The organism is Aeromonas sp. 2HA2 (assembly GCF_029237345.1).
GTDB classification, from domain to species: domain Bacteria; phylum Pseudomonadota; class Gammaproteobacteria; order Enterobacterales; family Aeromonadaceae; genus Aeromonas; species Aeromonas salmonicida.
This window is the reverse complement of sequence record NZ_JAACGB010000012.1, coordinates 56,234-113,904: the sequence shown is the minus strand read 5'-3', so window position 1 is coordinate 113,904 and position 57,671 is coordinate 56,234. Positions and strand designations below refer to the sequence as shown.

The 57,671-nt window shown below is 58.2% G+C and carries 49 protein-coding genes (1 of these 49 cut by a window edge); 14 read left to right on the top strand and 35 right to left on the bottom strand.

Annotation, left to right across the window (positions count from 1 at the left end):
• Positions 1-982, top strand: the 3' portion of a protein-coding gene (gene creD, locus GWQ29_RS15810) for a cell envelope integrity protein CreD (RefSeq protein ID WP_111588777.1). Its footprint begins 368 nt before the window's first position; the window shows 982 of its 1,350 coding nt (coding positions 369-1,350); its start codon lies beyond the left edge, outside the window; its stop codon occupies positions 980-982.
• A 61-nt stretch (positions 983-1,043) separates the two neighbouring features.
• Here creD and glmU read toward each other — a convergent pair whose 3' ends face one another.
• The 15 genes from glmU to mioC form a co-directional block, all read right to left on the bottom strand.
• Positions 1,044-2,405: a bifunctional UDP-N-acetylglucosamine diphosphorylase/glucosamine-1-phosphate N-acetyltransferase GlmU gene (gene glmU, locus GWQ29_RS15805; protein ID WP_275919806.1), complete on the bottom strand. Its 1,362-nt coding sequence runs from the start codon at positions 2,403-2,405 to the stop codon at positions 1,044-1,046.
• 94 nt (positions 2,406-2,499) lie between these two features.
• Entirely contained in the window at positions 2,500-2,928 is a 429-nt protein-coding gene (locus tag GWQ29_RS15800; RefSeq protein WP_005319630.1) for a F0F1 ATP synthase subunit epsilon, read from the bottom strand.
• Between the two features lie 18 nt (positions 2,929-2,946).
• Positions 2,947-4,335: a F0F1 ATP synthase subunit beta gene (atpD, locus tag GWQ29_RS15795; RefSeq protein ID WP_005319628.1), complete on the bottom strand. Its 1,389-nt coding sequence runs from the start codon at positions 4,333-4,335 to the stop codon at positions 2,947-2,949.
• A gap of 33 nt (positions 4,336-4,368) precedes the next feature.
• The gene (gene atpG, locus GWQ29_RS15790) at positions 4,369-5,235 is read right to left on the bottom strand and encodes a F0F1 ATP synthase subunit gamma (protein ID WP_005319626.1); all 867 of its coding nucleotides are present in this window, start codon (positions 5,233-5,235) and stop codon (positions 4,369-4,371) included.
• Between the two features lie 43 nt (positions 5,236-5,278).
• The gene (gene atpA, locus GWQ29_RS15785) at positions 5,279-6,820 is read right to left on the bottom strand and encodes a F0F1 ATP synthase subunit alpha (RefSeq protein WP_005319624.1); all 1,542 of its coding nucleotides are present in this window, start codon (positions 6,818-6,820) and stop codon (positions 5,279-5,281) included.
• Positions 6,821-6,835: 15 nt separating this feature from the next.
• Positions 6,836-7,369: a F0F1 ATP synthase subunit delta gene (gene atpH / locus GWQ29_RS15780; RefSeq protein ID WP_005319621.1), complete on the bottom strand. Its 534-nt coding sequence runs from the start codon at positions 7,367-7,369 to the stop codon at positions 6,836-6,838.
• A 13-nt stretch (positions 7,370-7,382) separates the two neighbouring features.
• On the bottom strand, positions 7,383-7,853 hold the full coding sequence (gene atpF, locus GWQ29_RS15775; protein WP_005319619.1) for a F0F1 ATP synthase subunit B: 471 nt from the start codon (positions 7,851-7,853) through the stop codon (positions 7,383-7,385).
• A 56-nt stretch (positions 7,854-7,909) separates the two neighbouring features.
• On the bottom strand, positions 7,910-8,152 hold the full coding sequence (gene atpE, locus GWQ29_RS15770) for a F0F1 ATP synthase subunit C (protein ID WP_005319616.1): 243 nt from the start codon (positions 8,150-8,152) through the stop codon (positions 7,910-7,912).
• A 24-nt stretch (positions 8,153-8,176) separates the two neighbouring features.
• On the bottom strand, positions 8,177-8,956 hold the full coding sequence (gene atpB / locus GWQ29_RS15765) for a F0F1 ATP synthase subunit A (protein WP_005319615.1): 780 nt from the start codon (positions 8,954-8,956) through the stop codon (positions 8,177-8,179).
• Between the two features lie 8 nt (positions 8,957-8,964).
• Positions 8,965-9,372: an ATP synthase subunit I gene (locus GWQ29_RS15760; RefSeq protein WP_059112320.1), complete on the bottom strand. Its 408-nt coding sequence runs from the start codon at positions 9,370-9,372 to the stop codon at positions 8,965-8,967.
• A 190-nt stretch (positions 9,373-9,562) separates the two neighbouring features.
• Entirely contained in the window at positions 9,563-10,471 is a 909-nt protein-coding gene (locus GWQ29_RS15755) for a ParB/RepB/Spo0J family partition protein (RefSeq protein ID WP_021139940.1), read from the bottom strand.
• The gene (locus GWQ29_RS15750) at positions 10,468-11,271 is read right to left on the bottom strand and encodes a ParA family protein (RefSeq protein WP_005319608.1); all 804 of its coding nucleotides are present in this window, start codon (positions 11,269-11,271) and stop codon (positions 10,468-10,470) included. The genes GWQ29_RS15755 and GWQ29_RS15750 overlap by 4 nt, the downstream gene beginning before the upstream one ends.
• A gap of 26 nt (positions 11,272-11,297) precedes the next feature.
• The gene (rsmG, locus tag GWQ29_RS15745; RefSeq protein WP_021139942.1) at positions 11,298-11,924 is read right to left on the bottom strand and encodes a 16S rRNA (guanine(527)-N(7))-methyltransferase RsmG; all 627 of its coding nucleotides are present in this window, start codon (positions 11,922-11,924) and stop codon (positions 11,298-11,300) included.
• A gap of 8 nt (positions 11,925-11,932) precedes the next feature.
• Entirely contained in the window at positions 11,933-13,822 is a 1,890-nt protein-coding gene (gene mnmG / locus GWQ29_RS15740; protein WP_275919805.1) for a tRNA uridine-5-carboxymethylaminomethyl(34) synthesis enzyme MnmG, read from the bottom strand.
• Between the two features lie 509 nt (positions 13,823-14,331).
• Entirely contained in the window at positions 14,332-14,781 is a 450-nt protein-coding gene (gene mioC, locus GWQ29_RS15735) for an FMN-binding protein MioC (protein WP_265458040.1), read from the bottom strand.
• Between the two features lie 384 nt (positions 14,782-15,165).
• Between mioC and GWQ29_RS15730 the strand changes: the two genes are divergently transcribed.
• From GWQ29_RS15730 to fhuB, 6 genes are read left to right on the top strand one after another with little or no spacing between them, the layout of a single operon-like run.
• Positions 15,166-17,271, top strand: a complete 2,106-nt coding sequence (locus GWQ29_RS15730) for a TonB-dependent siderophore receptor (RefSeq protein ID WP_275919804.1) — start codon at positions 15,166-15,168, stop codon at positions 17,269-17,271.
• Between the two features lie 57 nt (positions 17,272-17,328).
• Positions 17,329-18,975, top strand: coding sequence for a multidrug ABC transporter permease/ATP-binding protein (locus GWQ29_RS15725; RefSeq protein ID WP_275919803.1), 1,647 nt, complete (start codon positions 17,329-17,331; stop codon positions 18,973-18,975).
• A 46-nt stretch (positions 18,976-19,021) separates the two neighbouring features.
• Positions 19,022-19,786, top strand: coding sequence for an ATP-binding cassette domain-containing protein (locus tag GWQ29_RS15720; protein ID WP_275919802.1), 765 nt, complete (start codon positions 19,022-19,024; stop codon positions 19,784-19,786).
• Between the two features lie 18 nt (positions 19,787-19,804).
• On the top strand, positions 19,805-19,930 hold the full coding sequence (locus GWQ29_RS15715) for a hypothetical protein (RefSeq protein WP_275919826.1): 126 nt from the start codon (positions 19,805-19,807) through the stop codon (positions 19,928-19,930).
• A 17-nt stretch (positions 19,931-19,947) separates the two neighbouring features.
• Positions 19,948-20,871, top strand: a complete 924-nt coding sequence (locus tag GWQ29_RS15710) for an ABC transporter substrate-binding protein (RefSeq protein ID WP_275919825.1) — start codon at positions 19,948-19,950, stop codon at positions 20,869-20,871.
• Positions 20,868-22,850: a Fe(3+)-hydroxamate ABC transporter permease FhuB gene (gene fhuB / locus GWQ29_RS15705; protein ID WP_275919801.1), complete on the top strand. Its 1,983-nt coding sequence runs from the start codon at positions 20,868-20,870 to the stop codon at positions 22,848-22,850. The genes GWQ29_RS15710 and fhuB overlap by 4 nt, the downstream gene beginning before the upstream one ends.
• A gap of 98 nt (positions 22,851-22,948) precedes the next feature.
• On the opposite strand, the gene GWQ29_RS15700 is transcribed toward fhuB, so the two are convergent.
• The 8 genes from GWQ29_RS15700 to GWQ29_RS15665 form a co-directional block, all read right to left on the bottom strand.
• A complete protein-coding gene (locus tag GWQ29_RS15700) occupies positions 22,949-25,423 on the bottom strand; it encodes a TonB-dependent receptor (protein WP_275919800.1) in 2,475 nt (824 codons plus the stop codon).
• A gap of 165 nt (positions 25,424-25,588) precedes the next feature.
• A complete protein-coding gene (locus tag GWQ29_RS15695; RefSeq protein WP_219598101.1) occupies positions 25,589-26,563 on the bottom strand; it encodes a siderophore ABC transporter substrate-binding protein in 975 nt (324 codons plus the stop codon).
• Positions 26,560-27,342: an ATP-binding cassette domain-containing protein gene (locus GWQ29_RS15690; protein ID WP_275919799.1), complete on the bottom strand. Its 783-nt coding sequence runs from the start codon at positions 27,340-27,342 to the stop codon at positions 26,560-26,562. The genes GWQ29_RS15695 and GWQ29_RS15690 overlap by 4 nt, the downstream gene beginning before the upstream one ends.
• The gene (locus tag GWQ29_RS15685; RefSeq protein WP_321167833.1) at positions 27,339-28,274 is read right to left on the bottom strand and encodes an iron chelate uptake ABC transporter family permease subunit; all 936 of its coding nucleotides are present in this window, start codon (positions 28,272-28,274) and stop codon (positions 27,339-27,341) included. Before GWQ29_RS15685 ends, GWQ29_RS15690 begins: the two co-directional genes overlap by 4 nt.
• 11 nt (positions 28,275-28,285) lie before the next feature.
• Positions 28,286-29,230 (bottom strand): iron chelate uptake ABC transporter family permease subunit, encoded by a 945-nt coding sequence (locus GWQ29_RS15680; protein ID WP_059112332.1) that lies wholly within the window; start codon positions 29,228-29,230, stop codon positions 28,286-28,288.
• Positions 29,227-30,996 (bottom strand): ABC transporter ATP-binding protein, encoded by a 1,770-nt coding sequence (locus GWQ29_RS15675; protein WP_275919798.1) that lies wholly within the window; start codon positions 30,994-30,996, stop codon positions 29,227-29,229. The genes GWQ29_RS15680 and GWQ29_RS15675 overlap by 4 nt, the downstream gene beginning before the upstream one ends.
• The gene (locus GWQ29_RS15670) at positions 30,990-32,813 is read right to left on the bottom strand and encodes an ABC transporter ATP-binding protein (protein WP_275919797.1); all 1,824 of its coding nucleotides are present in this window, start codon (positions 32,811-32,813) and stop codon (positions 30,990-30,992) included. Before GWQ29_RS15670 ends, GWQ29_RS15675 begins: the two co-directional genes overlap by 7 nt.
• Before the next feature lie 133 nt (positions 32,814-32,946).
• Complete coding sequence (locus tag GWQ29_RS15665; RefSeq protein WP_034524603.1) at positions 32,947-33,465, bottom strand: sigma-70 family RNA polymerase sigma factor; 519 nt, start codon at positions 33,463-33,465, stop codon at positions 32,947-32,949.
• 240 nt (positions 33,466-33,705) lie between these two features.
• On the opposite strand from GWQ29_RS15665, the gene GWQ29_RS15660 reads away from it, so the two are divergent.
• On the top strand, positions 33,706-35,835 hold the full coding sequence (locus GWQ29_RS15660) for a condensation domain-containing protein (RefSeq protein WP_275919796.1): 2,130 nt from the start codon (positions 33,706-33,708) through the stop codon (positions 35,833-35,835).
• Positions 35,836-35,880: 45 nt separating this feature from the next.
• On the opposite strand, the gene basC is transcribed toward GWQ29_RS15660, so the two are convergent.
• Both basC and GWQ29_RS15650 read right to left on the bottom strand, forming a co-directional pair.
• Positions 35,881-37,203 (bottom strand): putative histamine N-monooxygenase, encoded by a 1,323-nt coding sequence (basC, locus tag GWQ29_RS15655; protein ID WP_275919795.1) that lies wholly within the window; start codon positions 37,201-37,203, stop codon positions 35,881-35,883.
• 62 nt (positions 37,204-37,265) lie between these two features.
• Complete coding sequence (locus GWQ29_RS15650; RefSeq protein ID WP_275919794.1) at positions 37,266-41,627, bottom strand: amino acid adenylation domain-containing protein; 4,362 nt, start codon at positions 41,625-41,627, stop codon at positions 37,266-37,268.
• 335 nt (positions 41,628-41,962) lie between these two features.
• On the opposite strand from GWQ29_RS15650, the gene GWQ29_RS15645 reads away from it, so the two are divergent.
• Positions 41,963-42,214 carry a phosphopantetheine-binding protein gene (locus tag GWQ29_RS15645; protein WP_169047127.1) on the top strand — a complete coding sequence of 84 codons (252 nt, stop codon included), beginning with the start codon at positions 41,963-41,965 and terminating at the stop codon, positions 42,212-42,214.
• A 169-nt stretch (positions 42,215-42,383) separates the two neighbouring features.
• Positions 42,384-43,553: a histidine decarboxylase gene (locus tag GWQ29_RS15640; protein WP_275919793.1), complete on the top strand. Its 1,170-nt coding sequence runs from the start codon at positions 42,384-42,386 to the stop codon at positions 43,551-43,553.
• Positions 43,554-43,654: 101 nt separating this feature from the next.
• Here the strand turns inward: GWQ29_RS15640 and mnmE are convergent, their stop codons facing one another.
• From mnmE to GWQ29_RS15600, 8 genes are all read right to left on the bottom strand, one after another.
• Positions 43,655-45,016, bottom strand: a complete 1,362-nt coding sequence (gene mnmE / locus GWQ29_RS15635) for a tRNA uridine-5-carboxymethylaminomethyl(34) synthesis GTPase MnmE (protein WP_058395542.1) — start codon at positions 45,014-45,016, stop codon at positions 43,655-43,657.
• A gap of 87 nt (positions 45,017-45,103) precedes the next feature.
• A complete protein-coding gene (gene yidC, locus GWQ29_RS15630) occupies positions 45,104-46,750 on the bottom strand; it encodes a membrane protein insertase YidC (RefSeq protein ID WP_017411499.1) in 1,647 nt (548 codons plus the stop codon).
• Positions 46,751-46,755: 5 nt separating this feature from the next.
• Complete coding sequence (gene yidD, locus GWQ29_RS15625; protein ID WP_010635605.1) at positions 46,756-47,004, bottom strand: membrane protein insertion efficiency factor YidD; 249 nt, start codon at positions 47,002-47,004, stop codon at positions 46,756-46,758.
• Entirely contained in the window at positions 46,971-47,330 is a 360-nt protein-coding gene (gene rnpA / locus GWQ29_RS15620; RefSeq protein WP_005319554.1) for a ribonuclease P protein component, read from the bottom strand. The genes yidD and rnpA overlap by 34 nt, the downstream gene beginning before the upstream one ends.
• Complete coding sequence (gene rpmH, locus GWQ29_RS15615; RefSeq protein ID WP_005307156.1) at positions 47,330-47,464, bottom strand: 50S ribosomal protein L34; 135 nt, start codon at positions 47,462-47,464, stop codon at positions 47,330-47,332. Before rpmH ends, rnpA begins: the two co-directional genes overlap by 1 nt.
• 269 nt (positions 47,465-47,733) lie before the next feature.
• Positions 47,734-48,468: an amino acid ABC transporter ATP-binding protein gene (locus tag GWQ29_RS15610; protein WP_265462912.1), complete on the bottom strand. Its 735-nt coding sequence runs from the start codon at positions 48,466-48,468 to the stop codon at positions 47,734-47,736.
• Between the two features lie 12 nt (positions 48,469-48,480).
• Positions 48,481-49,149 (bottom strand): amino acid ABC transporter permease, encoded by a 669-nt coding sequence (locus GWQ29_RS15605; RefSeq protein ID WP_265462911.1) that lies wholly within the window; start codon positions 49,147-49,149, stop codon positions 48,481-48,483.
• Entirely contained in the window at positions 49,150-49,908 is a 759-nt protein-coding gene (locus GWQ29_RS15600; protein ID WP_265462910.1) for an amino acid ABC transporter substrate-binding protein, read from the bottom strand.
• Between the two features lie 311 nt (positions 49,909-50,219).
• On the opposite strand from GWQ29_RS15600, the gene dnaA reads away from it, so the two are divergent.
• The 4 genes from dnaA to gyrB all read left to right on the top strand — a co-directional run bounded on the left by dnaA (position 50,220) and on the right by gyrB (position 56,293).
• Positions 50,220-51,590 (top strand): chromosomal replication initiator protein DnaA, encoded by a 1,371-nt coding sequence (gene dnaA / locus GWQ29_RS15595; RefSeq protein WP_005319544.1) that lies wholly within the window; start codon positions 50,220-50,222, stop codon positions 51,588-51,590.
• Positions 51,591-51,672: 82 nt separating this feature from the next.
• Positions 51,673-52,776 carry a DNA polymerase III subunit beta gene (gene dnaN, locus GWQ29_RS15590; protein WP_005319542.1) on the top strand — a complete coding sequence of 368 codons (1,104 nt, stop codon included), beginning with the start codon at positions 51,673-51,675 and terminating at the stop codon, positions 52,774-52,776.
• 2 nt (positions 52,777-52,778) lie between these two features.
• The gene (gene recF / locus GWQ29_RS15585) at positions 52,779-53,882 is read left to right on the top strand and encodes a DNA replication/repair protein RecF (RefSeq protein WP_011898202.1); all 1,104 of its coding nucleotides are present in this window, start codon (positions 52,779-52,781) and stop codon (positions 53,880-53,882) included.
• A complete protein-coding gene (gene gyrB, locus GWQ29_RS15580) occupies positions 53,879-56,293 on the top strand; it encodes a DNA topoisomerase (ATP-hydrolyzing) subunit B (protein ID WP_096117958.1) in 2,415 nt (804 codons plus the stop codon). Before recF ends, gyrB begins: the two co-directional genes overlap by 4 nt.
• A gap of 187 nt (positions 56,294-56,480) precedes the next feature.
• Here gyrB and GWQ29_RS15575 read toward each other — a convergent pair whose 3' ends face one another.
• Both GWQ29_RS15575 and GWQ29_RS15570 read right to left on the bottom strand, forming a co-directional pair.
• Positions 56,481-56,858, bottom strand: coding sequence for a VOC family protein (locus GWQ29_RS15575; RefSeq protein ID WP_265462934.1), 378 nt, complete (start codon positions 56,856-56,858; stop codon positions 56,481-56,483).
• Between the two features lie 70 nt (positions 56,859-56,928).
• A complete protein-coding gene (locus tag GWQ29_RS15570; protein WP_275919792.1) occupies positions 56,929-57,633 on the bottom strand; it encodes a YafY family protein in 705 nt (234 codons plus the stop codon).
• Between the last annotated feature and the right edge of the window lie 38 nt (positions 57,634-57,671).

Here is a 57,671-nt window from a genome sequence, read left to right as displayed (position 1 = left end):
GCCAACCCGGCTGGAAGGCAAGACGCTGGTATCCGGTGATCCCGATCTGAGCGTCGATGGCGCCGATCCGGCATTGGTGGCGGGCAAACCCTATCTGAGCATGGTGCTGTCCGATGCCCGCGGTATCAACAGCGTCCCCGAACTGCAATTGGGGGAAGCGCGCATTCCGTTTGCCCCTGGTGCCCGGCTGGGTGACGGTCTGGCCGGTATCCATGCCCCCCTCGATACCTTGCCGGACGACAATGGCGTCTTCCATATCGAACTGAATCTGCAGGGCATGAACACCCTCGAAGTCGTGCCGCTCGGCCAGGACAGCAAGCTTCACCTCAGTAGCAACTGGCCTCACCCCAACTTCATCGGCGACTTTCTCCCCGGCAACCGGACCTTGGATCAGCAAGGCTTCGAGGCCAGCTGGCAGACCAGCTGGTTTGCCACCGACATGGAGACCCGCTTCAACCGCATGATGAAGGGAGTCAGCGGCGATCTGCCCGCCTTCAGCGTCAGCCTGGTGCAGACGGTGGATCACTATCAGCTGAACGAGCGGGCGGCCAAATATGCACTGCTGTTTATCGGCCTCACCTTCATCAGTTTCTTCATGTTCGAACTGCTCAAGGGGTTGCGGGTACACCCGATCCAGTACGCTCTGGTGGGCATGGGGCTGGCAATATTCTATCTGGTGCTGCTGGCACTGACCGAGCACCTGGGCTTTGGCTGGGCGTATCTCATCGCCAGTCTCGCCAGCGTGCTGCTCAACGGTTTTTACCTTAGCCATGTGCTGGGCGGGCCTAAACAGGGGCTCGGCTTCGCGGCCTTGCTGGGGCTGGTTTACGCCATACTGTTCGGCCTGTTGCAGGCAGAAGAGATAGCCCTGCTGCTCGGCGCCCTGCTGCTGTTCGCCATACTGGCGCTGGTCATGATGCTGACCCGCAAGCTGGACTGGTATCGCGTGATGGGCAACAACTCACCCACCCGCGAACCATAAGGGATCTGCCAGAAACAAAACCGGCGCCATCAGGCGCCGGTTGCATTTTATTGATCGGGTATCACTTCTTCTTGACCGGACGGGCCCAATTCTTGATGTGGCGCTGGGGCACACGGGTGATGACCAGCTCATTCTCGGCCACATCCTTGGTGATGGTTGAACCGGCCCCCAGGGTAGCGCCCTTGCCGATGCGCACCGGCGCTACCAGCTGGGTATCGGAGCCGACAAACACATCGTCCTCTATGATGGTCTGGAACTTGTTCACACCGTCGTAGTTGCAGGTGATGGTGCCGGCACCGATATTCACCTTGGCACCCACCTCGGCATCCCCCAGATAAGTGAGGTGACCACACTTGGAACCGACCCCGAGACGGGATTTCTTCATCTCGACGAAGTTGCCGACGTGGGCATCCTGCTCCAGCACAGCGCCAGGACGCAGACGGGCAAACGGGCCGACGGAACACAGATCCGCCACCTGAGCCCCTTCGATGATGGAGTAAGGTTTCACCTCGGTATGATCGCCGATGACGCAATCCTTCAGCACGCTGCCGGCCCCGATGCGCACCTGGTTGCCGAGCGTCACCTTGCCTTCGATGATGACGTTCACATCGATCACCACCTCTTCACCGATCTCCAGCGTTCCACGCAGATCGAAACGAGCGGGGTCGAGCAGGGTCGCACCTGCGATCATCAGCTTCTCGGCCTGCATCTTCTGGTAGCTGCGCTCGAGCGCTGCCAGCTGAACCCGGTTGTTGGCGCCTTCCACTTCCATGGCGCTGTCAGGATGGACGGCGGCGATGGGGCAACCATCGGCATGGGCCATCGCGATCACGTCGGTCAGGTAGAGTTCGCCCTGAGCATTATTGTTGTCCAGGCGCGACAACCAGCCACGCAAGTCGGCGCCGTTGGCCACCAGTACACCCGTATTCACTTCACGGATGGTCAGCTGCTCGGCATTGGCATCCTTCTGCTCGACGATACCGACCACCTGGCCGTTTTCCCGCACGATACGGCCGTAGCCGGTGGGGTTGTCCAGTACCACTGTCAGCAGCGCCATGCCGTTGTCGGCCTTGGCGGCCAGCAGCCGTTGCAGTGTCTCGGGCTGGATCAGCGGGGTATCGCCGTACAGCACCAGTACGTCATCTTCATCTTTCCAGAACGGGATCGCCTGGGCGACGGCATGGCCGGTACCCAGTTGCTGCGCCTGCAGCACCCAGTTCAGGTCGGGCGCCAGGATCCGCTCCTTCAACAGCTCGGCACCGTGGCCATACACCAGATGCAACTGCTCGGCACCGACCTGGCGGGCGGTGTCGATCACATGGGAAACCATGGGTTTATTGGCTACCGGATGCAGCACTTTGGGCAGGACAGAGCGCATGCGAGTACCTTTACCCGCAGCCAGGATCACGACGTTGAGGGACATAATTCGACCTTTGGAACATGAAAAAATACTCGGCGGAGTCTATCCAACGAGCAAAAAAAAAGCGACCAGAAGGTCGCTTTTTACATCACCGCAATTAACGGTAATTCTTTTTGACGATATCGATAACCCGCAGTTGGGCCATCGCCTTGGCCAGCTCGGTGGCGGCCTGGGCGTAGTCGATATCACCATGGGAGCTGTGGATCCGCGCTTCGGCCGCACGTTTGGCTTCCAGGGCTTTCGCCTCATCCAAATCCTTGGCACGAATCGCAGTGTCCGCCAGTACGGTCACAGATTCGGGTTGTACTTCCAGCATACCGCCGGAGATGTACAGCACCTCTTCCGCTCCATTCTGCTTCACCAGACGGACCAGGCCCGGCTTGATGGCAGTCAACAACGGAGCATGACCGTGACGGAGACCCAGCTCACCCTCGAGGCCTGATACCTGAGCAGATTGCACGCGACCGGAAAACAGTTTCCCTTCGGCGCTCACCACATCCAGGTGAAAGGAGATCATCTCAGCCATGGGCCCTCCTATCGAGGCTTACAGTTTCTTGGATTTCTCGACGACTTCGTCGATGCTGCCAACCATGTAAAACGCCTGCTCAGGCAGATCGTCATACTCGCCTTTCAGGATGCCCTGGAAACCACGGATGGTCTCTTTCAGCGGCACGTATTTGCCCGGAGAACCGGTAAACACTTCTGCCACGAAGAACGGCTGGGACAAGAAACGCTCTATCTTACGGGCACGGGCTACGGTCAGTTTGTCTTCTTCTGACAGTTCATCCATACCCAGGATGGCGATGATGTCCTTCAGCTCTTTGTAACGCTGCAGTACTGTCTGAACGCCACGAGCAGTCTCGTAGTGCTCTTTGCCAACGACCAGCGGATCCAGCTGACGGGAGGTGGAGTCCAACGGGTCAACGGCCGGGTAGATACCCAGTGCCGCGATCTGACGGGACAGAACGACAGTGGCGTCCAGGTGGGCGAAGGTGGTCGCCGGAGACGGGTCGGTCAAGTCATCCGCAGGCACGTAAACGGCCTGGACTGACGTGATGGAACCGGTCCGGGTGGAGGTGATGCGCTCTTGCAGAACACCCATCTCCTCGGCCAGGGTCGGCTGGTAACCTACTGCAGACGGCATACGGCCCAGCAGTGCGGATACCTCGGTGCCCGCGAGCGTGTAACGGTAGATGTTGTCCACGAAGAACAGCACGTCACGACCCTCGTCACGGAACTTCTCGGCCATGGTCAGGCCGGTCAGCGCTACGCGCAGACGGTTTCCGGGCGGCTCGTTCATCTGACCGTAAACCAGAGATACTTTGTCCAGTACGTTGGACTCCATCATCTCGTGGTAGAAGTCGTTACCCTCACGGGTACGCTCACCCACACCGGCGAACACGGAATAACCGCTGTGCTCGATGGCGATGTTACGGATCAGCTCCATCATGTTGACGGTTTTGCCGACACCGGCACCACCGAACAGACCGACTTTACCACCCTTGGCAAACGGACATACCAGGTCGATAACCTTGATGCCTGTCTCCAGCAGGTCGTTGCTGTTGGACTGATCTTCGTAGCTGGGGGCCGCGCGGTGGATGGACCAACGCTCTTCCTCACCGATCGGACCTTTTTCGTCGATCGGCTCACCCAGTACGTTCATGATCCGACCCAGAGTCGATACACCGACCGGCACCTGGATGGATTTACCGCTATTCATTACTTCCAACCCACGACGCAGACCGTCGGAGGAGCCCATGGTGATGCAACGAACGACGCCGCCACCGATCTGTTGCTGAACTTCCAGCACCAGACCCTGACCTTGACCTTCGCTGACGACCTTGACTGCGTCGTACACCTGGGGCACGGCATCCTGCGGGAACTCGATGTCCACTACAGCGCCGATGATTTGGACGATGAAACCGTTACTCATGTCAAATCCTCTAAACCTTTGATAACCCTTGCCTTACACCGCAGCAGCACCGGATACGATCTCTGTCAGTTCCTGGGTAATACTGGCCTGACGGGCCTTGTTGTACACCAGTTGCAGGTCGTTAATCAGGTTGCCGGCGTTGTCAGTCGCGGCTTGCATGGCAACCATTCGGGCTGCCTGTTCACTTGCCAAGTTTTCTACCACCCCCTGGTATACCTGGGATTCGACATAGCGAATCAGCAGGGTGTCCAGCAGTTGCTTGGGATCCGGCTCATAGATGTAATCCCAGTGGTGTTTCTTGGCGAGCTTGCTGTCTTCAGTTACGGGCAAAGGCAGCAGTTGATCGACCCGTGGTTGCTGCACCATGGTGTTCACGAACTTGTTGTACACCAGATACAGCCTGTCAATCTCACCGTTGTCGTAAGCCTTCAGCATGACCTTGACTGAACCAATCAGGTCATTGACGCTCGGGTTGTCACCCAGTCCTGCGACATGAGCTTGCACCTTGGCGCCGTGCCGTTCAAAGAAGCTGGAGGCCTTGTTGCCGATCAGAGCCAGGTCAACCTTGGCACCTTTCGCGCTCCATTGCTTCATATCATTGAGGGCAGCCTTGAACAGGTTGATGTTCAAACCGCCACACAGGCCACGGTCGGTGGAGACGACTATGTAACCCACTCGCTTGACCTCACGTTCCATGAGGTAGGGGTGCTTGTATTCCAAGTTCCCCTGGGCGATATGGCCGATCACCTTGCGCATGGTTTCAGCGTACGGACGGCTGGCAGACATGCGTTCCTGCGCACGGCGCATTTTGCTTGCTGCCACCATTTCCATAGCGCCGGTGATCTTCTGAGTGTTTTTCACACTCCCGATCTTGTTACGTATCTCTTTTGCGCCGGCCATCTCTTACTCTCCATCAGGTGGCAGCTCGCGCTGCCACACACGCTTACCAGGTCTGGGTTGCCTTGAAGTCATCCAGCAACGCAGTCAGCTTGCCAACGATCGCGTCGTTGTAATCTGCTTTGGCATTGATTTCAGCCATCAGCTCAGCATGCTGGGTATTGGCGTAAGAGAGCAGAGCGGCTTCGAAGTCGACAATCTTGTTCAGTTCGACATCGGAGAGATAGCCTTTCTCGGCGGCGAACAGCACCAGCGACTGCTGGGCAACGCTCATCGGAGAGTATTGCTTCTGCTTCATCAGCTCGGTCACTTTCACACCGTGATCCAGCTGCTTGCGAGTTGCCTCGTCCAGATCAGAAGAGAACTGGGCGAATGCCGCCAGCTCGCGATACTGGGCCAGTGCGGTACGGATACCACCGGACAGCTTCTTGACGATCTTGGTCTGAGCAGCACCGCCCACACGGGATACGGAGATACCCGGGTCAACCGCCGGACGAATACCGGAGTTGAACAGCTGTGAAGTCAGGAAGATCTGACCATCGGTGATGGAAATCACGTTGGTCGGTACGAATGCAGACACGTCACCGGCCTGGGTTTCGATGATCGGCAGCGCGGTCAGAGAACCGGTCTGGCCTTTCACGGCACCATTGGTGAACTTCTCTACGTACTCGGCGTTGACGCGAGCAGCACGCTCCAGCAGACGGGAGTGCAGATAGAAAACGTCACCCGGGTAGGCTTCACGTCCTGGCGGACGGCGCAGCAGCAGGGAGATCTGGCGATAAGCTACGGCCTGCTTGGACAGGTCATCATAGATGATCAGCGCGTCTTCACCGCGGTCACGGAAGTACTCACCCATGGAGCAACCGGCATACGGAGCCAGGTATTGCAGGGCGGCAGCTTCGGACGCAGAGGCAACCACCACTATGGTGTTGGCCAGGGCGCCGTGCTCTTCCAGCTTGCGTACCACGTTGGCGATGGTGGAGGCCTTCTGGCCAATCGCAACGTAGACACACTTAATGCCGGAGTCTTTCTGGTTGATGATGGTATCGATCGCGATGGCGGTCTTGCCAACCTGGCGGTCACCGATGATCAGCTCACGCTGGCCACGACCGATAGGGATCATGGCATCGATGGCTTTCAGGCCGGTCTGAACCGGCTGGTCAACGGACTTGCGCTCGATAACGCCCGGGGCGATCACTTCGATCGGCGAGAAGCCGTCGTTTTCGACCGGACCTTTACCGTCGATCGGCTGACCCAGGGTGTTCAGCACCCGGCCCAACAGACCACGACCTACCGGCACTTCCAGAATACGGCCAGTGCCTTTTACTTTCATTCCTTCTGACAGACCGTCATAGGAACCCATGATCACAGCACCAACGGAGTCACGCTCCAGGTTCAATGCCAGAGCAAAGCGGTTGCCCGGCAGCTCGATCATCTCACCTTGCATGGCATCGGCCAGGCCGTGAATACGAATGATACCGTCGCTCACAGAGACGATGGTACCTTCGTTACGCGCTTCACTTTTGACATCAAACTGCGCGATGCGCTGCTTGATAAGCTCGGCGATTTCAGTGGAATTCAGTTGCATGCTCTAATACCCCAATCAAGATTGCAGCGCGTCGGCCATGCGATCCAGCTTACCGCGGACAGAGCCGTCGATAACCAGATCACCGGCCTTGATGAGCACCCCGGCCATCAAGGACGCATCCATGCTGCAATTCAGCTTCACTTTGCGCGCGAGACGTTTTTCCAGAGAAGCCTGAATATTGGCTTTCTGCTGGTCGGTCAGTTCGATCGCCGAAATCACGTCAGCCTGAACTTCTTTATCCAGTTCAGCCTTGAACGCGACAAATTCAGCAAGGACCGCCGGCAGCACACCCAAGCGACCATTCTCAGCCATTACCCGGATCAGGTTCTGGCCATGCTCGTCGAGTTGCTCACCGCAGACGCCCACAAACAGGTTTGCGAGCTCTTCGGCAGCCACAGAGCCGTGTACCAGGTTGTGAATGGTCTCGTTCTCCGCTACTTGTGCAGCGAAGCCGAGCATCCCCAGCCACTGGTCAACCGCCTTGTGCTCAACGGCAAACTCGAAAGCAGCCTTGGCGTAGGGGCGAGCGATTGTAGTCAGTTCAGACATAGCCCCGTTCCCGTTACAGTTCTGCTACCAGTTTGTCGACGATGTCGCTGTTGGCAGCCTGGTCGATGTGGCGCGCCAGGATCTTCTCTGCGCCCGCAATGGCAAGAGCAGCAACCTGCTTGCGCAGTTCTTCTTTGGCGCGATGACGTTCAGCGTCGATCTCGGCACGGCCCTGAGCCAGGATTTTTTCCCGCTCAGTGTGTGCTCCAACAGCCGCCTCATCAATGATCTGGGCTTTACGTTTGTTAGCCTGTTCAATGATTTGTGCGGCCTGGAGCTTGGCTTCTTTCAGCTGATCGGTGGCGTTGGCCTTGGCCAAATCCAGATCTTTCTTGGCGCGTTCTGCGGAAGAGAGACCATCAGCGATAGCTTTCTGACGAGCCTCGATGGCTGCCATCAGGGGCGGCCATACAAACTTCATGCAGCACCAGACAAAAATGATGAAAGCAAGTGTCTGACCGAGGAGGGTGGCATTGATACTCACAACCAAGACCTCTCTATATGAAATTTAAAAAGAAAGTGATAACACAGCATCACTTATCAGGCTGCAACCCCGAAAATCAGGTACAGAGCCATACCGACCACGATCATCGGGATTGCGTCGACCAAACCCATTACGATGAAGAAGTTGGTACGCAGGATAGGCATCAGGTCAGGCTGACGAGCAGCACCTTCCAGGAACTTGCCACCCAGCAGAGAGATACCGATAGCGGCACCGACAGCGGCCATACCCAGCATGATTGCAGCGGCGAAGTAAATCATTTCCATCTTTATATTCTCCAAACAGAGCTAGTAAACGTAACAGGATTAATGGTCTTCACTGGCCATCGACAAATAGACAATGGTCAACACCATGAAGATAAAAGCTTGCAGAGTAATTACCAGAATGTGGAACAGCGCCCAAGGCACGCTAAGCAGCCATTGGGACCACCACGGTAGCAGACCGGCGATCAGGATAAATACCAGTTCACCGGCATACATGTTACCGAACAGACGCAGACCCAGAGAGATGGGTTTGGACAGCAGGGTAACCAACTCCAACGCGAGGTTAACAGGGATCAATGCCCAGTGATTGAAAGGGTTGAGGGTCAACTCTTTCACAAAGCCCGAGACACCTTTCATCTTGATACTGTAAATGATGATTAAGGCGAAGACTCCCAGAGCCATGGACATGGTGATGTTAACATCGGCGGAAGGAACTACTCGCAAGTAGGGGATGCCCAGCACTTGTGCCGTGTAGGGCAGGTAGTCAACCGGGATGAGGTCCATCAGGTTCATCAGGAAAACCCAGATGAACACGGTCAGCGCCAGCGGAGCGATCAGCTTGCTCTTACCGTGGAAGATACCCTTGACGGTGTCATCCACAAACTCGACAACCATTTCTACAAAACACTGAAGCTTGCCCGGAACACCGCTGGTCGCAGTCGCGGCCACCTTGCGGAATATCCAGATAAACAGAGCGCCGAGGATAACGGAAAATATCATGGAGTCGATATTTACCGTCCAGAACCCCGAACCCACTTGCAGATGGTGCAGGTGGTGGGAGATGTATCCCTGAGTAGTCAGGGCTTCTCCGGTTGCAGCCATGAGTTTTCCTAGTAGCGGTTATTGAGAACGATCGTGATGACCCATTGGAAAAACAGGGAGAGCGCATAAGTGACATAAAGGGGGAGATGTTCCACCTCGACGTACAGGAGCACTGTCACGAAGAGTGCGACAGTACTTACCAGCTTGATCCCTGCTCCAACACAAAAATCCCACAACACCCAGCCCGCACTCCCGGGGCCAAGCTTCCGGCTCAACGTAAACAGACTGAACAGGAGTTGTGGAATCAGATATACGCCTCCCCCATAGAGGGACGCGTATCCGGCCGGAATACCTCTTAGATGAGCCCAAGCGGCACTCACAGCCAGGATCAGGGTAAGTTGGCAAGCAAGTATAGCCAAGGCCAGTGTCAAACCTTTCCAGGCTAATTTCTGCTCCACCAAATGCCCCCTGAACATTACAGAACTGTAAAAATCGACATGTTGGCACGCACGAATTTACAGCCCCAAAAGCCGGTCAAATTATACCCTTGAAGGCGGTGATTGCAATATGACAAAAACCCTTAATTTTTGCGGCTTTCCGCACAGAATTAAGGTTATGTTCATATCAAAAGGAATGGATGTTTTATTACTACAAAAAGCGTAAAAATCACGATTCCGACAGGCCAAAATAGCCCAAAATACGGTCCAAGTCGGTTAAATCCCCGTAACTTATTACTAACTTTCCGCTATCTTGCTTGCCAACCTGTAACTGAACCTGGTTGCCAATTTTTTCCGACAGCTGGCGCTCGAGATAACCAAACTGTGGATCGCGCACGGGTTCAACCTTGGCTTTTGCCGGTTCCAGCGCTTTTTGCACCAGTTTCTCGGTATCTCGCACTGTCAGTCCCTTCTGCGCGACCAGCTTGGCCAGTTCGGACTGGGCCTGACCACTCAAGGCCAGCAGGGCACGAGCGTGGCCCATGTCGAGATCGCCGTGCTCGACAAAACGCTTCACGTCATCGTTGAGCTGGTTGAGGCGCAACAGGTTGGTGACAGTGGTTCGGGACTTGCCCACCGCCTCGGCCACCTGCTGGTGGGTCAGTTCGAACTCGGTCAGCAGCCGCTGCAGGGCAACCGCCTCCTCGATGGCATTGAGATCTTCGCGCTGGATATTCTCGATCAGGGCGATGGCGACGGCGGCCTCGTCAGGCACATCCTTGACGATGCAGGGCACAACGTCGAGGCGGGCCAGTTGGGAAGCTCGCCAGCGCCGCTCACCGGCGATGATTTCGAAGGATTGCTCGCCGAGGGGGCGCACCACGATCGGCTGGATCACGCCCTGGGCGCGAATGGAATTGGCCAGATCTTCCAGCGCATCCTGCGACATATCCTTGCGCGGCTGGTACTTGCCGGACTGCAGCCACTCCACCGGCAGCCTGCGCAGTTCCCCCTGATTGGTGGGGGCCATGGCCTCTTCGGTACGCTGGTCGCTCATCACCTGTTTCTGGCGCGCGGCCGTGCTGGTGCTGAGCAGGGCGTCCAGCCCCTTGCCCAGCCCACGTTTTTTCGGCGTCATATGCTCTCTCGGTCTGCGATGGTCACCGGACGTTCCTGCTCCTGGCGGCGCAGCATTTCGCCCGCCAGCGCCAGATAGGCCTTGGCGCCCACCGATGATTTGTCATAGTGCATGGCCGGGGCTCCGAAACTCGGGGCCTCCGCCAGTCTTACGTTGCGGGGGATGATGGTGCGATAGACCTTGTCCCCGAAATGCTGTTTCAGCTGATCGGACACATCATTGGCCAGCCGGTTGCGGTGATCGAACATGGTGCGCAGCACCCCTTCGATCTTCAGCTCCGGATTGACCACGGCTGCCAGCTTGCTGATGGTGTCCACCAGAGCGGTGAGCCCTTCCAGTGCATAGTATTCGCACTGCATGGGCACCAGCACGGAATCGGCGGCGGCCATGGCGTTCACGGTCAGCATGTTGAGAGAAGGCGGGCAGTCGATGAAGATGTAGTCGTATTTGTCCCGTACCGAGGCAATGGCGTTGCGCAGTCTGATCTCGCGGGCGAAGAATTCCATCAGACGGATTTCGGCCGCAGTCACGTCGGCATTGGCGGCGATCAGGTGATAGCCCCCCGAGGTTTCGGGGATGATCACTTCAGCGATGGGGGCATCTTCGATCAGCAGCTCGTAGGCGGTGCGCTCGACTTCGTATTTGTCGACGCCGCTGCCCATGGTGGCATTGCCCTGGGGATCCAGATCGATCACCAGCACCTTGCGCCGGGTAGCGGCCAGGGAGGCGGCCAGATTCACACAGGTGGTGGTTTTACCCACTCCACCCTTCTGGTTGGCTATGGCGATGACTTTTCCCACACTATCCCCTAAATGAAACTGCGACCCTATTCGGGCTGGATATGTTTGAATTCCAGCAGATGACGTTCGCCTTCCAATTCCGGTACCCGTAATTCATGACAGGCTACCAGACGGATATTGGCAGGCAACTGGGCCAGCTCCTGCTCGGGATATTGCCCCTTGAGCGCCAGGAAGCTGCCCTGTTCGGACGGCAGATGGTGACACCAGCTCAGCATGTCCTCCAGCGAGGCAAAGGCACGACTGAGCACACAATCAAACCCCACGTCAGGCTGATACTCTTCCACCCGGGATTTGACTGGCGTCACATTGGTCAGGCCCAGCTCCTGGATCACCTGGCGGATAAAGTTGATCCGCTTGCCCAGACTGTCGAGCAGCACAAACTGCTTGTCAGGATTGATGATGGCCAGTGGCAAGCCAGGCAGCCCAGGACCTGTCCCCACATCGATGAAGCGCTCACCGTGCAGGTGAGGGCTCACCACCAGGCTGTCGAGGATATGCTTGACCAGCATGGCGTCGGGATCACGCACCGAGGTGAGATTGTAAGCCTTGTTCCACTTGTGCAGCAACTCGACAAGCTGAACCAACTGGGTCTTTTGGGTATCGGTGATAACAATACCGGCCTGCATGAGCAGGCCGTTCAATCTTTGCAGCATGGAGATCCTCAGGCGGTTTTACGCAGCAGGCCGTGTTTTTTCAGGTGAACCAGCAGGATGGAGATGGCCGCCGGTGTGATACCGGAGATGCGGGAAGCCTGACCAATGGTCTCGGGCTTGGCATCGTTGAGCTTGGCGATCACCTCGTTGGAGAGACCGTTGACGTCGCGGTAGTTCATGTCCAGCGGCAAGAGCGTGTTCTCGTTGCGCAACTGCTTCTCCACCTCGTCGTACTGACGCTCGATATAACCGGCGTACTTGATCTGGATCTCCACCTGATCGGCGGCGGCGTGATCGCTCAGCGCCGGGCCAACCCCTTCGATGGCCATCAGCGCATCGTAGGTCACTTCGGGGCGACGCAGCAGCTCTTCCAGGTTCTGCTCACGGGTCAGCGGCGTGTTGACCAGGGCATTAACCGCTTCCAGTGACGGATGTTGCGGGTGGATCCAGGTCGAACGCATGCGCTGACGCTCCAGCTCCACCTGTTCCATCTTGATATTGAACTTGCCCCAGCGCTCGTCATCCACCAGACCCAGCTCGCGGCCAATGGCGGTCAGGCGCAGGTCGGCGTTGTCTTCCCGCAGCAACAGGCGATATTCGGCGCGGCTGGTGAACATGCGGTAAGGCTCGCGGGTCCCCAGAGTGGAGAGATCGTCCATCATCACGCCCATGTAGGCCTGATCCCGGCGGGGATGCCAGGGATCCTTGCCCTGGGCACGCAGACCGGCATTTAAACCGGCCATCAGGCCCTGGGCCGCGGCTTCTTCGTAGCCAGTGGTGCCGTTGATCTGGCCGGCGAAGAACAGGTTGCCGATGCACTTGCTCTCCATGTTGGCCTTGAGATCCCGGGGATCGAAGAAGTCATATTCGATGGCATAGCCGGGGCGGGTGATGTGGGCATTTTCGAAACCACGAATGGAACGCACTATCTGCACCTGCACATCGAATGGCAGGCTGGTGGAGATCCCGTTCGGATAGAGTTCGTGGGTCGTCAGGCCTTCCGGCTCGACAAAAATCTGGTGGGCCGTCTTGTCCGCGAAGCGAGTGATCTTGTCCTCGATCGACGGGCAGTAACGGGGGCCAATTCCTTCGATCACCCCGGCGTACATGGGGCTGCGATCCAGGTTGTTGCGGATCACATCGTGGGTGCGCTCGTTGGTATGGGTGACGTAGCAGGGCACCTGGCGTGGGTGCTGGCTGGCATCGCCGATAAACGAGAAGACAGGGCGCGGATCATCGCCGTACTGCGCCTGCATCACGGAGAGATCGACGCTGCGGGCGTCGAGCCGTGGCGGCGTCCCGGTTTTGAGACGATCGATGCGCAGCGGCATCTCGCGCAGCCGCTGAGCCAGGGCGATCGAGGGAGGATCCCCGGCGCGGCCACCCTTGTAGTTTTCCATCCCGATATGGATCAAGCCGTTCAGGAAGGTCCCGACCGTCAGCACGACTGTCTTGCCACTGATGCGGATCCCGCTCTGGGTGACGACACCGGCAACACGATCCCCGTCCATGATCAGATCATCACAGGCCTGCTGGAAGATCTTCAGGTTGGGATAGTTCTCCAGCATCTGGCGAACAACGGCTTTGTAGAGCAGTCGATCCGCCTGAGCACGGGTGGCTCGTACCGCTGGCCCCTTGGAGGAGTTGAGGGTACGGAACTGGATCCCGGCAAGATCTGTGGCTCGCGCCATGATCCCGCCAAGGGCGTCAACTTCCTTGACCAGGTGTCCCTTGCCGATCCCGCCGATCGCCGGATTACAGGACATGTGTCCCAGCGTATCGATGTTGTGGGTCAGTAACAGGGTATTCAGGCCCATACGGGCTGCCGCTGTTGCTGCTTCGGTTCCTGCATGACCGCCACCAACGACGATCACATCAAATTGTTCATGGTATTGCATTGGGGATCACCTTGATCTGCACGTCTGAAGATCGTTGATTGCCTAGGCTGAGGGGCTGAACATTCTATCTGTTTCGCGCCCTGAGGGGAACGTCTACTTAACGTTCAGAATGAAGGGAGGATCTACTTAATAGATCTTAAGGATCTTTAGATCGATCTTTTATTGGATCTTTTATTAGGATCCACCTTTTCTGTTGATAAGCACTTTTTGATCATAAAGATCATCGTGTTAAAGACGATCCTAGCTTGTGGAAAAGCTTGGATCCTAGGGCAGTGAACCAGGGTATAACCAGTGCTTTTATACACAGGCGGCTAGCGGGTTGGATCTAATACATGGATAACTATAGGTTTTGCAGAGGTTTACACGGTAGTTATGCACATTACCCCTGGGCGTTGTGGGTAACCGTGTAGAACAAGTCGTCAGGATCAATCTGTTAATAACTTGGTGGATAGCGATCTGGGGATAAACGGGGAGATCAAGGCTTTTTTACCGGATCTCCCACCCCCTGATCAGGCGATCATCTGCATCCAGCCCTGGATCCAGGCCTCAGCGGCATCTTCAGGGATCTCATGCTGGGTCACATCTATGTCGAGACGATCCCCGATCCGGCTGGCGCCACATTCGCTCAGCAGCAGATCCAGCGTCTTGCCGCCCTGGCAGAAGGTGTCATAACTGCTGTCGCCGAGGGCGATCACGCCATATTTCAAGGCATTAAGATCCGGATGTTGCTCGGCAAGATCCTTGGCGAAGGGTTGCAGATTGTCGGGCACATCACCGGCACCGTGGGTGGAGGTGACCACCAGCAGTATGGCGTCCGGCTCGGCCAGCACTTCGGTCAGGCTGGCTGGATTGTGGATCTCGGCCTGATGGCCCGCCTGTTCCAGCAGGTTGGCGACGTGGTCTGCGACATATTCGGCGGCGCCCAGCATGGAGCCGACGACGAGATTGAGTTTGGCCATGGAATGGATCCTGAGTTCAGACAAAGAAACGGAAAGCCGAATTCTACCGCCAAAGGGTGTGGATAAATATGGATAAAGCTTGGGGATAATGGATCCTCTTTTCTTTTCCTATATAAGGCAGGATCCCCCGTTTTTCGTCTGCCCCGGATCTTTTTCCCAGAAATGCGCCTGTCTGATCCCTCCTTTTTCTGCCCGACAGCTGCTGCTTTGATACGTCAGGTAACAATGCAGATGCAAATGATTAGCAATTATTGAATCGATTCGATCATGGCTCCTGTAGTAGCATTGCGCTGCTTTATTCGCCTGAGGAACCGGGCAGACCAGCTTGATCGGTCACCAATAATAAGAAACCAGAAACAACTCATTGATATTTGAGACACTTATATGATTGCGCAAAAAAACACCCTGACCGCAGCGATGCGAAAGAGAGGGGCACAGCAACTGCTGCCGCTCTCCTGCCTGCTTGCAAGCCTGCCAGTACTGGCCGAACAACCGAAAGAATTGCCCAAAGCCAGTGAAACCATGGTGGTGACAGGTACCGCCATGAAGGTGGAAGTGCCGATGGCCGAGACACCAAGGGCCGTCTCAGTGGTCAATCGTGAGGAACTGGATCAGCACGCCGTGCTGAAACTGGACGAAGCGCTGCGCTACCGCTCCGGTGTGCTCTCCCAATCCTATGGATCCGACAACGATGCCGACTGGTTCAAGGTGCGTGGCTTCGATGCCGCCTCCTATCTGGATGGCAATCGCCTGTTCAGCACCGGCTACTATGTGTGGACGCCAGAGCCGTTCGGTCTGGAAAGCGTGGAAGTGCTGAAAGGGCCCGCCTCGATCCTCTACGGCGAGGCGCCTCCCGGCGGCGTGATCAATGCCATCAGCAAGCGGCCGACCGCCACCCCGCAGGGGCAGCTGGATCTGCAGATGGGCAGCCGGGATCTTCGCCAGATCGGGGTGGATGTCTCGGATGCATTGACCGACAACAGTCGCTACCGTCTGGTCGCCCTCTACAGCGAGCGTGACGGCGTGCTGAACGATACCTATAACGATAGGGTTTATCTGGCGCCAAGCGTCACCCTGGATATCTCGGATCGTACCAGCCTGACCCTGCTGGCCAGTTTCAAGCATGACGAAGGTGTGCCGACCAACGGCTTCTTCCCTGTCTATGGCACTCTCAATACCAGCGGTGGCCAGATAGATCCCTCCACCAACCTGAGCCAGCCGGATTACGATCGCAACCGCAACACCCAGATCTCCGCCGGTTACGAGCTGGCCCACCAGCTCAACCAGACCTGGGAGTTCAAGCAGAACGTCCGCTTCAACTACAACGATCTGCTGCTGCGCCAGACCTATATTTTCCCGACCTATGAAGGCACAACCGCCTACCGTGGGCTTGTCTACCGGGATGGTGACACCAAGAGTGCCACCATGGATAACCAGATGGTGGGTTACTGGAACACGGACAGCACGGAGCAGACCTTGCTGCTGGGGCTGGATCTGCAGCGTCACGTCAACGAAGGTCAGGAAGCCGACAACTTCGGCATGGGTTCCATCAATACCATGAACCCGGATTACAGCGGCTTCCCCGGTTTTGACGAATCCACCACCACCCACCAGAAGAGCACCAAGGGCCAGAGCGGCCTCTATGCCCAGCACCAGATCCGCTGGGACGATCGCTGGTTGCTGACCGGTGGTGGCCGTTTCGACTATGTGGAGACCCACAACATCAGCGAAGCCAAGAGCAAGGAGGAGAAGCAGTACGATCACGAGCTCTCCCTCTCCGGCAGCCTGATGTATCTGGCCGACAACGGTCTCTCTCCTTATATTGCCTACGCCGAGTCGTTCGAGGTATTGCCCGGGATAGATCCCAATACCCAGAACTCCTACAAGCCGCTCAAGGGCACCCTGTATGAGACTGGCGTCAAGTACGCCCCCAGCTTCCTAGACGGTTACATCAATCTGGCCCTGTTCGATCTGGAGCAGACCAACTCGCTCGTCTCTACAGGATCCGGTCAGCAGACCCAGGCCGGCGAAGTGACCTCCCAGGGTGTCGAGCTGGAAGGCAGCGTGCAGGCCACAGAGGCGCTGCGTCTCACCGCTGCTTATACCTACACGGATGCCAAGACCAACGACACCGGCAAGGGTGATCGCCGTGCCAGCCTGATCCCGCGCCATATCGCCTCCTTCTGGGGCAACTACAAGGTGCAGCAGGGAGTTGCTTCCGGTCTGGAACTGGGAACCGGCGTACGTTATGTCGGCTCCAGTGTCGGCATAGGCGCCGTGGATGCCAGCTACAACCCCATCTATGGTTCGGCCCAGGTACCGGCCCATACCGTATGGGATGCGATGATCGGGTATGACTTTGCCAAGAACTGGCGAGCCCAGCTCAACGTCAACAACCTGCTGGGTGATACCTATGTGGCGAGCTGTGACTACTACTGCTACTACGGTGAGCCGCGCAGTGTAGTGGGCAGCATCAACTACCGCTGGTAACAGAGGTCGGGCGGGAGTTGTGACTCCCGCCCTTTTTCCCCCGCATACAGGCCCGTCATGGAACTCTTGTCTCTGGTTTACCGCCAATATCGTTGGCCCTTCATCGCCATTACTCTGCTCAGCCTGCTTAGCGCAGTGAGCGGGATCGGCGTCATTGCCTTTATCAATCAATCTCTTGTCGAGTCCGTCGGCGATCCGCTGCCGGTACTTGGCCAACTGCTTGGCCTGATCCTGTTGCTGCTGGTGATCACACTCGGATCTCAATTGGCCCTGACCACACTCGGTCATCATTTCGTCTACCGATTGCGGGGCCGTCTGCTCAAGCAACTGCTGGATACCGATGTCGCCCGCATTCGCCAGCTTGGCCAGGGGCCGCTGCTGGCATCCCTCTCCAGCGACATAGGCCAGATCACCATCGCCTTCGTGCGCCTGCCCGAGCTGGTGCAGGGGCTGGTGCTCACTGTTGGTTCGGCCCTCTATCTCGGCTGGCTGTCACCGGCCCTGCTCGGCGTCACAGCACTCTGGGTCACTGTGACCATGGTGGTGGGCTGGCTGCTGGTGAACCGTGTTTATCGTCATCTCTCCCACATGCGTCAGGCGGAGGATCGCCTTTACCAGAACTATCAGGCCATCATAGCCGGCAGCAAGGAGCTGGCGCTCAATCGCGAGCGGGCCCATTTCGTCTACCACCAGCTCTATGAGCAGAACGCCCGTGACTATCGCCAGCAGATCATTCGCGCCGACACCTATCACCTGAGCGCGGTGAACTGGTCGAATATCATGATGCTGGGAGCCATTGGCCTGGTCTTCTTCCTGGCCAATGGCCTCGGCTGGGCCAACACCAATGTGGCCGCCACCTTTGCCCTGACCCTGCTGTTCCTGCGCACTCCGCTGTTGCAGGGGATAGGCGCCTTGCCGACCCTGCTTTCCGCCCAGGTAGCATTCGACAAGATAGCCGCCCTGGCGCTGGCCGAGCCGGATCCAGACTTCCCGCTGCCACCGGCACCCCGTGCCTGGCAACGCATCCAGCTGGAGCAGGTGAGCTTTCACTATCAGGGGGAGGGTGGCTTCGCGGTGGGCCCCATTAATCTCACCATTGAGAAGGGGGAGCAGGTCTTCATCATAGGTGGCAACGGCTCCGGCAAATCGACCCTGGCCATGCTGCTGACCGGTCTCTATCAGCCGGTGTCGGGCCGGATCCTGCTGGATGGTGAACCCATAACGGATCTCAACGCCTATCTGGCGCTCTTCTCCGCCATCTTCACCGATTACCACCTGTTCCAGCATCTGCTGGGGCCTGAGCCCAAGGCCGAGCTGGTGGCCGAGTGGCTGGATCGGTTGCAGATGGGCAGCAAGCTCGCCATCGAGGACAACTTTATCGCCGATATCGATCTCTCCCAGGGGCAGCGCAAGCGAGTCGCTCTGCTGCTGGCACTGGCTGAGCAGCGCGAGGTGATGCTGTTTGATGAATGGGCCGCGGATCAGGATCCCCAGTTCCGCCGCATCTTCTATCAGCTGCTGCTGCCGCGCCTCAAGGCGATGGGCAAGACGGTGATCGCCATCAGCCACGACGATCACTACTTCCCGCTGGCCGACCGCTTGCTGGAGATGCGTCAGGGCCAGCTCACCGAACTGACCGGCGAGCGGCGCGAGCAGGTCAGCCGGGATGCCGTCGCCCATCTGGATTGCGAGGTGCCGGCTTGATACCGGCGCCGATGAGACTGGCATCAGGCCAGCACAGGAACAGCTTATGTTTGAGATGAAAGCCGCCAGCTTCGCGGTAAACGGCCGCAAGCTGCTGCACCCCACTGACCTGCGTTTCGAGCAGGGACAGGTCTATGGCCTCATCGGCCACAACGGCTCGGGCAAATCCACCCTGCTCAAGCTGCTGGCGCGCCAGCAGCCCCTGAGTGAGGGTGAGATCCTGTTCGATGACAAGCCGCTGACCGATTGGGGCAACCGGGAGTTCGCCCGTCAGGTGGCCTATCTGCCCCAGCATCTGCCGAGCGCCGAGAACCTGCTCGGCCGGGAGCTGGTGGAGATGGGGCGCTATCCCTGGCGCGGTCTGCTTGGCCGGATGGGAGCAGAGGATCAGCGTCAGGTCGACAGGGCCATTGCTCTGACCCATACCGAAGGTTTTGCCGATCGGCTGGTGGATACCCTTTCCGGCGGCGAACGTGGCAGGGTCTGGCTGGCCATGCTGCTGGCCCAGGAGAGCCGCTTCATCCTGCTCGACGAGCCGCTGGCCGCGCTGGACGTGGCTCATCAGGTAGAGGTGCTGACTTTGGTCAGGCAGCTCAGCCGTCAGCTCAACCTCGGCGTCATCATAGTCATCCACGACATCAACATGGCCTCCCGGTTCTGCGATCGGCTGGTGGCGCTGCACTCGGGTCGTCTGCTTACCCATGGCGAGCCTGAGCGGATCATGACCAGCGAGACCCTGCACGCCATCTATGGCATCCCGATGGAGGTCATTCGTCACCCGGCCCATGACCACGCCATCGCCATCGTTTAGATAAGGCTTGTTATCCTGATGAGTTTATTTGTACCCATATCACTGCAGACTGGCGAGACCCTGCACTCCATGTATCATGGCATCCCGATGGAGGTCATGCGCCACCCGGCCCATGCCCATGCCCATGCCATCGCCATCATCTAGCCAGGACAGCTATCTTGATCTCTTCATTGAAAAGGGCCGGCTGGCTGCTCTGCCTGCTGGCTCCATTGGGATTGCAGGCCAGTCCGGCGAGCCAGAGTACCACCACCGATACTGCTCGGCCGAGTGAGCACACACAGGTACCACGGATTGCCACCGTCGACTGGACCATAGCTGAAACCCTGCTGGCGCTGGGGGTGACGCCACTGGCGGTGGGGGATGTCAGCGCCTACCGCGCCTGGGTTGGCGAGCCGTTGCTGCCGGCCGATGTGGTGGATATAGGCCTGCGGGCTCAACCCAATCGCGAGCTGCTGGCCGAGTTAAAACCCGATCGCATTCTCATCTCCCCGCTCGCGGCGCCGCTGGCACCGACCCTGTCCCGCATCGCCCCCGTGCAATCTATCGCTCTCTATGATCCACAAACTGATCTGTGGCAGCGGCTCCATGAGGCGACCCTGACCATAGCGGCGCTGGTGCACAAAACGGCCGAGGCGAACGTGCTGCTGACCGATTTGAATCGGGATCTGGAGCAGATGAAACAGACCCTGCCGGCGGAGCTGCCGCCCCTGCTGGTGGTGCAGTTCATCGATGAGCGCCATGTGCGGGTATTCGGCCGCCACAGCCTGTTCGAGGCCGTGATGCAGCGACTCGGCCTGCGCAATGCCTGGCAGGGGGAGACAAATGCCTGGGGTTTCTCGGTGGCCAGTCTCGAGCAGTTTTTATCCATACCGGAGGCCAGGTTGGTGGTAGTGGATCCCATTCCGGTCGGGGTGAGCGAACGGCTGCAGGAGCCCGGTCTGTGGCAGCATTTGCCGCTGGTGCAACAGGCTCCGGTATTGCATCTGCCCGCAGTCTGGAGCTTCGGTGGCGTGCTCGCCGCCCGTCGCTTCGCCACCTTGCTCAGCGAGGCATTGCAGAAGGATGCCAGGGGAGATCGCCAATGAAACATATATTTCCATCCCCGTTGCAGCGACCGACCTTGATCCTGCTGGGGTTGACCCTTGTTCTGGCCTGTTGGGAGCTGGCCCGCCAGTTGCCAGGCGCGCTCTGGTGGCAGACCCTCTTTTCGCCCAATCTGGATGATGCCCGTCAAGCCGTGGTCCATTTCAGCTGGTTACCCCGCTTGACGGTGACCCTGCTGGCCGGTTGTGCCCTTGGTCTGGCCGGTACCCTGATGCAGCAGGTGCTGCGCAATCCCCTTGCTTCACCGACCACACTGGGGGTGGCTTCCGGCGCCCAGCTGGCATTGATGATGGTGACCCTGTTTGCTCCTTCCTGGTTGCTGCTGGGGCGGGAGTGGATCGCCATGGCCGGTGGCAGCCTCGCCATGGCGCTGGTGTTTGCCCTGGCCTGGCGCCGTCAGCTCAATCCCGTCGTCATCGTCTTCGCGGGGCTGGTGATCAACCTCTACCTGGCAGCCATCAGCATGGGGTTGCTGCTGTTCTTTCAGGAGGAGTTGAAAGGCTTGCTGGTGTGGGGCAGTGGTTCTCTGGCCCAGAACAGCTGGAGTGGGGTGCACTATCTGCTGCCTCGACTGCTGGTTGTTGCATTGGTGGCTGGGGTGTTGGTGCGCCCCCTCAGAGTACTGGAACTGGATGATGCCAGCGCCCGCAGCCTGGGGGTCTCCCTCCAGCACTTGCGACTGGCGGGGCTTGGCTTGGCGGTATTTGTCACCGCCTGCGTGGTGAGCGTGGTGGGGCTGATCGGTTTTATCGGGTTGGCCGCACCGGCCATGGTGCGGCTGCTGGGGATCCGCCAGCTCGGTCAGCGGCTGCTGTGGGCGCCTGTTCTGGGGGCTCTGCTGTTGGCGGCCACCGATCTGTTGCTGCAATCCGTCAGTCGATTCTGGCCCATGCTGATCCCGACCGGTGCCATGACGGCTCTGTTGGGGGCGCCGCTCTTGCTCTGGTTGATCCCGCGACTTTCCTTGAAGTCGGGCACACCCAAAGCGAGCACCGGTTTGCTGGTAGCACGACATCCGGCCCCGACTCGCCTGATCACCTTGCTGCTGCTCGGCTTGGGGCTCGCCATCATAGGCTCTCTGCTGTTCGGTCAGGGAATGCACGGCTGGAGCTGGCCGAGCTGGCTCAGGTGGCAGGCCCAGCTGGAGTGGCGGCTGCCGCGTACTCTGGCGGCAGGGGCTGCCGGGGTTTTGCTGGCGCTGGCGGGCACCCTGCTGCAGCGGGTCAGCAACAACCCCATGGCGAGTCCGGAACTGCTGGGGGTGAGTGGCGGCACCTTCATGGGCGTGATAGCGACGGCGCTGCTGCTGCCTGCCTTGCCATTGCCCATGATGCTGCTTGGGGGCTTGATCGGGGCCTTCGGTTGCCTCTTGCTGCTGGTGCTGGTCAACCGCAAGCATGGCTTCCAGCCGGAGCGGATCCTGCTGTCCGGTATCGCCATCACGGCGCTGTTCGAACCATTGCAGGCCATAGCGCTGGCCAACGGCGACATGCGGGTGCAGCAACTGCTCTCCTGGATGTCCGGCTCCACCTATTACGTCACCCTGCCGGTGGCTTATGGACTGGTGGCACTAGCGGTATTGATGCTGGCAGTCTGCCTGCTCATCAGCCGCTGGCTCGATCTGTTGCCCATGGGACCGGCACTGGCGACCGCATTGGGTATTCGCCTCAACCGTGCCCAGCTCGCCATACTGCTGCTGGTGGCCGTGCTCACCGCCAGCGCCACCCTGGTGGTGGGGCCGCTCTCCTTCGTTGGTCTGCTGGCCCCGCACATGGCCAAGCTGATGGGACTGGTACGGGCGCGCTGGCACCTGCTCGGTGCCGCCGCTTCCGGCGCCCTGCTGATGGTGTCGGCGGACTGGATCGGCCAGCAGATCCTGTTCCCGCAGGACGTGCCGGTCGGGCTGGTCTCCACTCTGTTAGGGGGCGCTTACTTCATGTGGTGCCTGCGCCGCCTCTAGGTGTGTGGATGACAAATGCACAAAAAAGAGCCCGGGATAATCCCGGGCTCTTTTTTTCAGGGCTGGCGCCGACTCATGTGTCGAGGCAGACAGCCAACTCAGAATGCCAGTGAGGTGGACAGAAGGAAGGTTCGTGGAGAACCCAGCCCGCCGGACAGCCCGCTGCCGTCGCCACCGCTCCAGGAGCCGAGCCAGTAGGCATGATTGGTGAGGTTTTGCACCGAGGCTCGCACCGTCACCTCCTTGGTGGCAATCTTGGTGGTGTAGCGGGCCCCCAGGTCGAAGGTGGTGTAGGGGGAGAGCGACATGCGGTTGTCATCGGTGACATAGCGCTTGCCGACAAACTGGGTATTGCCGGTCAGCGTGAGCCCGGGCAGGGCGGCGAGGTCGTATTCCAGCCCCAGCTTGGCCATCACTTTGGGCACCCCGGTCGCCTGGTTGCCTTCATTGGCCTTGTTGAGGGCCTTGGTCAGTTCGGCCTGGGTATAGGAGGCTCCCCCCAGCAGGCGCAGTTCCGGAGTCAGCTCGCCAAACAGATCCCACTCAATCCCCCGGTTGCGCTGTTCACCGTAGACCCCATAGACATTGCTGACCGGATCCGTGTAGGCACTTGGTTTGGCTATCTGGAACAGGCTCAGTGTGTGGGCGAACTGACCCAGATCCAGCTTGGCGCCGACCTCATACTGCTTGGTCTGGTAGGGCTTCATGATTTCACCCGCATTGCTGGCCGTGGTGGGCGCCGTGCCCCCCTGGCCCAGCCCCTCTATGTAGTTGGTGTAGAGGGATAGGTCATCCCGTACCTTGACCAGGATGGCGGTGGCTGGCGAGAGCCGGCTCTCGTCATAGTGGGAGGTCTGCGCGCCGCTGGCACCATAGTTGGTGCTCTCCACCATCTGGTGTCTGGCGCCGACTGTCCACTGCAGGTCCCCGTCCAGGAAGGAGAGGGTGTCCACCAGGGCGACACTTTCCAGCTTGGCGTCGCTGCTGGACGTCACTGCGCCAAAACCGCTCTGATCGGGGGCCGAGCCAAAATCGAGGTGGTCATAGTTGGTGATTGTGTGGTTGGGATACATGCGATCCTTGAAGCTGAGCTCCGAGGTGTAGTGCGTGGCAGCCAGTGACCAGGCGTGATCGACAGGGCCCGTGCCGAGGTGGCCGCGCAGACCGGCTTCGCCCGAGCGTTGGGTGCCGTCCCGTTCGGAGCGAATGGCCATGGCATTGATGTCCCCCGCATTGTTGAGCAGGGTATTGCGGGTGATCAGGGCTCTGTATCCCCCCTCTCGCTGGCCCCACGCGGCAAAGGCCGTCAGCGAATCGGTCAGGTCGTACTCCCCCCGCAATACGGCTGCCCTGGTGTCATTGATGGTGTAGGCCCAGGGCGGAGCCAGTGAATAGTCACCTTTTTTGGCTGTGGGCAGTTGGGTGACAGTGCTGGCGATGGAGTAGATGCTGAAGTAGTTGACCCCATCCACCTCTTCATGTTGCCGATAGAGATCGAGGGAGGCGCGGGCCCGCTCGTTGCGCCAGTCAAAACCAATGGAAGTCAGCTCCATCTTGTGCTGCTGGTCATTGACCGGGGTGTCACCATCGCGGTAGACACCATTGAAGCGCACCCCCCACTGTTTTTCTTCCCCGAAACGGCGACCGAGATCCAGATGCACGCCGCCGAGCCCGTCTGATTCATAGGTGGCGGTCACCTTGGCCAGAGGATCCTTGCCAGCGCGTTTGGGCACTATGTTGATGCTGCCCCCCACGCTGCCGTCTGGCGGCATGCCGTTGAGCAACACGGACGGGCCCTTGAGCACGTCGACCCGCTCGGCCATCTCGGTCGAACTGCGCATGTTGGGCGCCATGCCGATCAAACCGTTGAAGGTCATGTCACTGGCCGTGGTGCTGAAGCCACGCATGTAGAAGGTCTCGAAGACGCTGCGTTTGCTTGGCACATAGATGGATGCATTGGTGGCACCGGCGAGGGAGCCGATATCCTGTGCCTGCTCGTTCTCTATGTACTCTTCTGTGTAGCTGACGGTGTTGAACGGGGTATCCATGAAGTGCTTATTGCCAAGCAATCCGACCCGACTGTCAGAGGCCACCTGGCCACCGGCATAGGTCTGACGCCCTTGCACCACCATGACCTCATCGGCACTGACCCCGGCTTGCCGGCGAACCTTGTAGCGTCCCTCTCCCGCAGGCTCGGCCACCAGATCGTGACCACTCAACAAGAGGGCCAGACCCTGGGGGGGACTGTATTGGCCTGCCAGCCCGGGGCTGGTCATCCCTTGCAGCGTTTTATCATCGAGATCCAGGCTGATACCTGTCTCGGACGAGAAGGTCTTGAGTGCCTGGGCCAGAGAGCCAGCCGGGATACTGAGGCTTTTTGTGGTCGTGACCGACAGCTCCGGGGATTGTGCCTGCGCCGATGGGGCCAGGCCGAGCAGCAGTGTGCCACTGACACCGGCCAGAATGGCCAGACGTGCGGCCACGCCCAGCTTGTTCAAGGAAAAGCGGGAAACGGTTTGTGCCAGAGGGGGATGGGCGAGCGCTGCAGGATGCAACAGATGGGGCTTTAACATTCAGGATTCCTTTCTATTCGAGGAGGTGATTGATTGTCTCCTTCTGTTTTCCGAACGAGACTTTACAACCCTCAAATAAAAATGAATATCATTTGTATCTTTGTGGCCCGGCAGCATAACGGCCAGTGATTCAGCCGCGACAGCCGGGCAAACAACGTGATCCTGTCAGCTGCGGTAGCCTGTCATCACTTCATCGGCAATGCGGGTCAGACAGGTCACGCTGGCCGTGCAGAGATACCAGGTTTCCGGGTCGACAAAGATGACCTTGCCACTTTTCCACGCCTTGGTCTGGCGCAGCAGGGGGTTATCCAGGCTCTGGGCATTGAGTGCCGCCCGCCGCTCCATCACGGCCGTCCTGTCGATCACATAGAGGATGTCCGGATCCGCCTGCTGGATGAACTCGTTGGAGATGGGCTGCCCATGGGTGCCTGTTTCCCTGTCAGGCCCCGCCGGCTGAACCCCAAGGGTATCGAAGATGAAGCCATACCGTGAGTGTGTGCCGAAGGAGGTAAAGGCGCCGTTATTGTGCAGCACTATCAAGGCCTTTTCCGGTCGGTTCCGGGTCACTTCACGTACCTGGGCTATCTTGTCGTCTATCTGCTGAACCTTTTCGCGCGCCAGTTCCTCTTTACCCAGTATCTTACCGAGGGTGAGCAGGTGAGCCTTGGCGGTTTCCAGTACATGCCCCTGGTGATTGGTCATGTCGATGTCGTAGTGCAGGGTCGGCGCTATCCGGCTCAGCTCCTGATAACTCTGGGCTTGCAGGGGGGAGATCAGGATGAGATCCGGCTTGAGTTTGTGCAGTCGCTCCAGGTTGGGTTGTATGGTGGTGCCCACATCCATGACGTTGGGATCGTCTTTGTATTTGCTGAGGAAGTGAGCAACATAGTCTTTGGCGATGCCCGCCACGGGGGCGCCCAGCTGATCCAGGGTATCCAGTTCACTCATGTCGAAGGCCACCACCCGCTCCGGGCGGTGGGTTATCCGGGTCGTACCCAGCTGGTGTTCGACAGTGACAATGGGATCGTTTGCCGAGGGTGTCTGTGCCGCCGATCCTGATGCGGCGTCATCACACCCCATCAGGCCAGCGGCCGCCACCAGCAATATTCCGTGTACTGCATGTGCCTTGTTCATCCTCATAGCGATTCTCCTGACAGGGATGGGTTGAAGTAGTTGCAGACGAAGCCGTTTTGACTCGGCAGTATCTCGAAGTCCAGTTCATAGAGGTCTTGCAGACAGGCACGGGTGACCACCTGGCCGACCGGGCCGCTGTGGGCGATGGCGCCTGCTTTCATCGCGACTATGTGGTCGGAATAGTTGGCGGCAAAGTTGATGTCGTGTACCACCAGAATGACGGTGCGGCCCTGTTCATCACAGAGGCGCCGTATGGCCTGCATGATGTTGACCGCATGCTTCATGTCCAGATTGTTGAGGGGTTCATCCAGCAACAAGCAGTCGGTCTGCTGGGCAATGGTCATGGCCAGAAACGCCATCTGTCGCTGACCGCCGCTGAGCTCATCCAGATAGGCCTTGCGCAGCGGCGCAAGGGCCAGAAAATCAATGGCGTCATCGATTGCCAGCCGGTCCTGGCGGGTGAGGGCTCCCTGGCTGTAGGGGAAGCGCCCGAAAGAGACCAGCTCGTCAACGGTCAGGCGCAGCCCGACGTCCGGTGACTGGCGCAGGGTCGCGACCCGTCTGGCATAGTCGCGGGTGGGGATCTGCTCGATATTGATCCCGTCCATCAGAATTCTGCCCCGGCTGACGGTGAGCAGCCGGGCAATCGACATCAGCAGCGTGCTCTTGCCTGCGCCATTGGGCCCGATCAGCGAGGTGACCTGGCCGGCGGGAAAGGCAAGGGTGACATCGCGCAGCACTGGCTTGTCACCGTAAGTCTTGTGAACATGCTCCAGGGTGATCATGGGGTGCCTTTCGTTTTGACCATGAGGGCGAGAAAGTAGGTGCCGCACACCAGGTTGATGAGGATGCTGACCGTGGTGCGGTAGTTGAACAGCTGCTCCACCAGAAACTGGGCGACGATAAAAATAGCGATGGCAATGGCGCAGCCCAGCGGCAGGGTGACCCTGTGGCGGAAGGTGCGTGCCAGCGCATAGGTGATATTGGCCACGAATACCCCCATGAAGGCCGTTGGGCCCACCAGGCTGGTGGATACGGCCACCAGCACGGCGATCAAGGCCAGTTGCAGCCGCACTGTGTGCCGGTAATCCACTCCCAGCGAGATTGCCTGGTCACGGCCCAGGGAGAGCACATCCAGCACTGCCAGCCGTCGGCGGGTCATGATGCCGACCAGGGTGATCAAGGCGGCGCCGAACAGCAGTTGTCCGGGCTGTACCCGGTTGAAGGTGGCGTAGCTGAAGCCTTGCAGGATAGAGAACTCACCCGGGCTGGTCTTGAGCTGGATGAACTGGGTAAAGGTGCCGAGCACCATGGTCAGTACCAGGCCCGCCAGCAGCAGCTGATAGAGGTTGGTCTGCCCCTCCCTGAACAGCCAGCGATGGACTATCCAGGAGTAGCCCAGCATGAACAGCAGTGACAGCAGCACGTTTTCCTGACGGTCCAGCAGGATCAGGCTCTGGCTGCCCAGCGTCAGTACCAGTAAGGCTTGCAGCAGCAGATAGACAGCCTCGTAGCCCATGATGGCGGGAGTCAGGAGCCGGTTGCCCGCCAGTGTCTGAAACGTCACAGCCGATAGCGCGATACAGATGCCCGCCAGCCCGATGGCGGCAAGACGCATCAACCTTTGGGGGATCACATAGTCGAAGTCCAGATCCGACCCCACCAGCAGAAACAGCAAGGCCAGCACTATCACCAGCGCCCAGATGCCATAAGGGATCAACAGGTGCTTCATGCGCGTCTCCACAGGATCATGGACAGGAACAGCACGCCCCCCACGCTGCCTGCGGTCAAGCCTATCGGCACCTCGAAGGGGTAGATCAGCAGGCGGCCGAGAATGTCGCACGCCAGCAGCAGCAGGGCGCCGCTCATGGCGACGATGGGCAGGGTTTTCTTCAGGTGCTCACCGTAATGCATGGCCACCAGGTTGGGGATGACCAGACCGACGAAGGGGATGGCCCCCACTGTGATGACGGTGGCGGCTACCGTGACTGCCACCAGCACCAATCCCAATGCCGCCGTTGCCGAATAGCGCAGTCCCAGGCTGGTGGCCGCCTCTTCCCCCATGCCCAGCACTGTGAAGCGATGGGCATAGAGATAAGTGAGCACTGTGATGGGCAGGATCAGGTAGATGATCTCGTAATTGCCTTCGACCACCTTGGAGAAATCCCCCAGCAGCCAGCCCTGTATGCTTTGCAATATGTTGTGCCGATAGGCATAGAACTCGGCGATGGCGCTGAGCACGCTGCCATACATGAGGCCAATCACGGGTATCAGCACAGTATTCTTGAACTGAATGCGCCGTATGATGGCGATGAACAGCAGGCTGGACAGAAAGCAAAACACCAGCGCCACCAGCATCCGCCCCGTGGTGCCGGTTGAGGGGAGCTGGGTCAGTGCAATCAGGATGCCGAGTTTGGCGGCATCCAGCCCACCCGAGGTGGCCGGTTCCACAAACTTGTTTTGCACTATCTGCTGCAATATGACCCCGGACACCGACAAGCCGGCCCCGGTGAGCAGGAGTGCCGCCAGTCGGGGCAACCGGCTGGCGGTAAGGGTCAGCCAGCTGTCGCCCGAGAAGGACCAGAGCGCCGCCAGGGATATCTGTTTGACCCCGACCAGCAGGGAGAGGCCACTGAGCAGGATCAAGAGGGTGGGCAGTACTGCTGGTCTCAAGAGGTGGCCTCGTCACGGACTGCGCGGGTGATGCGCCATCCCTTGGCGGCTTGCCGTTGTGCCAGGAAATGGGCATAGGGACCGGACTGGCGGCTGAGTTCGGCATGGGTGCCCTGTTCGCGTACCTTGCCCTCTTCCAGTACCAGTATCTGGTCTGCCATCTCGACCGTCGACAGCTGGTGGGCGATGACAATCAGGGTTCGTTTCCCTCGCAGACGCGCCAGCGCCTCGGCGATGGCGGCCTGGTTCTCCGCATCCAGGGCTGCCGTGGCCTCGTCGACCAGCAGTATGGGGGCATCCTTGATCAGGGCCCGGGCGATGGAGATACGTTGCCGCTCACCGCCAGAGAGGCGGGCACCTCCTTCACCCACCTGAGTTGCCAGACCCTGGGGCAGGCGCTCCAGGATCTCGCTCACCCCGGCTTGCCTTGCCGCGATCAACACCTCTTCATCGCTGGCATTCGGTTTGCCGATGCGGATGTTGTCGGCAATCGAGCCCTGGAACAGGTAGGCATCCTGGAAAATCTGGCTGATCTGGTTGGCCAGTACGTCGCCGGTTATCTCCCTGACATCCACGCCACCCACCTTGACTTCTCCCTGGCTGACATCGAAAAAGCGTGCAATCAGCCTCAGCAAGGTGGTTTTCCCCGAGCCGGATGCCCCGACCAGCGCCGTCATGCTGCCCGGTTCGACTCTCAGGCTGACGTCACTGAGCACGGAGGGTTGATTTGCGGCATACCGGAAGCTGACGTTGCACAGCTCGACCGAGGCATCGGTCGGGATGCGTGGTGAGTGCGGGGCCGACTGGGGAGCTTGCGCAAAGATGTCTCGCAAGGCATCCAGCTGTCCACGGACGCTGCGCAGGATATCGCTGTAACTGGCCACATCGAGCAAGGGATCGATGAAACGGTTTATCAGCACCAGGGCCATCAGGGCGGCAATCAGCCCCTCTTTGTCCACGCCAGCGCCTGCATTTCCCTGCAACCACAGGGTCGCGGCGATCAGCAGGGCGGCAAAGCCGGCTTGCACCGCCCAGAGATTGAGTCCGGATGAGAGGGCAGTGAGCTGGATAAGTTTTTTGGCAGATTGCTGTTGCTGCGAGATGGCCTGCTCGAGGAAGCGGGTACCGCCGCGCTCGCCATTGAAGGCTCGCAGCACGGATTGTGCCTGCGCGAATTCGACCATGCGCTGGCTGGTGGAGGCGGCATTGCGGTGGAACTTCAGGTCAGCCGCTTGATTGAGGCGGCCAGTGAACCAGAACACCCCCACCATGAGCGGCAGGGCGACCAGCGCCACCAGCCCCAGGGTCAGGTTGATGGCAAACAGAGCCGCCAGCACTACCAGGGGTATGAGGGAGCCGGTCAGCAGCGGGGTAAACACATGGGCCGGGAGCTGGGCGATTTCCATCATCCCCTGTGATGCCGCGTGATTGAGCCGGGCTGTGTTGGCAGGGGTAAACCAGCCGATGGGCAGGCTGCCGACGTGCTCGCCCAGCTGATGGCGACCCGTCTGGAGGACGGCAATGCCGACCGCTATCCCCGCCTTTTCCACCTTGCGCCTGAGGTACCAGCAGAGCACCACCCCCAGCAGCTGGACGAACAGCCAGCTGGCTGCGCTGTTCACCTCTCCCTGCAACAAGTGCCTGAGCACAGGGATCAGGGTGACTATGGTGAGGCCGCAACAGAGGCTGTAGATCACTGCCAGCCAGCCATAGCGACGCAATATTGCAGTGTCATCGTCCAGCAGACGAACAAAGGTCTTCAGCATTGGGGGACCGCCTCTTCATGCTCAGGGGATTGTCTTTTCTCTACGGGAATGGCCTTGTCATAGCGGCCCTGGGCCCACAAGCGGGCATAACGGCCATTGAGTGCCAACAGTTCGTCGTGCCTGCCCTGTTCGCAGAGGGTACCGTTGTCGATCACCAGGATTTGATCGGCGTTCATGACGGTGTCGAGTCTGTGTGCGATGACGACCAGGGTTCGGCCATGAGCAAAGGCAGAGAGTGCCTGTTGCAGCTTCACCTCGTTGTCGGCATCGGCCGCCGCCGTGGCTTCGTCAAGCACCAGCACCGGCGGGTCGAGCAGCAGGGCGCGGGCTATGCTCACCCGTTGCAGTTCCCCACCGGAGAGCTGCGCATCCTCTCCGACCACTGAGTCGTATCCATGCGGCAGCGCCAGAATACGATCGTGGACATTGGCGAGCCGTGCGACGGCTTCAACCTCTGCCCGGGTGGCGTTCGGACGACCCAGCGCTATGTTGTCGTGCAGACTGGCGTGAATGAGGCGTACATCCTGCAAGACAAAGCCGATGTGTCGATAGAGCCGGGCACTGTCCATTTGTCTGAGATCGACCCCGCCAAGGGTGATCCTCCCAGCATCCGGATCGAAGAAGCGAAGCAGCAGGCGTGCCAGTGTGGATTTCCCCGAACCGGATACCCCGACAATGGCAGTGACGGTGCCAGTCTGCAGAGTGAAGTTGATGTCGGTCAGCACCTGTACCTGATCGTCATAGCCGTAGCTCAGTTGCTCGACCCGGATCTCCCCGTTTGCAGGCTGCTGGGAGTCGGTTGCAGCAGTGGTGTCCAGCACGGGAGTCTGCAGCAAGGCATGCACCCGCTGGGCAGCGCCGGTCGCATTGTTCAGGTCATGGGTGAGGTAGCTCAATAGCAGCAGGGGGGCGCAAAGCCCTGGGGCCACCAGCACGAATGGCAGCACATCGGCTGGCGCTATCCAGCCGGCACTGACCAGCACGACGCCCCCGGCCAGCACGACACCGAGCACGGAGGCTGGCGCCATGATGGCGTTGGCATTGGCCATGGCGCTGACCAGGGGGCGGGTAAACGCCTTGAAGGCATCGGCAAAGGCATCGATGGCTTCGCGGTAGCTGCTGTGGAGCTTGCCCTGAACACCGAATGCCTTCACTACCGGAATGCCGCTGACAAACTCGACCACGGCGTTGTTGATCCGCGCCATGCCGGCACCGAACTGCTGCATGTTGGCGGCGCTGGCGCTGTGCGCCCTGGCGGAGAACAGGAAGAAGAGGGGAAAGGGCAGCAGCGAGATGATGGCCATGCGCCAGTCCATGAAGAACAGGTAGGCAATCGAGATGGCAACGGCACCGGCGCTACGTCCCATGGTCGTGAAGAAATGGGCCGTCAGGCTGTGCAGTGTGCCTATGTCATCTTGCATCGCCTGTTTCACTTCACCCGATGCCCGGGCCGTGAACCAGCCCAGCGGCACTCTGGCCAGGCGGCGGGTCAGCGCCTGGCGCAGATAGCCAGTGATGCGGTTGTCGGCGAGGTGAGCGACCAGATCGCCCGCGGAAATGAGCGTCATGCCCAGAAACAGACTCGCCAGGCTGGCACCGACAATCAGCCAGAGTTTTTCAAGCTCCCACCCAGCACCCTCCTGGTCGAGCACCAGCTGTGCAATCCGGGTGATACCCGCCAGGGGAACCAGTGTCAGCATGGAACCAACGGCGGCGAGCAGGGCGGCAGCCAGCAGCCGGCCTCGGATAGGTGAAAGGACTCGGGCAATCGGACCCGCGGCTTTGGAATCAAGGATGAACTCGTCGTCTACCTTCATGAATACTTCTCCACTGTGGGGTGATGGCGGCCATGTCCCACCGTCTCGTTTGCATTGGGCTGACACGTCTCTTGTGGTTTTCCGAACGGGCGGATAAAAACCTCAAATGAATCTTTTTAAGACCAAAGAAAGTTCAGCGTCCCGCGTCTGATTCGCACTGGTGACAGGTCTGCAGGCCAAGGGCTATGTACTTCTCAACGGAAGAGACCGAGACCTGCAGTTCGGTTGCTATGTCCTGGTAGCCCATACCATTGAGTCTCGACAGCAGCAGAGCCTGGCGGATCTTGGGTGGCTTGCGCTGCAACGCCATATCGACCGCGCCCAGAGCTTCGCGCATCAGTGCACGGGTCTCTTCGGAAGGTTCCCTGAGTGCAGGTTGCTGGGTTTGGCGTTCGAGATAGCGGGCTTCCAGACTGCGCCGGCGATAGAGATCGATCAGTTTGCCTTTGGCTATTTGCATCAAATAACGGCGCGATTCGCTGGCCGCGGGAATATGGCCCTTATTGATGAGGTGGAGGTAAATATCGTGAGCCAAATCCGCTGCATCGTACGAATTTCCCAGCTTGCGGCGGAGCAGGCGACAGAGCCATCCATGATTGTCCCGATATAACGTCTGCCACTGTTCCTGCAAGGAGCAAGCATCCCTCTCCACGGCTCTTTTCTCCCGAATACAGTGTTTTTCTTTTTGATAATGAAAATCTATATGATAATCATTTACAAGATATCCTGTTCGTAGATATCAAGCAATGCTCTTCACTGACTCTGACAGCAGGGGAGCTATCTCAGTGGTTTTTGACAGAAAAACCGGCATAACCCAATGGTCATTATTCACAATTCAGCAAGGAGGCCACTCTTGCCACTATGTTACTCCGAGGTATTGCCAGAAATACCTGTGAGCACTCATGAAGAAAATATCTGGTTGTTGCAACAACAGCATCCGGAGCAAGTCATCAAGCACCTGGAAGTCTGGCGGCTGGATGACAATGTCGATATTTCATTGCTCACTCTGACAATTCAGTCATTAATAACGGCCTTGCCGGATTTGAATTCCCGCTATCTCTTCAGTGATGAAGGAGACCTTTATAAATACAGGGTTGATGGCTGGTATCCTTGTCTGGAATTTATCCGGTTGTCTTCTGGGGACCTCGATGCCACCCTTGGCGCCCTTCATGCGTCGCCCTGGGATTCTGCCTGCCAGCCGCCGTTCAAGGCATTCATTATCCATGTAGAACAGTGTGTTATGTTCGCAGTGATGTCTCATCCCATACTGGGGGAGGCGTGTTGTCTGGGCGAGCTGGTGTCCAGATTGCGTGATGAGTACGGCGCCCTTGCTCCGCATCTGCCTTCTCTGGAAATGACAAAGCTATCGATAAACTCAGGCGTGTTAGCACCTGAAATTACCAATAACCAGACGGAACACACGGAAAGGGACAAGCTGGCACTTATTTTACTTGATGAGTTTCGTATTGCTTTATCCAGCCCTGACATGACGCTTAATGATGACTTCTTTGATTTTGGCGGCCACTCATTGCTGGCTACGCGCATTATTGGCAAGTTACAGAATCGTCATGGTATTGAGTGCCGTTTCAATGATTTTTTTGAGTCGCCTTCTGCGGCTGCCCTCGCTAAAAAAGCAGTATTGAATAGCCCGCCTCAGCAAATACCTTCACTTGTTGTTGAAAATACCAGCCAGCAGGCACCACTCGCGCTGGCACAAGCGTCATTGTGGCGAGCCTATGCTGCCCATGATTTTGGCACTATCTTCAATCTGCCCTTTGCGCTGGATTTTATTGATGAAGTTGATGAAACGGTTTTTTTGCAGGCATTTACAGACCTGATAAAACGCCACCCCAGTTTGCGAACGACTTTCCATGTGCAAGACGGTCAGGTATTCCAGCGTATTATTCCCGTTGAACATCTGGGCCAATATAGGTGGTTCTGGCACAGCGCTGAAAGCGGAGGTGTCTCCCTGGCCAGTGAGGCGACCTATCAATTCGATCTCTCCCGTGAGCTGCCAATCCGTATCCGTTTCATTCTGGATGTGGCGACTGGCCGTCAGCACCTCTCATTCCTGGTTCATCACATGGTGGTGGATGAGTGGTCCATCAACCTCATGATGGAGGATCTCGCCAGCGCTTATCTTGCCCGTGCGGCAGATCAGGCGCCGGTATGGGCCACGCCAGCGCTCGATTTTCACGGATTTGTACGGCAGCAGGCAGAGCAGGGCATCAATCCCCGGCACCTGGCGTACTGGACCCGGATGTTGCAAGGTGCTGCCGACGAGCGGCGAAAGCAGCGGCTATGTGCTCCGTCCGAGGGCCAGGGTTCTATCGCGGCGCAGTGGCTGGAGCTCAAGCTCGAGCAGGGGAGTCTCGACAGTTTGTATGCCTTCGCCAGAGGCCATGACTCTTCGCTCTTCAATCTGGTGTACACGGCGATTGCCGTATCCCTGCACAAGCTGGATGGCCTGAACGAGATCGTCATAGGGACCTCGGCATCCGGGCGTACCGATCCGGCATTCTTTGATACGGTGGGTTACTTCACCACCATGGTGGCGCACAGGGTCGAGTTCGATGAGCAGGAGTCTTTCGGCAGTCTGTTGAGGACGGTTACGCATACCATCAATGACTCCATGTCCTACGCAGACATCCCGCTGGAGCAGATCCAGCAAGGACTTGGCATGACGGCGGCAGAGGGTCTCCTGTTCGATGTCTATGTCCAGATTCACGCCAAGAATGCCTTGAACGGGCGCTTGCCAACCCCTGTCGGTGAGGGGATCCGCTACCGACAGATTGATCCTGACAAAACGGAGTCCATGTTCGGGTTGCAGTTCGAGATCATGGAGGATGTGCTGGAAGGGGAGCGCAGATTGCGGCTGGTGATCACTTATAGCGCCGAACGCTACAGCAGGGATTGGGTCGAGGCCCTTTGCGTTGTGCTGAACCGGCTGTTCGGACTGATGACAAGTACCGGTACGAGTGCATGTCGACTGGCTGATCTGGCACTGCAAAAGGAGGCATAAACAGCATTTTGCCCCCTGTCAGCCGACAGGGGGCAGAACCCAGGGCTAGGAGGTGGGTAGCCCATAGTGCTGGAAGGTGGAGGTTCGGGGCAGGCGATACTGCTCCCGACCAAGCAACTGATTGATGATATGTGCATTGCGGTTGGGGCCTATGCCCAGATCCGGTGAGCCCACCCCATGCTGAAATATTTCGGCATTCTGAACAAAGATCCGCCCCTGTCCTCTGTCGCAACGACGGGTCGTGAAATCTGGCTGGACTATGCAATCCCCCTGCTCATCAACGGCCAGGACTGTGCCTTTGAGCCGTTCAAACCACGCAGGCCATGCATGGGCATAACCGGTTGCGGCGACGATGGCATCGGTCTCCAGTGTGCAGTGCTGATCCAGCTGGGTGTGATGGCAGCTCATGCGCAGGGCACCCTGGCCATCCAGTTCCTCCACTCCTTCGATGGTGCAATGTGAGTAGAGCACCAGGCCTGGCGTCTCTCCGCCGATGGATCTCTCATAGAGCAGATCAAAAATCTCGCCAATGGTCGAGAAGCTGATGCCTTTGTAGAGCAACCCTTGCTCCGCCACTATTTCCCGGCGCCGCTCTCTGGGCAGCGTGTGGAAGTAGTGCATGTAGGCGGGGGTGAAGCACTCCTGTCCCAGCTTCGAATATTCCATGGGGTGAAAACCGGCCGCCCGGGTGATCCACTGAATGGAGGCTCCGGCCCGGACCTGCTGCGGGGTCAAGGCGCTAAAGAGCGCCAATACGCATTCGGCGGCACTCTGTCCCGATCCAATGACGGTCACCCGCTTGCATTGCGAGAGCTGCTCCCTGGCATGCATGAACCGGGCTGAATGCATGACGAGAGGATGTTGGCATTCCCGAGCCCAGTCGGGCAACCAGGGGGGGGTGCCTATGCCGATAACCAGATCGCGGCTGCTGTAGCGCTGTACGCTTCCGGTTGCGGATGTGCTGTCGATGAGAAACCTCTCCCTGGAGTCGTCATAGCGGACATCGATGACCTCTTCGCCAAAGTGACAGCTCGTTAGCTGCTGCGCGGCCCAGCGGCAGTAGTGGTCATATTCCCGTCTCGGGATCAGGAAGTGATCGTAGTAATAGAAGGGGTAAAGTCGATCCTGCTGGTGCAGGTAGTTGAGATAACTCAGGGGGTGGGTCGGGTCGGCCAGTGTCACCAGATCGGCCAGGAAGGGCACTTGCAGTGTGGTGCCCGGCAGCAGCAACCCCTCATGCCAGCGAAACGCGGGTTTGCGCTCGAGAAATACCCCCGTCACCTCACTGTGACGGGAGAGCAGGGCTGCCAGCCCAAGATTGAAGGGCCCGATGCCAATACCGGTCAGGTCAACGCTTGTGATATCCATAAAAAACTCCGAGGGAATGACAATGAACCCCGGGGAGTGCGCTCTCCCCGAGGCTTGATAGGTCAGGAACCGGGGGACCTGAGCAGGGCTTCCACATCCGCTGCATTGCGGCAGCGCAGCAGTTGTCCCGGTGACAGGGCTCTGGAGAAGTGCTCACCCAGGCGTGCCGAGATGACCTTGAGGTGTTGGGGACGCAGCCCCAGGCTGGTGAAGTCGAGCTGACTGCTCATCCCTTCATTCCGGACCTGTCCCAGCACCTCCAGATAGATATCGAGCACGGCGCCGCCATCCGTCGCACCAGCATCCGCCGTGGCTTGTGGTGCCGATCCCCCCTTGTCTGATGAGGTCAGCGTGCTGCGTGCTGCGCGCCGATCCGGCTTGCCATTTTGTGTCAGCGGCAGGCTGTCGACCTGGATAAAGCGCGTCGGCACATGGGAGGCTGGCAGGTGTTGCTTGGCATGCTCGCGTAACGAGGTGATGGAGACAGTTTCCCCATGCTTGCCCACATACAGGACCCCGATACAGAGTTCCCCCTGCAGCTCGGCGCCGTAGTCCACCACCAGTACATGGGCAATGGCCGGGTGTTTGATGAGCTCGATTTCGATATCAGGCAATGAGACGCGCACGCCACGCACCTTGATGTAGCCGTTCACGCGGCTGTCGAACATCAGGGTGCCGTCAGCCCGATAACGGCCCCGATCGCCGGTACGAAACGCCCTTGTCTCCTCACCGGAGCCTGACGCAAGGGTGACAAAGTCCTGCTGTGTCAGCTCGCCATCTTCCAGATAGCCGAGCGCCAGATTCACCCCTGCGGTATGGATGCGACCGGCAACCCCGGTCGGGCAGTGTTCCCCTCTTTCATTGAGCAACCAGTAGCCGTTGCCCGGCAAGGGCGTACCGTACGGTATCTTGTCCTGATCCCTGGCGTCGATCTGGTGCCAGATACTCCAGATGGTGGTTTCAGTCGGCCCTCCCAGTGACGTCAGGCGGGCCGACGGCAGCCGCTTGCGAAGTTCGGCTATGATGCCGGGTTTGATGTAATCCCCCCCTTGCGCGATCAGCCGCAGGCTCGCCAGCCCCGTTGCCTGACTGCAGGAGAGCAACATCTCGAGCATGGCCGGCACAGAGCACCAGAGGGTGACGCCATGCTGCTCCACCAGCTGATTCCAGCGCACCGCATCTTTTTCCGCCCCCGTTTCCGGCTGCACCAGAGTGGCGCCAGCGCTCAGGCAACCGAACACGTCGAAGACCGACATGTCGTGGTGCAGCGGTGTGACCGAGATGAACACATCGTCAGGGGTGACCTGCCATGCCTTGAGCGTGCTGCCGATGACATTCGCCGTGGCTCTGTTGCTGAGCACCACGCATTTGGGCTTGCCAGTCGTCCCCGAGGTGTAGAGGTAGTAGGCCGGCGCCAGGTGTTGGGAGCGCCCGACCCAGGGGGGACCGCTGACATTGTCGTGGGGAGACGCCAGCAGCGCCGCTGGTGTGACAGTGGGGTAGTCAGACTCGAGCCCGTCTGCACAGATGATCAGGTCTGGTCGGCAGTTCTCCAGCAAGTAGTGCAGCCTCTCGGTGGGGGAGCAGCTGTCTATCGGTACCCAGACCACGCCGCTCAGGGCGCAGGCCAGGGTAGCCATGGTGTGCTCCGGGCTGCGGGGCAGACAGATGGCGACGACCTTGCCTGCCGTGATCCCCTCTCTTTCGAACGCCCCCATGATCCGCAAGACGCTGTCGCCGAGAGTGCGATAGCTGATGCGGCGATCCCCCTGTATCAGGGCAATTTTGTCATTGCCGGCATCGAAAAGATGCGCCGCGATGCGCTCGAGGAAGGGGTCCGTGTCTGCCCCTGTCTCGTCACTGTTATGGCGATAGTGGCCCGTATCAATGATGGCGCTGGCATCAATATCAAACAGGCCGGAGGTGACGATATGGCGGCTTGCCTTGTCCAGTGCCGTGAGGATATCGCACACCAGGTCGCTCTCTATTGCCTCCCGGGCATAGTCGATATCCAGTACCAGGGCGCCATCCGCGCGGCTCGAAAAGCGAATGTCCATCGCCACCTGCGGGGTCTGGGTCAGCCCGGCACACAGGGTCATGGTGCTGCTGCCGGTGGCTGTTGGCCAGGAGAGTCCATTGGTGATGACAATGGGCAGCACCGGGCCTGTACCCCGGGTTTCAAACAGCTGACGGGCAATATCCACCCCGGAGAAGGCCAGATGCTGCAACCCTTCCATCACGTCGTTTTGCAGCTGGTTTGCCCTGTCTACCAAGGTGTCCCTGGCACCACACCACTTGACGGCAATGAAGCTGGATCGGTTGGCAAGCGGGCCCGAGGGCAAGGGGGCGACCGGAATGGCGACACACAGATCCCCCTCGTCGAGCCAGCGGGACAGCACATCCAGGATCAGGGCCATGATGGTGGTGTTTTTGAAAAAGTGCTGTCGGGAGCCCAGTTTGCAAAGCTGGGTGAAGAGGTCAGGGGGGATGATCAGGCTCTGTCGCTCGTAACGGGCGGTAGGGATCTGATCCAGTGATTGTTTCCATGGCAGCCGGGGGGCCCCGTCCAGCCCGGCGAGTTTATGCGTCCAATACTGGGCATCAGCCTTGCGCAGCTCAGGGCTCACGGGGGCGTCCTGAGCCGCCGTGATGGAGAGCATGTCGGGCTGATGACCCTCGAACAACTCCAGCATCAGTGCCGCGATCGAGCGCCCGTCGAGGATGAGCGCATCGAAGCGAGCGAAAACAACATGCTGGTCATCCGGCAAATGGAACAGGGTCAAGTTCCAGGGGGCATGATCGAGGCTGAAGAGTGCGTGGGTATAGTGGTTGCGATGCAGCTCGAGCCGTTCTTGCGCCGTGCTGGCAGAGAGGTGGCGCAGGTCGATCTCCTCAAGGTTGAGCCTCTCCTCGTCACTGACGTACTGGATTACTCTCTCGGGATCGACAAGGGTGCGCAAACTCTCGTGGCGTTTGACCATGGTGTGCAGTCGCTGCCGCAGCGTGGCCGGATCCAGTCGCCCGCAGTATTCCCGAAACTCCTGCATGGCGACTCCCCCGAGTGGGAACTGGGTGGTGCGACCCAGCAGATAGGCTTGCTGCAATGGTGTCAGAGGTGTTCCCATCGGCGTCAGCGCTTGGTCAAGGGTGGCTGGATTGGTGGCCACTGTGCGAACCTGAGTGACGAAATCGTTGAACAACCGGGTGATCCAGGCTTGCGGCAGTGCATCCAGGCGAATGTCCCAGTTGATCAATATGCCGCCATCAATACGGACAACTTGAGCATCCAGCGCGACCTGAGGTCCCTGGGAGATGACCCAGTTCATGGAGCCAAACACGCGGTGAACCCGTTCGGAAAACAGTTCGCCGCCATCCAGATCCAGCGCTGCCGTGAACACCACAGGGGCTAGCTGGGCAGCACCATGGTGGCGGGAGAGATCGCGCATCAGGCTGACACCTGAGTAGCTGCCGTGACTGAGTCGTTCGGCCATCTGGCTTGCCAGTTGATGGCAGAGCCCTGCGAGGGTATTGGCAGAGGTCATGTCGACATCAAGGATGGTCAGATTGGCGAACTCCCCGACGATTTGTTCTGTCCCCTCAATCACGGGTTGGCGCCAGAAGAAGGGCAGATTGAGACGAAATCTCTTGTCGCCCGTGGCCATGCCGAGCTGGTGGGCAAACAGCCCCAACATCAGGCTGGAAAGCGTCATTCGTCTGTGTCGGGCCAACTGGATCAGGGTTTGACGCTCTTCGGGGGAGAGCCATGCACTGAGGCGGTGGCTATCGGGGGATGAAGCAGCATGTGCTGGCGCTGGCAGCGAGGGGGCCGGCGCTATCTGTGACAGCCTGCTGCGCCACCAGGATCTGTCAGCCATTCTGGCTGCTTGCTGCACGGGATCCTGATTGATTGCATCGCACCAGTCGAAGAAGGCTGGAGGGGTTTGCCGTGGCGAGTCCGGGCATTCATAGAACAGCGCCAGGTCTTCCATCAGCACGCGGAAGCTGGAGGGATCGACCGCTATCATGTCGGTATCTATATGCAGCCTGCATGCATCCTCCCCCAGAAGTGATACCGAGAAACGAGCAGCTTGCCCCCGGGCCAGGTCAAGGCGTTGATGTGTCCACTCCTGGCGCTTGCGCCTCAGTGCTTCCACCCGTTCTGCATCACCCAGCGTCTTGAAGTCATCAACCTCAAGGCGTTCTGATGGTGCCATTTCAGCCACTGTCTGCATGCCGTCAGGGGTTATCTGAAGTCGCAGCATGGGGTGTGCTCGATACACATGTTCAAGGGCGCGGCCCAAGCGTTGCAGGTCGAGGGCATGGCAATCGAACTCGGCGTAAAGATGCGCAGAAACCTCACCCAGTGCTGAGTGATTGCCTCGGCCAATCCAGCAAGCCGCCTGCATGGAAGTCAGTTCTCTCATATCTCGCTCGTAATGTTGACAAGGCCATTCATTTGGTTCTTTATATATTTACCAATGAGAATGGTTTTCATTTCAAGTTTATTTTATTGAGTCAACCTGTATGGGGGGGAAGCAAGATAGTCTGCAACGGATCTACTGCGGAATGGTTTAAGGTGTGCGCTGAAATGCGGGGCAAGTATTTTCCAACTCCATTATCCTGGGCGAAAAATTGTCATGACAAATAGCAGGCTTATATCCCTGTTCAATGTGTGGAGGCGTTAGGCCCATAGTTATGATGTGGATATTTGAGCCTGCTGTTATTTACAATGACATCAACAATATGAGGCTGGTTTCACATGACCAATCCAGAAATGATTAGCCATCAATGGCTACAAGAGCGCGTACAGCAACTTATTGAAGACAATGACACAGAGCTGGATCAGGAAGAGAGCCTTATTTTATATGGGCTAGACTCTTTGCGAGTGATGCGATTTGCTGCTGAACTTAAAGAACGCAACATCCATGTCAGTTTTGAAGAGCTGATAAAATCACCAACATTGGCTAGCTGGCGGGAGTTGATTGCCAATCGACAAGCCATTGCAAGATAACCGTAAATTATAGTTTTGACAGCAAGAGTCCGCGTGATGGCTTTTTACTTTTATTAATGGTTGTTTCACCGCCATCCCTTACGATTAATCATCGGCAACTTGATAAATCAAGGTGCGGATTGCCAAACTACACCACCAAATGTGCAGGCATGCCTGCATAGCGCTAGCCATGGGTATGATAATGGGTTTGTCATCAGAAGATGCCGGGAAAATAGAGTCGTTTTGGCGGTATTGTGTGCAGCATCAATATTTCAATATCGGTTATCCAGAGGCGGCTGACTTTGACTACTCCGCTTTAAACCGTTTTCTAAACTTCTCTATCAATAACTGTGGTGATTGGAGCCAGCAGAGCAACTACCTTCTCAACTCCTTTGATTTTGAAAGAGAGGTGATGCAATTCTTTGCAACCCTGTTCTGCATTCCTTTTGAGCAAAGTTGGGGTTATGTGACCAACGGTGGTACTGAGGGGAATATGTTCGGATGCTATCTGGCCCGCGAGTTATTTCCTGAGGCAACATTATATTACTCAAAAGATACACATTATTCGGTTGCAAAGATCATCCGACTATTGAGAGTAAAGTCATGTATGGTCGATTCACTGCCTAATGGCGAGATGGATTATGATGACCTGATCAATCGAATTCGACTGGATGGAGAGCGTCACCCTATTATATTTGCCAACATAGGGACGACGATGACAGGGGCGACAGATAATATTGCCACCATTCAAAGACGCTTGAAAAAAATAGGAATCACCAAGGGGGACTATTACCTGCATGCCGATGCTGCATTGAGTGGCATGATCTTGCCCTTCATCGACAACCCTCAACCTTTCTCTTTCGCCGATGGCGTCGACTCGATAAGTGTATCGGGTCATAAAATGATCGGTTCTCCCATTCCCTGCGGGATTGTCCTGGCCAGACGCAAGCATGTCGAGCATGTCTCGGTTGAAATAGATTATATCTCGGCATGTGACCAGACAATCAGTGGCTCGCGCAATGGCTACACCCCGCTACTGTTATGGATGGCAATAAAAAGCCGATCGTTTTCAGACTGGCGTCAGCGAACGCAGCACTGTCTTGATATGGCCCAATCTGTCATCGAGCGTTTTCACGCCAAAGGTATTCATGCCTGGCGCAATCCAAATTCGATCACTGTGGTTTTCCCAAAGCCTGCTGACCATATATGGAAAAAGCACTGTCTGGCCACATCAGGAAAAATATCACATATCATCACCATGCCTCATCACACCGGGAAGGAAACCCTGGACAGGGTGATCAATGACATTGCTCTGGATAGAGAACCTGGTCGCGGTTTGGCGCATGCGTTGACTGTCTGATAGCACCAGAGTCGACGGCCTTGCCATGATGGACACGGTTGCAGGGCGAGAGCCAGCTCTCGCCCTGTTTGCTTGCGTTACTCTGGCTGCTTCTTGCTAGATTACTTGCCGATGCAGAAGCTGGAGAAGATGCGACCGAGCAGATCGTCGGAGCTGAACTCGCCGGTGATCTCGGACAGAGACTCTTGCGCCAGACGCAGCTCTTCGGCCACCAGTTCACCGGCGACATAGATTTCCAGCTGATCTTTGGCCACCAGCAACCGATCGGCGGCGCGTTCCAGCGCATCCAGGTGGCGGCGGCGAGCCATGAAGCCCCCCTCAGTGTTGCCCTGGAAGCCCATGCAGGCTTTCAGGTGCTCGCGCAGGGCGGGCAGCCCCAGCTCTGTCTTGGCGGAGATGCGGTAGACGGCGTGGCCCAGTTCCTGGCTTGGAGCCAGATCCTCCCCGGTCAGGTCTGCCTTGTTGCGTACCACCGTGAGGCCGATGTTTTTTGGCAACCGATCAACAAATTCCGGCCAGATTTCCCGCGGGTCGATCGCATCGGTCGTTGTGCCATCCACCATAAAGAGCACACGGTCGGCTTGCTCTATCTCGGCCCAGGCACGCTCGATGCCGATCTGCTCTACCTTGTCCAGGGTATCGCGCAGGCCGGCGGTATCTATGATGTGCAGCGGCATGCCATCCAGGTGGATGTGCTCGCGCAGCACGTCGCGGGTGGTGCCGGCAATCTCGGTGACGATGGCTGACTCGCGTCCGGCCAGGGCGTTGAGCAGGCTCGATTTGCCTGCGTTGGGACGACCGGCGATCACCACCTTCATCCCTTCCCGCAGCAGGGCCCCCTGTTTGGCTTCACTGCGCACGCCGTCCAGCTCAGCCATGATGGCGTAGAGATCGCCTGCCACCTTGCCGTCGGAGAGAAAGTCGATCTCCTCGTCCGGGAAGTCGATGGCGGCTTCCACATAGATGCGCAGCCGGATCAGGCTCTCCACCAGTTGCTGGATTTTGCTGGAGAACTGCCCCTGCAGGGAGTGCATGGCGCTGCGGGCGGCCTGCTCGCTGGAGGCTTCAATCAGATCGGCGATGGCTTCGGCCTGGGCCAGATCCAGTTTGTCGTTCATGAAGGCGCGTTCGCTGAACTCGCCGGGACGGGCAGGGCGCAGCCCTTTTATCTGCAGGATACGGCGCACCAGCATGTCCATGATGACGGGGCCACCGTGACCTTGCAGCTCCAGCACATCTTCGCCGGTGAAGCTGTTGGGGGCCTTGAACAGCAAAGCTATGCCCTGATCCAGCGGTTGGCCTTGCTCATCCTTGAACGGCAGATATTCGGCATAACGGACCCGGGGAAGCTTGCCGAGCACTATCTCGGCGACCTGTTCGGCGGCGGGGCCTGAGACCCGGACTATGCCAACGCCGCCACGGCCGGGCGCGGTGGCCTGGGCCACGATCGTATCTGTTGTCATCTTGCTTGGCTCGTATGTTCGGTAATTGGGGACATTGTAATAAAAAAGGCGGCCCTAAGGCCGCCTCTTTTGTCATCAGGGGGAAGATCAGGTGCGGGTATGCAGCCCTTTCTTCTCCAGCTGACGATAGATGATGGTCTGCTGGGTAATGGAGATGACGTTGCTCACCAACCAGTACAGGGTCAGGCCAGCCGGGAACCAGAGGAACATGAAAGTGAAGATGATCGGCATGAACTGCATCACTTTCTGCTGCATCGGGTCGGTAATGGTGGTCGGACTCATCTTCTGCAGATACCACATGGAAGCACCCATGAGGATTGGCAGTACGAAGAAGGGGTCCTTCACTGACAGGTCGGTGATCCACAGCGCGAACGGTGCGTGACGCAGCTCAACGGATTCCATCAGTGCCCAGTACAGAGCGATGAAGATAGGCATCTGGACCAGGATAGGCAGACAGCCACCCAGCGGGTTGACCTTCTCCTTCTTGTACAGCTCCATCATGCCCTGGGACATCTTCTGGCGATCGTCACCGAAGCGTTCCTTGAGCGCGGCCAGCTTGGGCTGGAGCATGCGCATCTTGGCCATGGAGGTGTACTGGGCCTTGGTCAGCGGGAACATGATACCGCGCACCAGCAGGGTCAGCATTATGATGGCCACACCCCAGTTATGCACAAAGCCCTGGAACACGGTCAGCAACCAGTGCAGCGGTTGGGCGATGAACCACAGCCAGCCGTAGTCGACGGTCAGGTCGAGGTGGTTTGCCACCTTGGCCATCTGGTCTTGCAGCTTGGGACCCACCCACAGCTTGCTGGTCACTTCGGCCTGCTGGCCGGCAGCCACGTCTACCAGCGGCGCCTTGTAGCCAATGATGGCCTGGTCTTTACCAGGGATCACGCGGCTGTAGAAGCTGTTGGTATCGTCGGCATTCGGTGCCCAGGCAGAGACGAAGTAGTGTTGCAGCATGGCGACCCAACCACCCTTGGTGGTCTTGTTCAGGTCGGCATCCTTCATCTCGTCGAAGGTGTACTTCTTGTAGCGACTCTCTTCACTGGAGAAGGCGCCACCACGGTAAGCACTGGCTACCATGGCGTGACCTTCCTGATCCTTGGGTGTGGTCACGGTCTGCTTCAGCTGACCGTAGAACTGCACCTGGACCGGCTCGGCAGATTTGTTGTCGATCTTGTAATCGACGCCAATTGCATAGTCACCGCGCTTGAGCACGAACTCTTTGGTGAAGACCACACCCTTGCTGTCGGTCCAGGTCATCGGAACGACGACTTGATCCTGACCATCGGCCAGCTGGTAGCTGGTCTGGGCGGCTTCATAGGTGGGACGACCCTGGGCCTGGCTGTCAGGACCATCGCGACCCACCAGGCCGCTTTGGGCGACATAGAGGCGGTCAGGTTGACTGGTCAGCAGGACGAAGGATTGATCCTTGCCCTCTTCCAGCTTGTGGGCCAGCAGCTCGGCAGAAACAATGTCACCGCCCTGGGTATCCAGGGTCAGCTTGAGCACGTCGGAGGAGACGGTGATCAGCTTGCGTGCGGCGTTTGCGTTGGCTTGCTCGGAAACCTGAGGAATATCACCGGTCTGACCGGCTTCAGGTACGAAATGTTCGGTTTGGGCCACGGTAGTCGGGGCCGGCTTCGGAGCCTTGTCGGACTCCCACTGTTGCCAGAGCAGAAAGCTCACGAACAGCAAACCGATCAGGATAAGATTGCGTTGTGATTCCATAGTCTTCAGTTTCTTCGCTTTGGTTGCGGAACCGGGTCATAACCACCCTCGGATAAGGGATGGCATTTTAATAGACGTTTGCTGGCTAACCAAACGCCTTTTATGAAACCGTGAAGTCGGATGGCTTCTATCGCAAATTGGGAACAAGTTGGCGTGAAACGGCAGCGCGGCCCCAGCAGGGGACTAATGATTAGCTGATACAGGCGTATCAGTTTGACAGCTACCCATTGCAACGGCGTGACAGAGTGCGCCATAGCTTTTCCAGTAACTTGAACAGCTCCTCGTTATCCATCTCTTTGACGCCGCCCTTGGCGATCACGACTATGTCGATAGCGGGCAGGCTGGCTTGATTGAGACGGAAGCTTTCCCGGACCACTCGTTTGACACGATTACGCCAGACGGCACGCTTGAGTGCTTTTTTGGGCACAGCGAGGCCAAGACGGGGATGTTCGAGAGTATTGGGACAGGCGAGAAGAGTAATTTGCGGAGAAGCGGCCCGGACAGGCTCGGCGAAAACGCGTTTGAAGTGTTCGGGAGTTAACAGACGTAACTCCCGAGAGAAGGTGTGCGGCGTTGGCATTAAACTACCAGACGGGCACGACCCTTGGCACGACGAGCGGCCAGAACTTTACGACCGTTGGCAGTTGCCATGCGGGCGCGGAAACCGTGAGAGCGCTTGCGCTTCAGGTTGGACGGTTGAAAAGTACGTTTCATGATTCGATTCCGTATTTCTGTACAGTTTTGATTGTCACACTTAGCCGACGCGCCAGCTATAGCGTGTGACGACTAGCAAAAGAGGCCGAATTCTAAACAGAGTTCGGCTTTTAGTCAATCCGCCGTTCCCTCTCATCTTGCCCTGACTCATCAACAAGCAGGAGAAGCTGACAGGATCCGGAGGATCAAGGGCTCCGGATTATACTGGCAACCCGGGGTTAAACAAGGATCCTCCAATAAAAAAGGCGGCCAGGCCGCCAAAGAGAGAGCTATTTAAGTACTTTTCGCAAGAACTCCCGGGTGCGGGGATCCTTGGGATCGACCAATATCTGATCCGGCGGGCCCTGTTCCACGATCCGGCCCCCCTCCATGAAGATCACCCGATCGGCAACATCACGAGCAAATTCAATCTCATGGGTCACCACCACCATGGTCTGGTGCTGGCGTGCCAGCTTCTTCATCAGCCCAAGTACCTCGTCGACCCACTCGGGGTCGAGGGCCGAGGTGGGCTCATCGAACAGAATGACCTTGGAGTGAGCCGCCATGGCGCGGCCGATGCCGACCCGTTGCTGCTGACCGCCGGAGAGAGACGCCGGGTAGGCATCCTGCTTGTCGGCAAGCCCTATGTCCTTGAGGATGCCGAGGGCTGTGGCACGAGCCTCAGCCTTCGGCTGCTTCCAGACGGTGATCAGCCCTTCGGCTATGTTGTCGAGCGCCGTCTTGTTGGCGAACAGGGCGTAGTTCTGGAACACGAAGGAGGCGCGCTTGCGCAGCTCTATGGCCTGCTGCTCGCTGGCATTTGCCAGATCCAACTGCAGATCATCGATGGCAAGGGTGCCTGCATCCGGTGTCTCAAGCAGATTCAGGCAGCGCAGCAGCGTCGACTTGCCGGTACCGGAGGGGCCGATAATGACCACTATCTCCCCCTTCCTGACCTCCAGATCTATGCTGTTGAGCACCTTGTTGCCGTGAAATGCCTTGGAGAGGCCTGTTAATTTGATCATCGCAGACTTCCTTTAATAGGCACGGTTCAGGCGCACTTCCAGCAGGTGCTGCAAGCGGGTGAAGATGATGACCACCACCCAGTAGACCAGGGCCACCGCCATGAAGCTCTCGAAAAACTTGAAGGAGGAGGAGGCTTCCATCTGCGCCTTGCCCATGATCTCGGCTACTCCCAGGGTAAACGCCAGCGAGGTGCTCTTGATCATGTCGATGAAGTAGTTCATCAGCGACGGGGTCGCTATGCGCGCTGCCTGCGGCAATATGATCCGCCGCATAGCCTGATAGCGGCTCATGCCGATACTGAGCGCCGCTTCCATCTGACTCTTGTGAATACCCAGGATGGCGGCACGGATCGACTCTGCCATGTAGGCGGCGAAGTGCAGTGTCAGGCCGACGATGGCGGCGGTAAAGGCATCCATTCCCACGAAGACGGGGAACAGTTGCGGCAGTCCGTAGTAGAGCAGGAACAGCTGGACGAGCAGCGGCGTACCTCGAAAGAACGAGATATAGAGCATCGCCAGCCAGTGGATCACGGGGATGCGAAACACCCGTACTATCGCCAGGGTCAGCGACAGTACGAGTGCCAAGAAGAATCCCCACAGGGCCATTTCCATCGTGGTGCCCAAGTATTTGAGCAGGATGGGGAACAGCCCTAGGGTGTACTCGAGGTCAAATTCCATCATTTATTTGTCGGTGATGTCAGCTGCGAACCATTTCTCGGAGATTTGACGCAGGGCACCATCTTTGCGCATGGCGGTCAGGGCGTCGTCGACCTTCTTCAGCAGAGCCTGCTTTTCAGGCGTCTTCAGGAAGGGCAGGGCGTTCTCAATAGTCTCGAACGGTGCGCCAGCCTGTTGCAGCGGCAGCTTGGACTCCTTGATCAGCTGGGCGGTGGAAACGCGGTCCATCACGAAAGCATCGATGCGACCCAGGGCGACATCCTGCTCGAAGCTGGAGTCATAGGTGCGGATATCGATCTTCTTGTTCGGGTCGTTCTTGCGCAGCAGTTCTTCGAAGTTGGAACCCAGGTTAACGGCGACCGTCTTGCCTTCCAGATCCTTGATGCCGTGGATGCTGCTGTTGCCCTTGCGGACCACTATCTGGGCGCCGTCATAGACGTAGGGCTGGGAGAAGGCGTACTTGGCCTTGCGCTCGTCGGTGATGGTGATCTGGTTGGAGATGGTATCGACGCGGCCGGTTTCCAGCATGCCGAACAGGCCGGAGAAGCTGGCGGTCACGAACTCGACCTTGTAGCCGGTGCGCTCACCGATCTGGTTCCACATATCCACCTCGAAGCCCTGCAGCTTGTCCTGCTTGACGAAGGTGAACGGGAAATATTTGCCGGACATGCCGACCTTGATGGTTTCCTGGGCGATGGCTTGACCGGACAGGGCGGCCAGCAGAATGGCGGCACCGGAGACCAGCTTGATGGATGATGTCATGGGGATTCCTCTCTCTGTTGTTCTGTATTTTTAGTTGTAATGACTGGATTTGCGTTGATGTTATTGGAATAAAACCCAAAGAATAAATGATATTTGGTTATATAAAATAACCGGTTAAGGTCAGGATCCCCGGGGTCGTCCGGGTGGGATCAGGCTGTGGGTAACTTTGGGGATGAAATCAGATTCATCGGTGCTGGATCCTTGAAAGTCAAGGATCTTATTTGCCGGATCCACGAGGTGGCGGCTAGAGATCCAGCCGCTAAAAACGTAGAATAGCCGGTCTTTAGTTAATCAATTGACGGGAGTTTAGAGTGACTGCTTCGCTATGGCAGCAGTGCCTTAACCGGCTGCAAGATGAGTTGCCCTCGGCAGAATTCAGCATGTGGATCCGGCCGCTTCAAGCGGAGTTGAGTGACAATACTCTGACCCTGTATGCACCGAATCGCTTTGTTCTGGACTGGGTACGAGACAAGTATCTCATCCGGGTTAATGGCATCATCAATGAACTCTGTGGGGTCGATGGCCCCACCCTGCGTTTTGATATAGGTAATCGTCCCCATCCCGTTGCGATCGCAAGAGCGCCGGCGCGGGGTGCTGCGCCTGTGAATAACTTGCAGAAGAGCTGGGAAAGCAAGGCTGACGCCAAGCCTGAGCCGAACCACAAGAGCAACACCAACGTGAACTATACCTTTGAGAACTTCGTCGAGGGTAAGTCCAACCAGTTGGCCCGTGCGGCTGCCCGTCAGGTAGCCGACAACCCGGGTGGCGCTTACAATCCTCTGTTCCTATATGGCGGCACCGGTCTGGGCAAAACCCACCTGCTGCATGCCGTTGGCAACGCCATCAAGGAGCGCAAGAAGGACGCCAAAGTCATCTACATGCACTCCGAGCGGTTTGTGCAGGATATGGTGAAGGCGCTGCAGAATAACGCCATTGAAGAGTTCAAGCGTTATTACCGTAGCGTCGATGCCCTGCTCATCGATGACATCCAGTTCTTCGCCAACAAGGAGCGCTCCCAGGAGGAGTTCTTCCATACCTTCAATGCGTTGCTTGAAGGTAACCAGCAGATCATCCTGACCTCGGATCGCTATCCGAAGGAGATCAATGGTGTCGAGGATCGTCTCAAGTCCCGCTTCGGCTGGGGCCTGACGGTAGCGATCGAGCCGCCGGAGCTGGAGACCCGCGTCGCCATCCTGATGCGCAAGGCTGATGAGAACCAGATCCACCTGCCGGACGAAGTGGCCTTCTTCATCGCCAAGCGTCTGCGATCCAACGTTCGTGAACTGGAAGGCGCCCTCAACCGGGTGATTGCCAACGCCAACTTCACCGGCCGTGCCATCAACATCGATTTCGTGCGCGAAGCGCTGCGCGACCTCTTGGCATTGCAGGAGAAGCTGGTCACCATCGACAACATCCAGAAGACGGTGGCTGAGTATTACAAGATCAAGCTGGCGGATCTGCTGTCCAAGCGCCGCTCACGCTCCGTTGCCCGTCCGCGTCAGCTGGCGATGGCACTGGCCAAGGAGCTGACCAACCACAGTTTGCCGGAGATAGGTGATGCCTTTGGTGGCCGTGACCACACTACCGTTCTTCATGCCTGCCGCAAGATAGAGCAGCTGAAGGAGGAGAGTCACGACATCAAGGAGGACTATTCCAACCTGATCCGAACCCTCTCTTCCTGATATGACGGTGAGTGGACAGATGCAGCGCGAATATTCCAACCTGATCCGAAACCTTTCGTCCTGATAACAACGGAGAGCACAGATGCAGCTCGAAATTAGCCGTGAGGCCCTGTTACGTCCTCTGCAACTGGTGTCCGGTGCCCTGGGTGGCCGGCCGACCCTGCCGATCCTCGGCAATGTCCTGCTTGATGTCAGCCAGGGTCTGCTGTCGCTGACCGGGACTGACCTGGAAGTCGAGATGATAGGTCAGGTCTATCTCAATAATGAGAGCCAGGATGGCCGCACCACTGTGCCGGCGCGCAAGCTGCTGGATATCTGCCGTGGCCTGCCGGAAGGCGCAGACATTCGCCTCAACACCGAAGGCGAGCGTCTGATCATCCGTTCCGGTCGTTCCCGTTTCAACCTGTCGACCCTGCCTGCCAGTGAATATCCGAATATCGAGGATTGGGAATCCGTGCTCGAATTCGACATTGGCCAGCTGGAGTTGAAGAAGCTGATCGATGCGACCCAGTTCTCCATGGCGAGCCAGGACGTGCGTTACTACCTGAACGGTATGCTGTTCGAGAGCGAGGGCCACGGTCTGCGTACCGTGGCGACCGATGGCCACCGTTTGGCCACCTGCCGTCGCGAGGTAGTGGAAGAATCGCTGCCCGATCATCAGGTTATCCTGCCCCGTAAAGGTGTGCTTGAGCTGGTGCGCTTGTTGGAAGCGGAAGACAAGCCGGTAAGGCTGCAGATTGGTCGCAGCAACCTGCGCGCCGCGCTGGACGGCTTCATCTTCACCTCCAAGCTGGTGGATGGCCGCTTCCCTGATTGGCGTCGGGTTATTCCGCGCAACAGCGACAAGGCCCTGATCGCCGGTCGTGAGGATCTGCGTCAGGCATTTGCCCGCGCCGCCATCCTCTCCAACGAGAAATTCCGTGGGGTGCGTCTCAATCTGCAGGAAAACCTGCTGCGCATTACCGCCAACAACCCGGAACAGGAAGAAGCCGAAGAGCTGCTTGACGTACAATACGAAGCCAGCGAGATGGAGATCGGCTTTAACGTCTCTTATGTGCTGGACGTGCTGAATACGTTAAAATGTGACCAAATTCGGATTAGCCTGAGCGATTCCATCAGCAGTGCCATTATTGAGGATTTTGATCATCAGGATGCTCAGTACGTGGTGATGCCGATGCGGATCTAGTCGTGTCCCTGGTCAAACTCCAGCTCAGCGACTTTCGCAATATCCAGCAGGCCAGTCTCAAGCTGTCCCCCGGTCTCAATATCCTGGTCGGGTGCAATGGCAGCGGCAAGACCAGCGTACTGGAAGCCATTCACTATCTTGGTCTCGGTCGCTCCTTTCGTACTCACCTGACCGGGCGGGTTATCCGCCAGGGGGAGCGGGCCTTTACCCTGTTTGCCCAGTGTGAACTGGAGGGGCGTCAGGTGCCCATCGGGCTCGCCAAGGACAAGAGTGGCGAGACCCAGCTCAAGATCGCCGGGGCTCAGGCCCAGCGACTGGCCGATCTGGCCGAGCTGTTGCCGGTGCAGTTGATCCATCCCGATGGCTTCAACCTGCTGACGGGGGGGCCCCAGGCTCGCCGGGCCTGGCTGGATTGGGGCGTTTTCCATCAGGAACCGACCTTTTTCTCCCTGTGGGGACGAGTGCGGCGTCTGTTGAAACAGCGCAATGCGCTGTTGCGCCAGAGCACCCAGTATCGCCAGCTGGCGTTCTGGGATCAGGAGCTGGTGCGGCTTGGGGGTGAACTGGCCGAGTTTCGCGCCAGTTATTGTCAGGCCATTACGCCCCTGATCAAGGAGATGACGGCAGATTTTCTGCCCGAATTCGACATCAGTCTCGGTTTCTATCGGGGCTGGGAGAAAGATACCCCCCTCGGCGACTTGCTGGAGGCGGGGTTTGAGCGGGATCGTACGCTGGGTTACACAGGGGTAGGCCCACAGAAGGCCGATGTGCGACTCAAGGCGAACGGTGTGCCTGCTCAGGATATTTTGTCCAGGGGTCAGCTGAAGTTGTTGGTCTGTGCCATGCGACTGGCCCAAGGGCTCTATTTGAATCAACATAGCAGCCGTGGCTGTATTTTTTTAATTGACGATTTTGCCTCTGAACTGGATGTCGACAAGCGCCGTTTGCTGGCCACAAGGCTGAAGCAGTGCGGTTCTCAGGTGTTTATCACCGCCATCGACACCGGTCAGCTCGCAGACATGATGGATGCGAATGACTGCAAGTTGTTCCACGTGGAACAAGGCAAGATCTCCGAAACGTTAGAGAAGGCAGAGAGTAAGCTATGAGTGAAAATACTTACGACTCCTCGAATATCAAAGTACTGAAGGGCCTGGATGCGGTCCGGAAGCGCCCGGGGATGTACATCGGCGATACGGATGATGGCTCAGGTCTGCACCACATGGTGTTTGAGGTCGTCGATAACTCCATTGACGAGGCTCTTGCTGGCTACTGCTCCGATATTCTGGTCAAGATCCATTCCGACGGTTCCGTATCCGTGCGTGACAATGGCCGGGGTATCCCGGTAGACATGCACGAGGAGGAGGGCCGCTCCGCCGCAGAAGTCATCATGACTGTGCTGCACGCCGGCGGTAAATTCGATGACAACTCCTACAAGGTATCAGGCGGCCTGCACGGCGTGGGCGTCTCAGTTGTTAACGCCCTCTCTGACAAGCTGTTGCTGACCATACGTCGCAACGGCCATGTCTATGAGCAGACCTATCACCTGGGCGAGCCTGTGGCGCCGCTCAAGCAGATTGGCGACAGCAGCAGCGGCACGGGTACCGAAGTGCGCTTCTGGCCGAGCCCGACCATCTTCACCGATACCCTGTATCACTATGAGATCCTGGCCAAGCGTCTGCGTGAGCTCTCCTTCCTCAACTCCGGTGTCTCCATCCGTCTGCAGGACGAGCGTGATGGCCGCGAGGTGCATTTCTGCTATGAGGGCGGTATCAAGGCGTTCGTTGAATACCTGAACCAGAACAAGACCCCGATCCACCCCAAGGTGTTCCACTTCTCCACAGAGCAGGACGGCATCGGTGTCGAAGTCGCCATGCAGTGGAACGATGCCTATCAGGAAGGGGTTTACTGCTTCACCAACAACATCCCGCAGCGGGATGGCGGTACTCACCTGGTGGGTTTCCGTACTGCGCTGACCCGTACCCTCAATACCTATATGGACAAAGAGGATTACAGCAAGAAGGCCAAGTCGGCCGCTAGCGGCGACGACGTGCGTGAAGGTCTGATTGCGGTCATCTCGGTCAAGGTACCGGATCCCAAGTTCTCCTCCCAGACCAAGGACAAACTGGTCTCTTCCGAAGTGAAGACCGCCGTTGAACAGGCGATGGGTGAGAAGCTCGGCGAGTTCCTGCTGGAAAACCCGGGCGATGCCAAGATTGTGGTCAACAAGATCATCGATGCGGCCCGTGCCCGTGAAGCGGCCCGCAAGGCCCGCGAGCTGACTCGCCGCAAGGGTGCGCTGGATATCGCCGGTCTGCCCGGCAAGCTGGCCGACTGCCAGGAGAAAGACCCGGCCCTCTCCGAACTCTACATAGTGGAAGGGGACTCTGCTGGCGGTTCCGCCAAGCAGGGTCGCAACCGCAAGAACCAGGCCATACTGCCGCTCAAGGGCAAGATCCTGAACGTGGAGAAGGCCCGTTTCGACAAGATGATCTCCTCGCAAGAGGTGGGCACCCTGATCACAGCCCTGGGCTGTGGTATCGGTCGTGACGAGTACAACCCGGACAAGCTGCGTTACCACAACATCATCATCATGACGGATGCGGACGTCGATGGTGCTCACATCCGTACCCTGCTGCTGACCTTCTTCTATCGTCAGATGCCGGAAATCATCGAGCGTGGCTACATCTACATAGCCCAGCCGCCGTTGTACAAGGTCAAGAAGGGCAAGCAGGAGCAGTATCTGAAAGACGAAGATGCGCTGCTGCAGTACCAGACTGCCATGGCGCTGGATGGTGCTACCCTGCATGTCAACGAGTCGGCGCCGGCTATCGGCGGCGAGGCATTGGAGCGTCTGGTCAACCAGCACCGCGCCGTGTCTCACCTGATCACCCGCATGTCCCGTCGGGCACCGGATGCCGTGCTGACCCAGCTGATCTATCAGCCTGAGTTGAACGAAACCCTGCTGGCCAGCGAAAGCGATCTGCTGGCCTGGTGCCAGGGGATGGAAGCCGTGCTCAACGAGAGCAACCACGGTATTCAGTACCAGATCCAGGTGCGTCGTGACGAAGAACGCAGCCTGTTCGTGCCGCACGCCGTCGTGCGTCAGCACGGGGTCGACCGTGAATATGCGATCAGCTACGACTTCCTGCAGTCCTCCGAGTACCGTCAACTGGTCTCGCTGGGCAAGGAGATTGCGAACCTGATCGAGGACGGTGGTTTCATCAAGCGTGGCGAGAAGGTCAAGCCGATCGCCAACTTCGTGGAAGCGGTCGACTGGCTGATGGGCGAAGGAAAGCGTGGCATCTACATCCAGCGCTATAAAGGGCTGGGTGAGATGAACCCGGATCAGCTGTGGGAAACCACCATGGATCCGGAAGCCCGTCGCATGCTGCGCGTCACCATCGACGATGCCGTCGGTGCCGACCAGCTCTTCTCCACCCTGATGGGTGATGCCGTTGAGCCCCGTCGTGACTTTATCGAGACCAACGCCCTGCGCGTTGCCAACCTCGACGTCTAATCGATGCAGTCAGACAGCTAAAAGCCGCTCCTTGTGAGCGGCTTTTTTACATCTGCAGTCAGGGGATCGCACTATCCGTTCCCCATCAGGATGGCGACCCGCCCTGGATTATCTCGGATCGTCATGGATGTTCCACGTGAAACACAGTGCTGACCATTGCCAACCAAACACTTGTGATTGTTTATCATCAGCCCAGCTCGGGCGCCGGGCAGTAGAGACGCAGGCGATGGCCATCCGGATCGAGCGCCATGCCGGTGTAGCCAAACTCCATCTTGGTTGGCTGCTGGAGTATGGTCAGGCCGCGAGCCCGCCACTCGGCCAAGCCCATATCGACACTGGCTTCATCAGGCAGAGGGAAGGCCAGCTCCATGGCGCCTGCACTCTGGGTAACGGCGGGTTCTACTGTGGCACTGGACCAGAGCGCCAGCCTGGCGCCTGACTCGAACACGAACATGGCAAAGGTGGGAGACTCTTCGACTGGCGGATGGCCAAACAGCTCGCGATAGAAGAGGGCGCTGCGAGCCGGATTCGCGACATAGAGAATGGTGAACTGTGGGACTAACAACATGGTAATGCTCCTTGACTCGGTGGAGGGCGCATCTACGCCGACCCCGTCAGCATGGCGCTACCTGCTGTCAGTTTCTGTCAGCAATGAATTTTGGTTGCGGGATCTGCTGGGTAGCACGCCACTCTTTCAGCAGGCTCTCTCTGCTCTTGGGATAGCGCTTATCTTCCTGCTGCATCCGGGTGATGCGATCTACCCGAAAGTGACGAAAGCCTTGCCGCAGTTCGCACCAGGCGACCAGTACCCGCACCTGCTCGAAGTAGCCGAGAGCAAATGGCCAGACGGTGCGCTCAGATAGCTCCTCTTTCAGATCGCGATAGCTCAGGGTCACCTTGCGCTGCTGGCGGATGGCGCTGCGCAGCGGTGCTTCATCGACAGGGCTGTCGCTGCGGGAGGTGCCGATCAGCAGGGCATTGGCCTGGAGCTGTTGGCGGTATTCGGCGGGCAGCACGGCCTCTATCTTGGCCAGTGCACTGCTGGCAGATGCACTCAAGGCTTCATCACAGTGTGCGACGACCCAGCGTGAACCCAGCACCAGGGCTTCCAGCTCTTCCTCGCTGAACATCAGCGGGGGCAGCATGAAGCCAGGGCGCAGCACATAGCCGATACCGGGCTCACCTTCGATATGGGCGCCTTGAGCCTGCAGGGTGGCGATATCCCGATAGAGGGTGCGCAGACTGATGCCAAGCTGGCTGGCCAGCTCTGTGCCTGTGATGGCGTAACGGTGACCGCGCAACAGCTGGAGCAGGGCCAGCAGGCGTTCGGAACGGGACATGGCATGGCTCCTTGGGATCTGCGGTTAGGTTAGGGTGC

Coding starts and splice junctions, on each gene's coding strand:
- GWQ29_RS15650 (WP_275919794.1), bottom strand. CDS start 41,627: ATGAGAGAACTGACTTCCATGCAGGCGGCTTGCTGGATTGGCCGAGGC.
- GWQ29_RS15695 (WP_219598101.1), bottom strand. CDS start 26,563: ATGAGGATGAACAAGGCACATGCAGTACACGGAATATTGCTGGTGGCG.
- GWQ29_RS15800 (WP_005319630.1), bottom strand. CDS start 2,928: ATGGCTGAGATGATCTCCTTTCACCTGGATGTGGTGAGCGCCGAAGGG.
- GWQ29_RS15725 (WP_275919803.1), top strand. CDS start 17,329: ATGGAACTCTTGTCTCTGGTTTACCGCCAATATCGTTGGCCCTTCATC.
- atpD (WP_005319628.1), bottom strand. CDS start 4,335: ATGAGTAACGGTTTCATCGTCCAAATCATCGGCGCTGTAGTGGACATC.
- GWQ29_RS15720 (WP_275919802.1), top strand. CDS start 19,022: ATGTTTGAGATGAAAGCCGCCAGCTTCGCGGTAAACGGCCGCAAGCTG.
- GWQ29_RS15690 (WP_275919799.1), bottom strand. CDS start 27,342: ATGATCACCCTGGAGCATGTTCACAAGACTTACGGTGACAAGCCAGTG.
- atpA (WP_005319624.1), bottom strand. CDS start 6,820: ATGCAACTGAATTCCACTGAAATCGCCGAGCTTATCAAGCAGCGCATC.
- atpH (WP_005319621.1), bottom strand. CDS start 7,369: ATGTCTGAACTGACTACAATCGCTCGCCCCTACGCCAAGGCTGCTTTC.
- GWQ29_RS15755 (WP_021139940.1), bottom strand. CDS start 10,471: ATGACGCCGAAAAAACGTGGGCTGGGCAAGGGGCTGGACGCCCTGCTC.
- mnmG (WP_275919805.1), bottom strand. CDS start 13,822: ATGCAATACCATGAACAATTTGATGTGATCGTCGTTGGTGGCGGTCAT.
- rnpA (WP_005319554.1), bottom strand. CDS start 47,330: ATGCCAACGCCGCACACCTTCTCTCGGGAGTTACGTCTGTTAACTCCC.
- GWQ29_RS15760 (WP_059112320.1), bottom strand. CDS start 9,372: ATGTTCAGGGGGCATTTGGTGGAGCAGAAATTAGCCTGGAAAGGTTTG.
- GWQ29_RS15570 (WP_275919792.1), bottom strand. CDS start 57,633: ATGTCCCGTTCCGAACGCCTGCTGGCCCTGCTCCAGCTGTTGCGCGGT.
- basC (WP_275919795.1), bottom strand. CDS start 37,203: ATGGATATCACAAGCGTTGACCTGACCGGTATTGGCATCGGGCCCTTC.
- GWQ29_RS15715 (WP_275919826.1), top strand. CDS start 19,805: ATGAGTTTATTTGTACCCATATCACTGCAGACTGGCGAGACCCTGCAC.
- GWQ29_RS15675 (WP_275919798.1), bottom strand. CDS start 30,996: ATGCTGAAGACCTTTGTTCGTCTGCTGGACGATGACACTGCAATATTG.
- gyrB (WP_096117958.1), top strand. CDS start 53,879: ATGAGTGAAAATACTTACGACTCCTCGAATATCAAAGTACTGAAGGGC.
- atpG (WP_005319626.1), bottom strand. CDS start 5,235: ATGGCCGGCGCAAAAGAGATACGTAACAAGATCGGGAGTGTGAAAAAC.
- GWQ29_RS15730 (WP_275919804.1), top strand. CDS start 15,166: ATGATTGCGCAAAAAAACACCCTGACCGCAGCGATGCGAAAGAGAGGG.
- glmU (WP_275919806.1), bottom strand. CDS start 2,405: ATGTCCCTCAACGTCGTGATCCTGGCTGCGGGTAAAGGTACTCGCATG.
- GWQ29_RS15600 (WP_265462910.1), bottom strand. CDS start 49,908: ATGACATCATCCATCAAGCTGGTCTCCGGTGCCGCCATTCTGCTGGCC.
- rpmH (WP_005307156.1), bottom strand. CDS start 47,464: ATGAAACGTACTTTTCAACCGTCCAACCTGAAGCGCAAGCGCTCTCAC.
- GWQ29_RS15640 (WP_275919793.1), top strand. CDS start 42,384: ATGGGTATGATAATGGGTTTGTCATCAGAAGATGCCGGGAAAATAGAG.
- GWQ29_RS15670 (WP_275919797.1), bottom strand. CDS start 32,813: ATGAAGGTAGACGACGAGTTCATCCTTGATTCCAAAGCCGCGGGTCCG.
- yidD (WP_010635605.1), bottom strand. CDS start 47,004: ATGGCGCACTCTGTCACGCCGTTGCAATGGGTAGCTGTCAAACTGATA.
- GWQ29_RS15700 (WP_275919800.1), bottom strand. CDS start 25,423: ATGTTAAAGCCCCATCTGTTGCATCCTGCAGCGCTCGCCCATCCCCCT.
- mioC (WP_265458040.1), bottom strand. CDS start 14,781: ATGGCCAAACTCAATCTCGTCGTCGGCTCCATGCTGGGCGCCGCCGAA.
- fhuB (WP_275919801.1), top strand. CDS start 20,868: ATGAAACATATATTTCCATCCCCGTTGCAGCGACCGACCTTGATCCTG.
- GWQ29_RS15610 (WP_265462912.1), bottom strand. CDS start 48,468: ATGATCAAATTAACAGGCCTCTCCAAGGCATTTCACGGCAACAAGGTG.
- rsmG (WP_021139942.1), bottom strand. CDS start 11,924: ATGCTGCAAAGATTGAACGGCCTGCTCATGCAGGCCGGTATTGTTATC.
- GWQ29_RS15605 (WP_265462911.1), bottom strand. CDS start 49,149: ATGATGGAATTTGACCTCGAGTACACCCTAGGGCTGTTCCCCATCCTG.
- atpB (WP_005319615.1), bottom strand. CDS start 8,956: ATGGCTGCAACCGGAGAAGCCCTGACTACTCAGGGATACATCTCCCAC.
- GWQ29_RS15645 (WP_169047127.1), top strand. CDS start 41,963: ATGACCAATCCAGAAATGATTAGCCATCAATGGCTACAAGAGCGCGTA.
- mnmE (WP_058395542.1), bottom strand. CDS start 45,016: ATGACAACAGATACGATCGTGGCCCAGGCCACCGCGCCCGGCCGTGGC.
- yidC (WP_017411499.1), bottom strand. CDS start 46,750: ATGGAATCACAACGCAATCTTATCCTGATCGGTTTGCTGTTCGTGAGC.
- dnaN (WP_005319542.1), top strand. CDS start 51,673: ATGCAGCTCGAAATTAGCCGTGAGGCCCTGTTACGTCCTCTGCAACTG.